Origin of the sequence: Morganella sp. HSTU-ASny43 (assembly GCF_022819185.1) — a bacterium.
GTDB classification, from domain to species: Bacteria; Pseudomonadota; Gammaproteobacteria; order Enterobacterales; family Enterobacteriaceae; genus Morganella; species Morganella morganii.
This window is the reverse complement of record NZ_WSPG01000003.1, coordinates 115343-169323: the sequence shown is the minus strand read 5'-3', so window position 1 is coordinate 169323 and position 53981 is coordinate 115343. Positions and strand designations below refer to the sequence as shown.

General features: G+C 51.1%; 44 protein-coding genes, 1 tRNA gene and 1 pseudogene (1 of these 46 cut by a window edge). 18 read left to right on the top strand and 28 right to left on the bottom strand.

All coding sequences use genetic code 11. The features are described 5' to 3' along the window. Positions 1 to 451: 451 nt before the first annotated feature. Positions 452 to 1423 carry an SPFH domain-containing protein gene (locus GN208_RS03000; protein ID WP_004237684.1) on the bottom strand — a complete coding sequence of 324 codons (972 nt, stop codon included), beginning with the start codon at positions 1421 to 1423 and terminating at the stop codon, positions 452 to 454. A gap of 176 nt (positions 1424 to 1599) precedes the next feature. Between GN208_RS03000 and GN208_RS02995 the strand changes: the two genes are divergently transcribed. After that, entirely contained in the window at positions 1600 to 1779 is a 180-nt protein-coding gene (locus GN208_RS02995) for a hypothetical protein (protein ID WP_004237683.1), read from the top strand. A 108-nt stretch (positions 1780 to 1887) separates the two neighbouring features. Here the strand turns inward: GN208_RS02995 and GN208_RS02990 are convergent, their stop codons facing one another. The 9 genes and pseudogenes from GN208_RS02990 to GN208_RS02950 all read right to left on the bottom strand — a co-directional run bounded on the left by GN208_RS02990 (position 1888) and on the right by GN208_RS02950 (position 8585). Then, positions 1888 to 2871, bottom strand: coding sequence for an MDR family oxidoreductase (locus GN208_RS02990; RefSeq protein ID WP_004237682.1), 984 nt, complete (start codon positions 2869 to 2871; stop codon positions 1888 to 1890). A 117-nt stretch (positions 2872 to 2988) separates the two neighbouring features. After that, positions 2989 to 3687, bottom strand: coding sequence for a TetR/AcrR family transcriptional regulator (locus tag GN208_RS02985; RefSeq protein ID WP_004237680.1), 699 nt, complete (start codon positions 3685 to 3687; stop codon positions 2989 to 2991). Between the two features lie 131 nt (positions 3688 to 3818). Next, on the bottom strand, positions 3819 to 4241 hold the full coding sequence (arsC, locus tag GN208_RS02980; protein WP_015422939.1) for an arsenate reductase (glutaredoxin): 423 nt from the start codon (positions 4239 to 4241) through the stop codon (positions 3819 to 3821). A 10-nt stretch (positions 4242 to 4251) separates the two neighbouring features. Further along, a complete protein-coding gene (locus tag GN208_RS02975; RefSeq protein WP_004237678.1) occupies positions 4252 to 5541 on the bottom strand; it encodes an arsenic transporter in 1290 nt (429 codons plus the stop codon). Positions 5542 to 5596: 55 nt separating this feature from the next. Then, a complete protein-coding gene (arsA, locus tag GN208_RS02970; RefSeq protein WP_015422940.1) occupies positions 5597 to 7348 on the bottom strand; it encodes an arsenical pump-driving ATPase in 1752 nt (583 codons plus the stop codon). A gap of 13 nt (positions 7349 to 7361) precedes the next feature. Further along, positions 7362 to 7727 carry an arsenite efflux transporter metallochaperone ArsD gene (arsD, locus tag GN208_RS02965; RefSeq protein ID WP_015422941.1) on the bottom strand — a complete coding sequence of 122 codons (366 nt, stop codon included), beginning with the start codon at positions 7725 to 7727 and terminating at the stop codon, positions 7362 to 7364. A gap of 47 nt (positions 7728 to 7774) precedes the next feature. Then, a complete protein-coding gene (locus GN208_RS02960) occupies positions 7775 to 8110 on the bottom strand; it encodes a metalloregulator ArsR/SmtB family transcription factor (protein WP_015422942.1) in 336 nt (111 codons plus the stop codon). Between the two features lie 80 nt (positions 8111 to 8190). Further along, positions 8191 to 8343 (bottom strand): annotated as a pseudogene (locus tag GN208_RS02955) (Arm DNA-binding domain-containing protein); the annotation flags it as partial. Positions 8344 to 8508: 165 nt separating this feature from the next. After that, positions 8509 to 8585: transfer RNA gene (locus tag GN208_RS02950), tRNA-Arg, on the bottom strand. A 192-nt stretch (positions 8586 to 8777) separates the two neighbouring features. Here GN208_RS02950 and folD point away from each other — a divergent pair. The 3 genes from folD (at position 8778) to cybB (ending at position 10458) form a co-directional block, all read left to right on the top strand. Then, positions 8778 to 9641, top strand: a complete 864-nt coding sequence (gene folD, locus GN208_RS02945) for a bifunctional methylenetetrahydrofolate dehydrogenase/methenyltetrahydrofolate cyclohydrolase FolD (protein WP_004241000.1) — start codon at positions 8778 to 8780, stop codon at positions 9639 to 9641. A gap of 2 nt (positions 9642 to 9643) precedes the next feature. Beyond that, positions 9644 to 9856, top strand: a complete 213-nt coding sequence (ybcJ, locus tag GN208_RS02940; RefSeq protein ID WP_004237674.1) for a ribosome-associated protein YbcJ — start codon at positions 9644 to 9646, stop codon at positions 9854 to 9856. A 68-nt stretch (positions 9857 to 9924) separates the two neighbouring features. Then, positions 9925 to 10458 carry a cytochrome b561 gene (gene cybB / locus GN208_RS02935; protein WP_004237673.1) on the top strand — a complete coding sequence of 178 codons (534 nt, stop codon included), beginning with the start codon at positions 9925 to 9927 and terminating at the stop codon, positions 10456 to 10458. Between the two features lie 79 nt (positions 10459 to 10537). Here cybB and cybC read toward each other — a convergent pair whose 3' ends face one another. Both cybC and cysS read right to left on the bottom strand, forming a co-directional pair. Further along, entirely contained in the window at positions 10538 to 10927 is a 390-nt protein-coding gene (gene cybC, locus GN208_RS02930; RefSeq protein ID WP_004237672.1) for a cytochrome b562, read from the bottom strand. Positions 10928 to 11102: 175 nt separating this feature from the next. Next, on the bottom strand, positions 11103 to 12491 hold the full coding sequence (gene cysS / locus GN208_RS02925; RefSeq protein WP_004237668.1) for a cysteine--tRNA ligase: 1389 nt from the start codon (positions 12489 to 12491) through the stop codon (positions 11103 to 11105). A gap of 273 nt (positions 12492 to 12764) precedes the next feature. Here cysS and ppiB point away from each other — a divergent pair, with 273 nt between their 5' ends. From ppiB to GN208_RS02900, 5 genes are all read left to right on the top strand, one after another. Then, on the top strand, positions 12765 to 13259 hold the full coding sequence (gene ppiB / locus GN208_RS02920; protein ID WP_004237667.1) for a peptidylprolyl isomerase B: 495 nt from the start codon (positions 12765 to 12767) through the stop codon (positions 13257 to 13259). A gap of 2 nt (positions 13260 to 13261) precedes the next feature. Continuing rightward, positions 13262 to 13984 carry a UDP-2,3-diacylglucosamine diphosphatase gene (locus GN208_RS02915; protein ID WP_004237665.1) on the top strand — a complete coding sequence of 241 codons (723 nt, stop codon included), beginning with the start codon at positions 13262 to 13264 and terminating at the stop codon, positions 13982 to 13984. 148 nt (positions 13985 to 14132) lie between these two features. Next, the gene (gene purE / locus GN208_RS02910) at positions 14133 to 14657 is read left to right on the top strand and encodes a 5-(carboxyamino)imidazole ribonucleotide mutase (RefSeq protein ID WP_015422943.1); all 525 of its coding nucleotides are present in this window, start codon (positions 14133 to 14135) and stop codon (positions 14655 to 14657) included. Further along, entirely contained in the window at positions 14657 to 15727 is a 1071-nt protein-coding gene (gene purK / locus GN208_RS02905; protein ID WP_004237663.1) for a 5-(carboxyamino)imidazole ribonucleotide synthase, read from the top strand. The genes purE and purK overlap by 1 nt, the downstream gene beginning before the upstream one ends. A gap of 88 nt (positions 15728 to 15815) precedes the next feature. Beyond that, the gene (locus tag GN208_RS02900; RefSeq protein WP_004237662.1) at positions 15816 to 17081 is read left to right on the top strand and encodes an MFS transporter; all 1266 of its coding nucleotides are present in this window, start codon (positions 15816 to 15818) and stop codon (positions 17079 to 17081) included. On the opposite strand, the gene ybbP is transcribed toward GN208_RS02900, so the two are convergent. Both ybbP and ybbA read right to left on the bottom strand, forming a co-directional pair. Beyond that, on the bottom strand, positions 17078 to 19510 hold the full coding sequence (gene ybbP / locus GN208_RS02895; protein WP_004237661.1) for a putative ABC transporter permease subunit YbbP: 2433 nt from the start codon (positions 19508 to 19510) through the stop codon (positions 17078 to 17080). The two genes, GN208_RS02900 and ybbP, sit on opposite strands and share 4 nt — an antisense overlap. Then, positions 19507 to 20193 (bottom strand): putative ABC transporter ATP-binding protein YbbA, encoded by a 687-nt coding sequence (ybbA, locus tag GN208_RS02890; RefSeq protein WP_004237659.1) that lies wholly within the window; start codon positions 20191 to 20193, stop codon positions 19507 to 19509. Before ybbA ends, ybbP begins: the two co-directional genes overlap by 4 nt. Between ybbA and tesA the strand changes: the two genes are divergently transcribed. The 5 genes from tesA to GN208_RS02865 all read left to right on the top strand — a co-directional run bounded on the left by tesA (position 20161) and on the right by GN208_RS02865 (position 23995). Further along, positions 20161 to 20787 carry a multifunctional acyl-CoA thioesterase I/protease I/lysophospholipase L1 gene (gene tesA / locus GN208_RS02885; protein WP_032099246.1) on the top strand — a complete coding sequence of 209 codons (627 nt, stop codon included), beginning with the start codon at positions 20161 to 20163 and terminating at the stop codon, positions 20785 to 20787. The two genes, ybbA and tesA, sit on opposite strands and share 33 nt — an antisense overlap. 62 nt (positions 20788 to 20849) lie before the next feature. Then, positions 20850 to 21635 (top strand): SDR family oxidoreductase, encoded by a 786-nt coding sequence (locus GN208_RS02880; RefSeq protein ID WP_004241009.1) that lies wholly within the window; start codon positions 20850 to 20852, stop codon positions 21633 to 21635. 59 nt (positions 21636 to 21694) lie between these two features. Continuing rightward, positions 21695 to 22552, top strand: coding sequence for a co-chaperone YbbN (locus GN208_RS02875; protein ID WP_015422944.1), 858 nt, complete (start codon positions 21695 to 21697; stop codon positions 22550 to 22552). Positions 22553 to 22607: 55 nt separating this feature from the next. Further along, entirely contained in the window at positions 22608 to 23546 is a 939-nt protein-coding gene (locus tag GN208_RS02870; RefSeq protein WP_004237654.1) for an SPFH domain-containing protein, read from the top strand. Continuing rightward, positions 23543 to 23995: an NfeD family protein gene (locus GN208_RS02865; protein ID WP_004237653.1), complete on the top strand. Its 453-nt coding sequence runs from the start codon at positions 23543 to 23545 to the stop codon at positions 23993 to 23995. The genes GN208_RS02870 and GN208_RS02865 overlap by 4 nt, the downstream gene beginning before the upstream one ends. A 65-nt stretch (positions 23996 to 24060) precedes the next feature. Here the strand turns inward: GN208_RS02865 and GN208_RS02860 are convergent, their stop codons facing one another. From GN208_RS02860 to cueR, 6 genes are all read right to left on the bottom strand, one after another. After that, complete coding sequence (locus tag GN208_RS02860) at positions 24061 to 25545, bottom strand: C69 family dipeptidase (RefSeq protein ID WP_004237652.1); 1485 nt, start codon at positions 25543 to 25545, stop codon at positions 24061 to 24063. A 302-nt stretch (positions 25546 to 25847) separates the two neighbouring features. Further along, a complete protein-coding gene (locus tag GN208_RS02855; protein ID WP_004237651.1) occupies positions 25848 to 26075 on the bottom strand; it encodes a type II toxin-antitoxin system YafQ family toxin in 228 nt (75 codons plus the stop codon). Beyond that, entirely contained in the window at positions 26059 to 26331 is a 273-nt protein-coding gene (locus GN208_RS02850; protein WP_015422945.1) for a type II toxin-antitoxin system RelB/DinJ family antitoxin, read from the bottom strand. Before GN208_RS02850 ends, GN208_RS02855 begins: the two co-directional genes overlap by 17 nt. Before the next feature lie 208 nt (positions 26332 to 26539). Further along, on the bottom strand, positions 26540 to 31174 hold the full coding sequence (locus tag GN208_RS02845) for a hemagglutinin repeat-containing protein (protein ID WP_004237649.1): 4635 nt from the start codon (positions 31172 to 31174) through the stop codon (positions 26540 to 26542). A gap of 36 nt (positions 31175 to 31210) precedes the next feature. Continuing rightward, the gene (locus tag GN208_RS02840; RefSeq protein WP_004237648.1) at positions 31211 to 32899 is read right to left on the bottom strand and encodes a ShlB/FhaC/HecB family hemolysin secretion/activation protein; all 1689 of its coding nucleotides are present in this window, start codon (positions 32897 to 32899) and stop codon (positions 31211 to 31213) included. Between the two features lie 183 nt (positions 32900 to 33082). Continuing rightward, the gene (gene cueR / locus GN208_RS02835) at positions 33083 to 33499 is read right to left on the bottom strand and encodes a Cu(I)-responsive transcriptional regulator (protein WP_004237647.1); all 417 of its coding nucleotides are present in this window, start codon (positions 33497 to 33499) and stop codon (positions 33083 to 33085) included. Between the two features lie 141 nt (positions 33500 to 33640). On the opposite strand from cueR, the gene copA reads away from it, so the two are divergent. From copA to ybaK, 3 genes are all read left to right on the top strand, one after another. Then, the gene (copA, locus tag GN208_RS02830; RefSeq protein ID WP_004237646.1) at positions 33641 to 36379 is read left to right on the top strand and encodes a copper-exporting P-type ATPase CopA; all 2739 of its coding nucleotides are present in this window, start codon (positions 33641 to 33643) and stop codon (positions 36377 to 36379) included. A 135-nt stretch (positions 36380 to 36514) separates the two neighbouring features. Continuing rightward, positions 36515 to 37324: a TraB/GumN family protein gene (locus GN208_RS02825; RefSeq protein WP_004237644.1), complete on the top strand. Its 810-nt coding sequence runs from the start codon at positions 36515 to 36517 to the stop codon at positions 37322 to 37324. A gap of 51 nt (positions 37325 to 37375) precedes the next feature. Beyond that, entirely contained in the window at positions 37376 to 37855 is a 480-nt protein-coding gene (ybaK, locus tag GN208_RS02820) for a Cys-tRNA(Pro)/Cys-tRNA(Cys) deacylase YbaK (RefSeq protein ID WP_004237643.1), read from the top strand. 63 nt (positions 37856 to 37918) lie between these two features. On the opposite strand, the gene GN208_RS02815 is transcribed toward ybaK, so the two are convergent. The 3 genes from GN208_RS02815 to ushA all read right to left on the bottom strand — a co-directional run bounded on the left by GN208_RS02815 (position 37919) and on the right by ushA (position 46019). Further along, positions 37919 to 40780: an RHS repeat domain-containing protein gene (locus tag GN208_RS02815; RefSeq protein WP_243828290.1), complete on the bottom strand. Its 2862-nt coding sequence runs from the start codon at positions 40778 to 40780 to the stop codon at positions 37919 to 37921. Between the two features lie 430 nt (positions 40781 to 41210). Next, positions 41211 to 44090, bottom strand: coding sequence for an RHS repeat domain-containing protein (locus GN208_RS02810; protein ID WP_061057523.1), 2880 nt, complete (start codon positions 44088 to 44090; stop codon positions 41211 to 41213). Positions 44091 to 44351: 261 nt separating this feature from the next. Then, entirely contained in the window at positions 44352 to 46019 is a 1668-nt protein-coding gene (gene ushA / locus GN208_RS02805) for a bifunctional UDP-sugar hydrolase/5'-nucleotidase UshA (RefSeq protein WP_036412848.1), read from the bottom strand. A gap of 606 nt (positions 46020 to 46625) precedes the next feature. On the opposite strand from ushA, the gene ybaL reads away from it, so the two are divergent. Continuing rightward, complete coding sequence (ybaL, locus tag GN208_RS02800; protein WP_004236490.1) at positions 46626 to 48431, top strand: YbaL family putative K(+) efflux transporter; 1806 nt, start codon at positions 46626 to 46628, stop codon at positions 48429 to 48431. Between the two features lie 640 nt (positions 48432 to 49071). Here ybaL and GN208_RS02795 read toward each other — a convergent pair. The 5 genes from GN208_RS02795 to htpG all read right to left on the bottom strand — a co-directional run. Further along, positions 49072 to 50382 carry an inosine/guanosine kinase gene (locus GN208_RS02795; protein WP_004236489.1) on the bottom strand — a complete coding sequence of 437 codons (1311 nt, stop codon included), beginning with the start codon at positions 50380 to 50382 and terminating at the stop codon, positions 49072 to 49074. A gap of 95 nt (positions 50383 to 50477) precedes the next feature. Continuing rightward, positions 50478 to 51467 carry a Wzz/FepE/Etk N-terminal domain-containing protein gene (locus GN208_RS02790; protein ID WP_004236488.1) on the bottom strand — a complete coding sequence of 330 codons (990 nt, stop codon included), beginning with the start codon at positions 51465 to 51467 and terminating at the stop codon, positions 50478 to 50480. Between the two features lie 176 nt (positions 51468 to 51643). After that, complete coding sequence (hemH, locus tag GN208_RS02785; protein ID WP_004236487.1) at positions 51644 to 52600, bottom strand: ferrochelatase; 957 nt, start codon at positions 52598 to 52600, stop codon at positions 51644 to 51646. 190 nt (positions 52601 to 52790) lie between these two features. Then, on the bottom strand, positions 52791 to 53435 hold the full coding sequence (gene adk / locus GN208_RS02780) for an adenylate kinase (protein ID WP_004236486.1): 645 nt from the start codon (positions 53433 to 53435) through the stop codon (positions 52791 to 52793). A gap of 211 nt (positions 53436 to 53646) precedes the next feature. After that, a protein-coding gene (htpG, locus tag GN208_RS02775; protein ID WP_004236485.1) for a molecular chaperone HtpG crosses the window boundary here: on the bottom strand, positions 53647 to 53981 show its final stretch. It continues 1540 nt past the right edge of the window; only the last 335 of its 1875 coding nucleotides appear in the window; its start codon lies off the right edge, out of view — the gene reads right to left on this strand; its stop codon occupies positions 53647 to 53649.

Genomic DNA, 53981 nt, shown 5'->3' with positions numbered 1-53981 from the left:
GAATAATAAAATAATCTTTAAAATAACAAATAAAATTATTATTTTAGAATTATCTATTATTCATCCGATATCCTACTGATTATTTTAATGAAGAGATAAACCAATATTTATTACTCCGATATCTGAAATCCGCCACCAGTGCAGCCATGCATTCCGCCTGTAACGCATAAGAAAGCATGGTTGATTTCACTTTCCGCACAGGTTGCCGGAGTTTCAGATGAAAATAATGCCAGCAGAGTACTGATATCATCATGCTGCGGGTGTTGCTCTGACATCAGCAGTGCTTTGCCGGAGACTGAAATCGTAACGCTGTTACCGTTCCTTTCTGACCATCGCCCGGCAGGTTTTTATCTGATATAAAGATAAACCAATACCTTATTTAAGCATCAAAAATTCCATATAAATAAAAAACCCGTCATATGACGGGTTTTCGGTAACGGGCAGTTATTTTTTATTGTTGTGAGCGCATATCCATGATCATTTTTCCGTCATAGTCTGCACCAACAACAATATTAGGCACTTCACCTTTGTATTTCTCTGCTTTAATTTGTTCTATTTCAAGCTGCTTCCAGTTAATCATTTCGCGGGTGATTGTCTGCTGTAACACGGCGTTCGCTTCTGATTCTTTCTGAGCGGCATATAAACGTGCATCGGCTTCCTGACGCATTGCATAAGAGCTGGCCTGGGCATTACGCTCACGGGCAAGTGCCTGCTGTTCTGCGGACTCACGCTCTGCCTGTGCGATAACCACTTTTTTCTGAGCCAGTTCACGCTCTTTCTCTGCTTCCGCTTTTGCCTGGTTTATCTGCTCCTGACGCATCTTGGTATTCACAACCTGCTCCTGAACCACTTCCGGCAGCGTAATATCCTGGATCATAATCTCTTTGATCGTATAGCCGTAAGGTGAAGCATAACCCTGAATGGCATCACGGATAGATTCCTGTAATTTCCGCTGGGTATCTGCGGTATACAGATCCTGTGCGTTGGCAACATCTTTCCCGAATTCCAGAATCGTGGAAATCAGTTTCTGGCGGACATATTTATCCAGTGCTTCACTTTCTGTACCGCCGTTAATACGGAGAATGGGGGCTTTAGCGCCATCGAACTGGAGCATTACCGTAATATCCACGATGGATTTCAGTTTGTCCTGTGAGGGTACACGTAACTCTTTCAGTGATACGCGGATATCTTTTGTTGAATAAGTATCAAATGTCATAAACGGGTTAATCGGAAAATGCAGCCCGGCATCATAAGCGACCGGGTTGACCTTACCTAAAAAGGTTCCGACTTTTACCGAACCATCCTGCACAATAGTATACGAATTAAAAGTAACCACTCCCGCGACGAGGAGAATAACGGCAACAATAATCAATTTTATAACTGACTTCAGTTTGACCGGATTTACTGCCTGCATCATTTGCATGTCTCATCCCTATAAGATAATTCTTAGTTAATGTCGTTTTTATAAATACTGCTTTATGTATTAGTCATATCTTTTTACATCGCTATTATTCATAAAATACAGAAATGAGCAAATGCAGCCCGTCAGACGAATAATGATAATAATCTGTGATACCGGATGCCCCGGATACGGCCGTGATGATTATGCCTTCAGAAGGGGAAATACATGTCATTAATACTGCTTCCGGTATAAAAACAGGGAAATATAACGTTAACAGCACGTTTATTGACGGAAGAAGACAATCCGGGACAATATTCCGGGAACAGCAGTTATGGTATATTCATGGCAGCGATAATACATCTATCGCTGATAAGTGATTATGAGTAGTATGTAAGAGCACTTAATAGTGCTGACTTTGTAAACCGGACACCCGGCGGAAGGGTTCTGCCGGATGTTCTTTTACGGATACTGCGGGTCAGACAATATTAATTATTCACATCAACAACGACACGGCCGCGGATTTCACCGTTCAGTAAGCTGTGTGCCGCCGGAATCGCTTCATTTAACGGGATCACACGGCTGATAGTTTCCAGCTGTGCCGGATCAGTCAGTTCAGCCAGTTGTTTCCATGCCGCCACACGATCTGCCTGCGGGCGCATCACACTGTCGATACCGATCAGGCTCACGCCTCTGAGGATAAACGGTGCAACAGTCCCGTTAAAATCCATGCCCTGTGCCAGGCCGCAGGCCGCCACAACGCCACCATACTGAGTACCGGCACAGACACCGGCCAGTGTGTGGCTGCCCACACTGTCAATCGCCGCCGCCCAGCGCTCTTTGGTCAGTGGTTTACCCGGTACGGATAACTCGTTGCGATCCATGATTTCAGATGCGCCCAGGGTATCTATCAGATACGCGGTATCAGCCGTACGGCCGGTGGAAGCGATAACCTCAAAACCTAATTTTGACAGCAGAGAAACAGCGAAGCTGCCCACGCCGCCGCTGGCACCGGTCACCAGTACTTTACCGGATTCTTTGGTGATCCCCTGTTTCAGCAGTGCCTGAACCGCCAGCATTGCCGTGTAACCGGCGGTACCGATCATCATCGCCTGCTTTGTACTCATCCCGGCCGGTAACGGTGTCAGCCAGCTGTCTTTCACTTTTGCCACCTGAGACAGTCCGCCCCAGTATTTTTCACCGACACTCCAGCCGTTGAGCAGTACTTTGTCGCCAACTTTATAGTGTTCAGAGCTGCTTTCGGTCACGGTACCGGCAAAATCAATCCCCGGAACCATCGGGAAACTGCGCACAACCGGGCTTTTGCCGGTAATCGCCAGGCCATCTTTATAGTTCAGCGTGGAGTAGTCAATCTGCACAGTCACATTGTGATCCGGCAGTTGTGATTCATCGAGCTGAGCCAGCTTTGCGGTATAGCCGTCAGTATTTTCAATCAGAATGCAGTTAAACATGGTGTTATCCTTTTATGAATATAGACCAGTTGTCTGGTTAATTGTAAAAAAATTTATTAAATACTCACCGACGTGTTAACAACGGCGATATTTAATAAATTATTCTGCAACAATCTCTCAGGCTTTCTCAGCCAGTATCTGCGTCATAAAAACAGTGATAAACAGATCCAGCGGTTCACTGTTGCGGGTCAGTTTGGCACGCATTACCGCCCCTTCCCAGCCCGTCCAGAAAAAAGCCGCCATTTGCCTGCAATCTGTTTTAGCGGAAATAAGCTGCTGTTTCTGTGCTTCAAGAAGGCAGATTTCCACTTTCTTCTGCCAGCCGGTAATAATCTCATCGAGTATTTCACAATACCCCGCCGGCAGGCTGGTCACTTCCTGACCGAGATTCCCCACCAGACACCCGCGCTGCCAGTGGTATTTTTCCATCCCGGCTTTGGCGGTCAGATAAAATGCCCGTAACCTTTCCGGTGGCGGCAGCGTGATATCAGACAAACATTTATCCAGCAGACGGGAAAAATAGCTGTCGTAATTACGCATGATTTCCAGACCAAACTGCTCTTTACTGTCAAAGTAATAATAAAAAGAGCCCTTCGGTACACCGACCTTTTTCAGGATCCCGTTGATATCCGATGTCATATACCCTTTTTCGGTAAACATCTCCATGCCGCTGCGGATCAGCATTTTTTTTACATCCGCACCCGCATCATGATTTTTCGGCGGCCGTCCCCGTTTCGGTTTTGTGATTACTGATGTCATTGCGTCTTTACCTCTGTCATGCGGAATAATATAGACCAGTTGTCTGGTAAATACCATGCTTTTTTATCCGGGGAATTTCCGGCACCGGTTTATTCGCAGATAAAGGTAAAATCGACTTTGCCGTCAGCACTGCCTTCTGTGACAAAATCATTGCTGTAACGGATATCGCGGGCAAAGAAAGGGAAAATTTACATTTTTACATCGTGACTACCAATCACTATCTGACCATCTTCCTTGATAAATTCACTTTGTTGCTGATTAGGCAATATATCTAACACTACCTCTGAAGGCCTACACAACTTTACGCCCAGCGGAGTGACGACAATCGGCCTATTAATCAGTATCGGGTAGTGCAACATAAAATCGATCAATTGCTCATCGGAATAAAGGTTATTTTCTAAATTTAATTGCTTATACGGCTCAACATTTTTTCGTAATAGCTCCCTCGCTGTAATTTTCATATCTGCAATAAGTTGCACTAACACATCCTTAGCCGGAGGTGTTTCCAGATAATAAATAATCGTTGGCTCAACGCCACTATTGCGGATCATTGCAAGGGTGTTACGCGAAGTGCCACAATTGGGGTTATGGTAGATAGTGATCTCATTCATGGAGTTACCTTTAATTTAACAGTGAAAGTCGAAGTACTAAAGCAACGAGTGTGACAATGAGCACAGGGATAGTCATGATAATCCCGGTTTTGAAATAATATCCCCATGTAATGGTCATGTTTTTTTGCGATAAAACATGCAGCCACAGCAATGTAGCCAAACTACCTATTGGTGTGATTTTCGGACCCAAATCGGCACCAATCACGTTAGCATAAACCATTGCTTGCTGAATTAACCCTGATGCTTCACTTCCTTCAATGGACAGGGCACCAATTAATACCGTTGGCATATTATTCATTATTGAGGATAAAAATGCAGTTATAAATCCCGTACCAATTGTTGCAACCCATAACCCTTTGTCTGCAAGGTAATTGAGCGTTTCAGAAAGATAATCGGTTAACCCTGCATTTCTTAAACCATAAACAACCAAGTACATACCTAAAGAGAAAATGACGATTTGCCACGGTGCTCCGCGTAATACTTTTTTGGTATTAATCGTATGGCCTCTGGCTGCAATTACCCAAAGAATTAAAGCGCCAATAGCCGCAATTGCACTGATTGGAATACCTAATGGTTCTAAGACAAAGAAACCAATAAGCAGCAGTACCAATACCAGCCAACCTGTTTTAAACGTTGTCATATCCTTAATGGCTAAAGTCGGTTCACTCAGTTTGGTAACATCATATTGTTTAGGAATATCTTTGCGGAAAAACCAATGCAGCATCGCTAATGTTGCAATAATTGCTGCAATATCCACTGGCACCATAATCGATGCATATTCAGTAAATCCAATATTAAAGAAGTCTGCAGAAACGATATTCACGAGGTTCGAAACGATCAGCGGCAAGCTCGCCGTATCTGCAATAAACCCGGCAGCCATGACAAATGCTAATGTCGTGCCTTTGTTGAAACCAAGTGCCAATAACATCGCAATCACAATGGGCGTTAATATCAATGCTGCGCCATCATTGGCAAATAAGGCTGCAACCGTTGCTCCAAGTAACACAATATAACTGAATAACAGTTTTCCTTTACCCCCGCCCCACTTGGCAACATGTAATGCAGCCCATTCAAAGAAACCACTTTCATCTAAAAGTAGACTAATGATAATTACGGCAACAAATGTCGCCGTGGCATTCCAAACAATGTTCCAGACAATCGGGATGTCCTGGAAACTGATCACACCAAAGATCAGTGCCAATACAGCCCCTGCTGTAGCACTCCAGCCAATACCAAGTCCTTTGGGTTGCCAAATAACAAAGGTGATCGTTAAAATAAAAATGAATGCGGCAATAAACATAACAACCTCATTTAAAAGGTACTTTTCCGCACCTTTTATTTTTAGAAAATAAAACTTATTCTGCGAGCTGACTTAATGCAGATATCCCCACAGGCTCTGTTTCAAGCAAAGGAACAATAGCAACACGTTTTGCCAATGTTGATGTCACCTTTTCAATCTGAGCGACTTCCTGTTCTGCTCTTGAAAGTAACAATGGTGATATTGTTTCCGTGATAGACAGACTGTTATTGATCACCCACGCCCACGGATGTATATCTGCCCGAATTAAATCATTTTGTAAGTTCTCCGCCTCAAGCACAGGCGTAGTTTCAGCGAGTGTCGTAATAATAACTTTAGTGCGTTCAGGATCTTGTAATTGCATCATCGGCGTTAAATAGTGGCCTTTTTCGCCCATTTTTTTAACAATTTCTTTATGGTATGCCCCTGTTGCATCCAGAAGTAATAATGTATGCCCGGTCGGTGCAGTATCCATGACGACAAAACGTTTACCCGCGTCTCTAATGATGCGAGAGAAAGCCTGAAATACCGCGATTTCTTCTGTGCATGGAGAGCGTAAATCTTCCTCAAGTAATGCACGCCCCTCTTCATCTAAATCTTTCCCTTTGGTTTCTAAGACATAATTACGATAACGCTCAGTTTCAGCGACAGGGTCAATTCGGCTAACCTGAAGATTGGGTAAAACACCATCGAGGGTTGATTCAATATGCGCGGCCGGATCAGATGTGGTCAGATGTACATCAAGCCCTTTTTCTGCCAATTTAACTGCGATTGATGCCGCAATCGTTGTTTTCCCTACACCACCTTTGCCCATTAACATAATCAGCCCATGCTGTTGCTGAGATATTTCACCAACCAGTTCTGACAAGGTAGGTAAAGAAATAGGTTGTTTTGTAGGGGTAATAGTTGGAATTTGTGGCATGTCATCAGATAACAACTGCTTCAGTGCATCGACACCCACCATATTGATATTTTGTAAATAAAGAATATCGACAGGTAACGAGCGTAGTGCTTCCGGCATAGACTCTGATGCCGCTTGTTCACGAGAGTAGAGCGCATGGGATAACTTATCATTTTCAGTCACCGCCGTTTCAGGGAAAACACCATTGACAACCAATTGCTGATTTTTGATACCCAGAGATGACAACTCGCTATAGGTTCTCGCGACTTCCCTCAATGCGGCAGACTGAGGTCGTGCAACCAAGACCAGCCTTGTCAGTGATTTATCACTCAACGCTTCCACCGCCATGCTGTACTGCTCACGTTGTTTATCAAGACCAGACATTGGCCCTAAACATGACGCGCCATCAGGATTGTTACTAATAAAATCACTCCATGCACTCGGGAGTTGTAATAAACGGATGGTATGCCCCGTTGGTGCGGTATCAAAAATGATATGGTCAAATTGCTCTGTAATTTCGGTATTGGTTAACAACCCGGTAAATTCATCGAAAGCTGCAATCTCTGTGGTACAGGCACCTGATAGCTGTTCCGTAATACTTTGAATTACCGCTTCAGGTAAACTTTCTTTGATTGGATTAATAATTTTGTTTCGATATTCTTCGGCTGCGGCTTGAGGATCTATTTCAATAGCAAATAGATTTGGAACCAATGTTATTGGCTTAATATTGTTGCCTATCGATTGAGAGAATACTTGCCCAACGTTAGAAGCTGGATCAGTGCTCACCAGTAAAACTTTTTTCCCTTTTTCAGCCAACTTAATTGCTGTCGCACAGGAAACAGAGGTTTTACCCACACCACCTTTTCCAGTAAAAAATAAATAATTAGGTGTGTTATCTAAAAATTTCATTTTATTGCTCCTGTTAACAACACGTTTTACCATTACCACAACACGATTTAACAATTTCAGCTTTTTCAATATTCGGTCGAATACCAAACCATCTGGCGAGCTCATGTCGTTTTGGGTATCGACCAGCCAGCACAATCTCACCGTCAAGAATCAATAGCGGAAGTGACCCGGCACCTGCGGTTTCCAAAAATGTTTTTGCTTTTGTGTTGTTAACGAACTCCATAGGCTCTTGCGCTAAATTAAAACGCCTTATACTTGCTCCTTGTTTTTTTAACCAATCCACATCTGTTGCGAAGTCTACCAATGCTTGATCGACTTCGGTTCCGCAAACACCGGTGCTACAGCATAATGCGGGATCAAATACTTCTAGTTTTTTCATCGCTCAACCTTACATATGTTTTTCCAAATATGTTAGCTTAAAAATTTTTATACAGAACAGCTACCCGCAGGTTCTTTTGTCTCCAAGCTCTTAAGCAAATCTGCAACTCTATTTTTCTCTGTGGCGTAAGTGACATCAATGATACTTTTCACCCACGGTAGTAATGCAGGAGATAAACGATAATGAACCCATTTGCCATGTTTTGAATCGAGCAAAAGACCTGATTCTCTTAGCATTGCCAGATGCCGGGATGTCTTTGGTTGCGATAAATTCAAGGCCGTATAGATATCACAGACACATAACTCCCCGGATGCTTTTAGCAATAGCACGATATCCAGTCTGGTTTGGTCACCTAAAATTTTAAACAGTTGTAATGGTTCCATGTGTACCTCTTTAATCTTTTTTTTAAATTACCTCTAAAAAACACATGCGTCAAATCGAATATGTTTCCCATAAACTATTATTGTAACCGCCAGTATTTAGAACCATTAGCATGCACATAAAGGTGCATTCCTTCACCGTCAGTTAGTTTGTATCCTTTATCGGCAGGCTTTGCCGTTCTTACCTTCACATCTGTTAGTGCCGTATAGGAACTCCCATGAGTTTGTGTTGGTATAAGAATTCATTGAACCTGTATGTACCAACGCATATGCCAACAAATATTACTTGATTTAGGTTGATATAGGTGGATGTCAGTTGAACGAAGAAAAGTTAAAATCAGCTAATTAACTGAATTTCAGACATAAAAAAAGACATCGGTTGATGTCCATTGACTTCGGAATGGTACGCCCTACAGGATTCGAACCTGTGACCTACGGCTTAGAAGGCCGTTGCTCTATCCAGCTGAGCTAAGGGCGCGCTGAGGAAAAAAACAGCGGGTTAACTGCTTGATGCACCGTGGATTATACGGCTGCGACGCGGCGAGTCAATCAGAAAATCAGTTATCTTCGGCAGTTACTTTCTGACACCTTAATAAAACATAACTGACAGACGGAAAATGTTCTGACAGAATAGTGCCCATCTTTTATCTGTTTTATGGATTTTTACACGATGTCAGCAAAAATTATAGACGGGAAAACGATTGCGTCGACCATACGTGCCGAAGTTGCCGCAAAAGTTCAGCAACGGATTGCCAGCGGAAAACGGGCTCCCGGTCTTGCCGTTATCCTGGTCGGTGAGAACCCCGCGTCGCAGATTTATGTCGCCAGCAAACGCCGTTCATGTGAAGAAGTCGGATTTATTTCACGCTCTTATGACCTCCCCGATACCACCAGCGAAGCCGAACTCCTCCATCTCATTGATGAACTGAATAATGATAATACTATCGACGGGATCCTCGTTCAGCTTCCGCTGCCTGCCGGCATTGATAATGTCAAAGTGATTGAACGCATTCATCCTGATAAAGACGTCGACGGTTTTCATCCTTATAATATCGGCCGCCTGTGTCAGCGTGCGCCGAATCTGCGCCCGTGCACACCGCGCGGTATTGTGACACTGCTTGAGCGCTGCAATATCAATACATTTGGTCTGAATGCCGTGATTATCGGCGCATCCAATATTGTCGGCCGCCCGATGAGCCTGGAGCTGCTGCTGGCCGGTTGCACCACAACTGTCACTCACCGCTTTACCACCAATCTGCGTCACCATGTTGAACACGCGGATTTGCTGATTGTGGCGGTCGGGAAACCGAATTTTATTCCGGGTGAGTGGATCAAACCCGGCGCAATTGTGATTGATGTGGGCATTAACCGTCTGGAAAACGGCAAAGTGGTCGGCGATGTGAATTTTGCCGAAGCCGCTGAACGTGCGGAGTGGATAACCCCGGTGCCGGGCGGTGTCGGGCCGATGACGGTCGCCACACTGATTCAGAATACATTACAGGCCTGCGAAGAATTTCACGATAAGGACGAGTAACAATGGATATTTTTAATCTTGACGGCCATCCGCATGTTGAGCTGTGCGACCTGCTCAAAATTCAGGGCTGGGCCGACAGCGGTGCCGCCGCCAAACAATTTATCGCTGATGGTCAGGTGACTGTTGACGGTGAAACGGAAACCCGCAAGCGCTGCAAAATCACCGCCGGTAAAGTGGTGGAATTTGCCGGTGAGCAGGTAAAGGTGGCTGAATAATCGTAATCTGCGAATAAACCAGAGCACTGCCTCTGGTTTTTTTATCCGTATAATAAGAGCCGCAAAAAATGAAAACACAAAAATTTCAGCCTGTGCAGATTGCCCTGCACTGGTTTATTTTCCTGCTTGTGATTGTCGTTTATATCAGCGCCCTGTTACGGGACAATGCTGACGAACCACTGAGAAGTATTTTGGCCGGGCTGCATTACAGTTGCGGTATCGCTGTCGGTATACTGATGATTGTCCGGCTGGCCGTCAGAATAAAGCACCGCGCACCGGCTATTATTCCTAAACCGTCACCGATGATAACCGGTTTATCCCATCTGGTGCACCTGATAATCTTTGTGATATTCATTCTGCTACCGGTGCTTGGTTTCAGTATTAAATATCTGAACGGTTATGACTGGTCAGTATTCGGTATCCCGATGCCGGTCTCCGCCGCACCGGACGAAGATCTCGCGTACAGCATACAGAATATTCATGAGATCATTGCCAATACCGGTTATTTTATTATCGGCCTGCATGCCGCCGCCGCACTGGCACATCACTATTTCTGGAAAGATAATACCCTGCTGCGCATGATGCCGCGTAAACGGGACTGATTATCCGCCGCTGAATAACAAAACGCTCGGCAATCATTCCGGGCGTTTTTAATACGGAAAATGGTATTTATATCAGTTGTTAACGGTATTTCTTGTGGTATTCACCACGGGTGGCTTTAAATTGTTCAGCCATGGCTTTCGCTTCCGGAATTTTACCTTCTTCCGTCAGCTTCAGTGCTTCATCAATTTGTCCGGTCAGAACATCATAACCGTGATGGTAATCCTTCACTTCTGCGCTGTCCGCCGCTTTACCTTTCAGTTTGGCCGGTAATTCTTCTCTGGCACTCTGTGCCGCAGCACGCATGTCGGTCAGTGCAGTTTTCAGCGCTGCCGCGTCATCTGTTTTTTCAACAATCTGCAGATTCGCGTTCAGCGTTTTCATATTATCTGACAGTCCGGCGGCAGATGCCGTCATTGCGCCGAATGCACAGACAGATGCCACCAGCATAGCTAACATATTTTTACTCATCAGATGCTTCCTTTATTTTTAATATAAAAGTACGACAAAGACATCACACAATAAAGCAGGTGCTGTAACAGAATAGCGGATAACCGGCGGTTATGCCTGCCCGGTAAAAATAAAATAATATAAAAAAACCCGGCAGTGAATAATGCCGGGCTTTTCAGTCAGAATGTAATAACGATTACTTACGGCGCCAGGTGGTACCCTGCGGGCCATCTTCCAGCACAATACCCATGTCGGTTAAAGCATCACGGGCCGCATCGGCCAGCGCCCACTCTTTTGACGCGCGGGCATCATTGCGCTGTTTGATCAGTGCTTCGATTTTCGCTGCATCCTCATCACTTTCACTCTGCGCACCGCTTTGCAGGAACTGCTCCGGATCCTGAGTCAGCAGCCCCAGCACACCGGCCAGCTGGCGCAGTTGTGCTGCCAGGCCGTTTGCTGCAGTCATATCTTCCTGTTTCAGACGGTTCAGTTCACGCGCCATATCAAACAGCACAGAGTAAGCTTCCGGCGTGTTAAAATCATCATCCATCGCATCGCGGAAACGATTTGCGAATTCCTCATTCACCACGACCGCCGCATCTTTATCTGTGCCGCGCAGTGCGGTATAGAAACGCTCCAGAGCAGTACGCGCCTGTTTCAGGTTCTCTTCTGTGTAGTTGAGCTGGCTGCGGTAATGTGCGGACAGCAGGAAGTAACGCACCGTTTCCGGGTCGTAATAGCCCAGCACATCACGGATGGTGAAGAAGTTATTGAGGGATTTTGACATCTTCTCTTTATCAACCATCACCATACCGGAGTGCATCCAGTAATTGACATACGGGCCGTCGTGGGCACAGGTGGACTGCGCTATTTCGTTTTCATGGTGCGGGAACATCAGGTCAGAACCGCCGCCGTGAATATCAAAATGTGTGCCCAGCTGTTTGCTGTTCATCGCGGAACATTCGATATGCCAGCCAGGACGGCCTGCGCCCCACGGGGATTCCCATGACGGCTCACCCGGTTTGGACATTTTCCACAGCACGAAATCCATCGGGTTGCGTTTCACATCCGCCACCTCGACACGGGCACCGGCCTGGAGCTGCTCCAGATCCTGACGTGACAGCAGGCCGTATTCCGGGTCACTGCTGATATCAAACATCACATCCCCGTTGTCCGCCACATAGGCATGACCGCGATCGAGCAGTAACTGCGTGATCTCAATAATCTCTTTGATGTGATGTGTGGCACGCGGCTCTGAATCCGGGCGCATCAGGTTCATGGCATCGAAATCGCGGTGCATCTCCGCCACCATGCGATCCACCAGCTGATCACAGGTTTCGTTATTTTCATTCGCCCGTCTGATAATTTTGTCGTCCACATCCGTGATGTTGCGGATATAGTTTACATCATACCCGGCGTGACGCAGATAGCGCACAATGGTGTCAAACGCGACAAATGTCCGCCCGTGTCCGATATGACACAGGTCGTAAACAGTGATACCACACACGTACATCCCGATTTTACCGGGGTTAATGGGCTTAAATTCCTCTTTTTGTCTTGATAAGGTGTTATAAATTTTCAGCATAGGACTATTCCATTAAAAGTCTGTACGTGTTGATGGTGACTTCTGTTAATTAATTGATAATAAATACTTTATTTTTTATATCTGCCTGCGGGGATCATAATCTGAGACAGGTCAGGTTATTGAAACGCGAATACCCTGCAAATGCAAGAAAGACCCTGTAAAACCCGGTGATTATAACAAATACTGACGCAGATTAGTGAGTATGATATAACACACCCCGGAGATAAAAACGGCAGATTATTGCCTTTATAATATAAGCAGCAGGAAATTATTATGGTAACTTTTCATACAAATCATGGTGATATCGTCATTAAGACGTTCGCGGACAAAGCACCGGAAACGGTCGCAAACTTCCTGAAATATTGTGAAGACGGTTTCTACAATAACACCATTTTCCATCGTGTTATCAATGATTTCATGGTCCAGGGCGGCGGTTTTGAACCGGGCATGAAGCAGAAACCGACTCTCGGTATGATCAAAAACGAAGCCAACAACGGTCTGAAAAACAACCGCGGCACCCTGGCGATGGCCCGTACCAACGATCCGCATTCCGCCACTGCACAGTTTTTCATCAACGTGGTTGACAACGACTACCTGAACTTCCGTTCAGAAACACCAAGTGGCTGGGGCTACTGCGTGTTTGCTGAAGTGGTTGAAGGTATGGATGTTGTGGATAAAATCAAAGCGGTCAAAACCGGCAACAGCGGTATGCACCAGGATGTGCCGCGCGAAGATGTGATCATCGAAAGCGTGACTGTTTCTGAGTAAGTATGACCACGCTTATTATTGCAGATTTGCATTTAAATGAGCAGGAGCCGGCGATCACCGCCGGCTTTCTTCGTTTCCTGCGGGAACAGGCTGTTCACGCATCACAGCTCTATATCCTCGGTGATTTTTTTGATTACTGGATTGGTGATGATGACCCGAACCCGCTGCATAAAACCGTGGCTGATGCACTGAAATCCCTCAGTGACAGCGGCGTGAAGATCTTCTTTATCTGCGGCAACCGTGATTTCCTGCTGGGTGAGCGCTATGCCCGTCAGTGCGGCATGACCCTGCTGCCGGATACACAGGTGATTGAAGCCGAAGGGCATCAGATCCTGATCCTGCACGGCGATACCCTCTGCACGGATGATACGGACTACCAGCATTATCGCCAGCGTGTTCACACTCCGTGGATCCAGCGCCTGTTTCTGTGGCTGCCATTGTCGCTGCGCCTGAAAATCGCGAAGAAAATGCGCGCGGGCAGTCAGTCTGCCAATCAGCGCAAAAGCGAAGCGATTATGGATGTGAATCAGAACGAGGTGATGAAGGCATTCCGTCAGTACCGGACCCGCTGGATGATCCACGGCCACACTCACCGTCCTGCGGTGCATGATGTCTCCGCTGACGGCGAAACGCACTTTCGCGGTGTCCTCGGCGCGTGGCACTCACAGGGTTCTGCCTTTAAAATCACCCCGGACAGCATTTCACTGATCTTCTTTCCGTTCTGAGCCGTTATCTCCCCGTATTTGTGAAAAATCCGTGACGCAAACGTTTTCCTTCGTGATTTACCGTGATATTATGCCCGTCTTCTTAACCGGCCAACGGCCGGACGTCTGTCAATTTTCGTGACGCGGGATGTACAGGAGCACCGAAAACATGAACGCCGCCTCTTCGCAACAACACTCACCGGCAGCCAAAGTGGCTATTGTTATGGGATCCAAAAGTGACTGGAGCACCATGGAACACGCCGCAGCGATCCTCGATATGCTTCAGGTGCCTTATCACACAGAAGTGGTTTCCGCGCACCGCACGCCGGACAAACTGTTTTCCTTTGCTGAAACCGCAAAACAGAACGGGTTTGATGTGATCATTGCCGGTGCCGGTGGTGCCGCGCATCTGCCGGGGATGCTGGCGGCGAAAACCCTCGTTCCGGTACTGGGTGTGCCGGTGCAGAGTGCCGCGCTCAGCGGTGTCGACAGTCTCTATTCCATTGTGCAGATGCCGAAAGGCATTCCGGTCGGTACGCTGGCCATCGGCAAAGCCGGTGCCGCCAATGCCGCCCTGCTCGCCGCACAGATCCTCGCCCTGCATGATGAGGCGCTGCTTACCCGCCTGACAGCATGGCGTAATGCACAGACCGATGATGTCCTCAGCCACCCGGATCCGCGGGAGGCCAACTGATGAAACCGGTGTGTGTTCTGGGAAACGGCCAGTTGGGCCGGATGCTGCGCCAGGCCGGTGAGCCGCTGGGGATTTCGGTTTATCCGGTCGGGTTAGATGCCGAGCCGGAAGCCGTCCCTTATCAGCACAGCGTGATCACCGCTGAAATTGAGCAGTGGCCGCAGACCGCGCTGACACAGGTGCTGGAGCAGCACCCTGCCTTTATCAACCGCGATATTTTTCCGCGCCTGGCCGACCGCCTGCCGCAAAAAACGCTAATGGACGATCTGCATCTCGCCACCTCACCGTGGCAGCCGCTCTCCTCTCCGGATGAATGGCCGGACATTTTTGCCCGTCTCGGGGACTTTATCATCGTCAAACGCCGTACCGGCGGTTATGACGGACGTGGTCAGTGGCGGGTGCGTCCCGGTGATGAAGCTGCTCTGCCGCCGGAGATTTACGGCGAATGTATTGCCGAGAAAGGCATTCTGTTTTCCGGTGAAGTGTCGCTGGTCGGTGCCCGTAACCGCGCCGGGGAATGTGTGTTTTACCCGCTGACCCGTAACCATCACGAAGAGGGCATTCTGCGTATGAGCGTGGCCTTCCCGCAGACACAAAACCCGCTTCAGACACAGGCTGAGCAGATGCTGGGGGCGATCCTCACTGAGCTGGATTATACCGGTGTGATGGCTATGGAGTGTTTTGTCACAGAGGACGGCCTGCTGATCAACGAACTGGCACCGCGAGTGCATAACAGCGGCCACTGGACACAAAACGGTGCGTCTGTCAGCCAGTTTGAGCTGCATCTGCGGGCGATTCTGGATCTGCCGCTGCCGCAGCCGGTTGTCACCGCCCCGGCGGTCATGGTGAATATTATCGGCACAGAACTGAATACACAGTGGCTGGCACAGCCGCTGGCGCATCTGCACTGGTATGACAAAGAAGTGCGCCCGGCGCGTAAGGTCGGTCACATTAACCTGACTCATCCCGATCCGGCACAGCTTATCGTGGCACTCAGCGGGCTGGCACAGGATTTACCGCCGGAATATCAATCCTCTGCGGACTGGGCAAAAACAATATTAAGCTGGTAGTCGGCACGGTTTCCGGCGACAATAGCCCCATTCTGATGCCCGGTGTTCAGCCGGGCATTTTGCTTTTTACGCCGTATCCGGAGCCGGGATGTTTTCGTCAGATCGCCGCTTAGGTCCTGTTTATCAATGGACTATACTCACCCTGCTGGGGCTGGTTTATTTCCTCACCACTGCCACCACCTTTACCTCATTAGGCGTGGTCTTACCCGGCATGCTCAGAGAGCTGAACTGGAGCTGGACAGACGCCGGTTTCGGATTCACCCTGCTCGGGCTGACCTGCGGGCTATCCAGCTTTCTGCCAAGTCTTCTCATCCGTAAAACCAATGTTCGCCTGACGCTGCTGGCCGGGCTGCTGCTGTTTCTGGCCGGGTTTTACAGCCTGTACACCACACAGTCAATTCAGCGCTATTTTATCGGCACCGCCTTTCTCGGGATTGGTTTTACCTTTATGGCTACTGTTCCCGGCACTTATGTAATTTCGCGGCTGTTCAGCCGTCAGTCGCTGGCGTTTGGTTTTTACTTTACTCTTGGCGGGCTGGGCGGTGTGGTCGGGCCGTGGATCTATTTTCTCGCCGCGCATGTGTTCGGCTCCTGGCGGATCCACTGGCTGATCTCCGCCCTGACGCTGGCCGTTGTCACTCTGATCACCCTGCTGGTGATGCGGGAAGGCCGCCGTGAGATCACTCACGCCCGTGCCGTGATGTGGCAGCAGAAAAAACAGAGTTCCCGTATCTACCGCAGTCAGGCGCGCTGGAGCGCCCGTCAGGCGCTGAGAACCTGGCAGTTTTATGTCATCGCCGCCTCTTATACCGCGTTTTTATGGTGCGGATTCACCGTAAACAGCTTTGCCGTGCCGCATATTATGGATAAGGGGTTCAGTGAAACCGTTGCCGCCACACTGCTCAGTACTATGGCCTTTATTAACGCCTTTTCCCGTCTGGCGGGCGGCGCTATCGGAGAGTGGCTGGAGCCGAAAAAACTGCTGATTATCAGCCTCGCCACTATCACATTCGGTGTGCTGACACTGAGTATCGCGACCAGCTGGCCGCTGCTGATCCTGTTTACCGTACTGGTGGGGATTGGTTACGGCATGACATTCCTGGCCTCCAGCGTGCTGCTGGCAAACTATTTCGGCCGTGGTCCGTATCTGGAGCTGTTCTCTGTGGTGAACCTGATTTCCACCTTTGCCTGTCTGGCACCATTCTTTGCCGGTGCCGTCAAGGATTACAGCGGCAGCTTTACCCCTGCGTTTCTGCTGATTGCCCTGCCGGTGATTGTGATTCTGGCGGCCACATTCTTTATGCGGCCACCACAACACAAACCGGTCAGAGCATACACATCGTCGCCGGACTAACTCTGCAGGCGGCGGTATTGCTGAGAATCCCCGAGCAGGCGGATCCCCAGCACACTGCCGCAGAGTGACAGCAGAAAACCACCGGCCAGCGGCAGCCCGACCCACAGCGGCCACTGCGGCTGCCACGGAAAATCAAACACGCGGGTCTGCAACAGCCACAGGGCTGTCTCCGCTCCGAGCGCCGCGACCACTCCGGCCATCGCGCCCAGCAAGGCAAACTCACTCCACAGCGTGCGCCGCAACAGGCGTTTACCGGCCCCGAGCGTGCGGTATACCACCAGCTCGGTCCGGCGCTGGTTCATCCCCACCTGGATCTGTGCCAGTAATAACAGCACGCCGCAAATCAGCACCAGTACCACCATCGCTTCCAGCGCACGGCTGACCTGCGCGAGAATGGTCTGGATCTGTTTCAGCATCGAGCCGGTATCAAAAATACTGATGGACGGATACTTGCGGTTCATCTGGGTGATTAACCCGTCATTACCGTCATAGTGAAAGCTGGTCAGCCACATGGCGCTCTGGTTTTCCAGCGAGGCGTGATTAAAGATGAAGAAGAAATTAGGCCGCATACTTTCCCAGTCCACCTGCCGCACACTGCTGACAGTCACGGTAAACGGCCGGGTATCACCGGTAAAGGTCAGGGTATCCCCGACTTTCAGCCCGAGTTCTTTGACCACTTCCATCTCAATGGAGACTTCCCCGGGTTTCGGCGGCCAGGTGCCGTCCACCAGTTCATTGAGCGGCGGCAGCGATTCCAGCCAGGTGAGGCTCAGTTCGCGGCGGACCGTGTTGTTGCCCGGATCACGCGCATCCGCCCATGCCAGCGCAGTTTCGCCGTTAATGCCGGACAGCCGCGCCAGCACCACCGGGTAATATTCCGACGGTGTCACGTTGTGTGACGCCAGCAACTGATTGACCGGCGTTATTTGTTCTTCCGTCATATTCACGAGAAAATAGTTCGGCGTGTCCGGCGGCAGTTGCTGCTGCCAGCGCCCGATCAGATCACCGCGGATCATCACCAGCAATCCCAGCAGCATAAAGGAGAGCGCGAACGCCCCGGTCTGTACCAGTGTCTGGCCGGGCTGGTGCAGCAGACGGCGGACAGCCAGGCGCAGACTCAGCGCACGGAACGGGATTTTTGCCAGCAGCCATAATCCGCCGTAACCGGCCACCGCCAGCAGTGCGGCGATCAATACCACCCCGGCCAGCACCGCCCAGAGCAGAAACGAGGCATTGGTCAGCACCGCCAGCCCGCCTGCCACAATCAGCACCGCCAGCGGCAGATACCAGCGCAGCGGCCAGACCGGCGCCACCACATCATCACGCAGTACGCGGGTCGGTTGTGTCAGCATCAGCTGGCGGTAAGGCCGTGCGCCCACCAGCAACGTGATGGCAAGCAGTGTCAGCAGTGCCCATGCCCACGGCCATAATCCCGGATCCGGCAGCGCCTTCGGCAGCAGCGGTGCCAGCAGGCTCATCAGGATTGCATCAAAAATCAGTCCCAGCAGAGATCCGGCAACCATTGCTGCCGCCATCAGCACCGCCCACTGGCCGACCACCCAGTAACGCAGCTCGCGCCGCCCGGCTCCGAGTGTTTTCAGTACGGCAATCAGGGTGTGACGGCTGCGGCAGTAATGCGACATAGCAACCGCCACTGCGGCGATCGCCAGCAACAATGTCAGCAGCGCAGAGAGCACCAGGAACTGCTGAGCGCGATCGATCGACTTCGCCAGCGCCCCGCCTTCCTGTTTCAGGGTGACCCAGCGCTGGTCAATCCGCAGCGCATCTTCATACTGCTGTTTAAACACCGCCACCGCATCCGGCGCACCGGCAAACATATCGCGGTAGGTCAGGCGGCTGCCCGGCTGTACGGCACCGGTGGCTTCCACATCCTGTAAATTGATCAGTACACGGGGCGCCATCTGAAACGGGTTAAAACCGCTGTCCGGCTCCTGAATAAGAAAACCGGCGATTTTCAGATCGGTATCCCCCACTTCCAGCATCTGTCCCGGTTTTACCGAGAGCAGCTCTGCCAGACGCGGCGCGATCAAAATCTCTCCCCGGGCCGGTTTCAGGCCGGGCGGGTCGGTTTCCAGCTCGCCGTACAGCGGATAAGCGTCATCCGCCGCTTTGACATACACCAGTTGCGGCACATCATTGGCAAATACCATGGTGTTGAAACTCATCTGCTGACTGAGCGCCAGGCCGCTTTCCTGTGCCTTTTTCAGCCAGGTTTCATCCGCCGGATACGAGCCGCGCAGTACCAGATCACCGGCCAGATAGTCACGGCTCTGATAGTTCACACTTTGATTAATACGATCACCGGCACGTCCCAGTGCCAGCACACAGGCCACCGCCAGGGTCAGTGACAGCCAGACCACCAGCAGAGACGGCGTACGCCACTCCCGCCAGAACCAGCGCCAGATCATGCCAGTTCCTCCAGCTTACCGTCCGACAGTTTCAGCCGCCGCTGACAGCGGGCAGCGAGGGTCAGATCATGCGTGACCAGAATCAGGGTGGTGCCGTAGTCGCGATTGAGCGAAAACAGCAAATCGGCAATTTTGTCGCCGGTGCGGCGGTCGAGGTTGCCGGTCGGCTCATCGGCAAACAGAATTTTCGGCCGGGTCGAGAATGCACGGGCGATGGCCACGCGCTGTTGTTCCCCGCCGGAAAGCTGGGCAGGCATATGTTTCAGGCGTTTTTCCAGCCCTAGCTGGATCAGCAGCTGCTCTGCATTCTCCCGGCTGACGGATTCGGACTCACCGCGCAGCAGCGCAGGCAGCTGGACATTCTCCAGGGCATTAAGGGTCGGGATCAGCATAAAGGACTGAAACACAAAACCGACATCCCGCGCCCGCAGTTTTGCCCGCGCTTCCTCATCCAGCTGCGGCAGTGACTGCCCGAGCAGTTTCACCTCACCGGAGGTCGCGTCATCCAGACCGGCGATAATGCCGAGCAGGGTTGATTTTCCGGATCCGGATTCCCCCACCAGCGCGATTGTTTCTTCAGGCTCGACAACCAACCCGGCACCCTGCAATATAGTGATCTCATTTTCACCCTGACCGACGCGCTTAATAAGATGATCAATTTCAAGAATAGGCTCCGCTGCCATCTCTGTTTCCTTTTTCTGCTGCTGTTCAGCGGGAATTTGTATGCCGCCGGAACATTACTGATACTGGGGGACAGCCTGAGTGCCGGTTACCGCCTTCCGGCCGGAGAGGCGTGGGCGGCACAGCTGGGACAACGCTGGCAACAGGCCGGTAACGGTATCACACTGATAAACGGCAGTATCAGCGGAAATACGGCGGCTCAGGGACTTGCCCGTCTGCCCGCACTGCTGGAGCAGCACCGGCCGCAATGGGTACTGATTGAACTGGGTGCCAACGACGGCCTGCGCGGTCTGCCGCTGACACAAACCCGCACTGACCTTCAGGCTGCGATTGATGCAGTGAAGGCCGCCGGGGCGAAACCGCTGCTGATGCAGATCCGCATTCCGCCGAATTACGGCAAACGCTATACCGAGCGGTTCTCGGCGCTCTATCCGGCGCTGGCACAGGAAAATGCCGTTCCGCTGATCCCGTTTTATATGGAAGCGGTCGTCACCAATCCGCAGTGGATTCAGGATGACGGCATACACCCGAACGCGGCAGCACAGCCTTATGTGACTGACTGGATGGATAAAACACTGCTGCCTTACTTACAGTAACGGGTGTCAGACTATCCTAAATGATTTATCCATAATTTATAAGCAGTTAAGCAGGTAAAGAAATGCAAAAAGCAGTTTTGATCACCGGCAGCTCCAGCGGTATCGGGCTATGCGCGGCTAAAACACTGAAACAGCGGGGCTACCGTGTGCTGGCCGCCTGCCGCAAACCGGCAGATCTGGCTGAAATGGCGCGCCTCGGGTTTGAGCCGGTGGAGCTGGATCTGGACTGCCCGCAGAGTGTTGCCCGTGCCGCAGAGCAGGTGCTGGCACTGACAGATAACCGCCTGTACGGCCTGTTCAATAATGCCGGTTTTGGTCTGTACGGCCCGCTGGACACCGTCAGCCGTGAAGATCTGGAAAAACAGTTTTCCGCCAATCTGTTCGGCACACACCAGTTGACCACCCTGCTGCTGCCCGCTATGAAACAGGCCGGTGAAGGCCGGATCATCCAGACCAGCTCGGTAATGGGGCTGATTTCCACGCCCGGGCGCGGTGCCTATGCCGCCAGCAAATACGCGCTGGAAGCCTGGTCTGATGCCCTGCGGATGGAACTGTCCGGCAGCGGGATCCGCGTCAGCCTGATTGAACCGGGGCCGATCACTACCCGCTTTACCGAAAATGTCACACAAACGATGCAGGATAAACCGGTAAAAAATCCGGGAATTGCCAGCCTGTTTACCGGTAAACCGGAGGATGTGGTGAAAAAAGTCATCCACGCCCTGGAGCACCCGCACCCGAAAATACGCTATCCTGTTACGGGTCTTACCGTAATAGTGATGTGGCTCAGACGCCTGCTGCCGCTGTGGCTGATGGATAAAATACTGAACAAAAAATCCGCCGCCGCTTGAAATGCCGCGCTGCGCCCAGATGTTAATAGAAAGTCCGCCAATTTATTAAGAGAATGAATATGTTATCAAACGCACATATCACAGACGTTAACGAAACCAATTTACGCCAGGTTATTGAATCTTCAATGCAGGTGCCGGTGGTCTTTTTCTTCCATTCCGCACAGTCCCCGCAGTGTCAGGAACTGGGCGCCATTCTGGAAAAAGTGGCGGCTGACTATGCCGGGATGATGATCCTCGCCAGAGTGAACTGCGATACCGAGCAGATGATCGCCTCACAGTTCGGCCTGCGTGCGGTGCCGACCACCTATCTGTTCCATCAGGGGCAGCCGGTCGACGGTTTTGAGGGGCCACAGAATGAAGAGACTGTCCGTAATTTCCTGGCCAAATTCCTGCCGTCCGAATCTGAAATCAAAACCGGTCAGGCCATTGAACTGATTGAAGCCGGCGATTTTCAGGCTGCTCTGCCGCTGCTGCGTGAAGCACACCAGGCTGAGAGTAATAACAGCGAAATCACCCTGCTGCTGGCACAGACACTGATGGAAGTGAAGCTGTCAGAAGAAGCTGAAAAAGTATTGAAGTCCGTCCCGATTCAGGATCAGGATACGCGCTATCATGGTCTCTTATCTCAAATTGAGTTACAAAAGCAGGCCGCAGACACCCCGGAAATCCAGGAACTGCAAAATACCTTTGCGGCGGATCCGGAGAATGCAGAGCTCGCGGTACAGCTGGCACTGAAACTGCATGAAGTGCACCGCAATGATGAAGCACTGGCCCTGTTATTCAGCTTCCTGAAGAAGGATCTGGCGGCTGCGGAAGGTCAGGTGCGCAAAACCATGATGGATATTATGGCGGCAATGGGAACCGCAGACAGTACTGCCGCATCTTATCGACGTAAGCTATACTCGTTACTGTACTAATTAATTGCCTTACTGAATTATTTAACCCACTCATTACTGATAAGGATTTTGGCTCATGGATTTGTTCTCACTGGGTTTTGTCCCGATTATTATTCTCATCGCCGTCATTATTGTGGCAACCGGTGTTAAAACTGTACCGCAGGGCTTTCAGTGGACTGTTGAGCGTTTTGGCCGCTATACCCGGACACTGCAACCGGGTCTGCATATTATTGTGCCGTTTATTGACCGTGTCGGCCGTAAAATCAATATGATGGAACAGGTTCTCGATATTCCGTCACAGGAAGTTATCTCCCGCGATAACGCCAACGTCACCATCGATGCCGTCTGCTTCATTCAGGTGGTGGATCCGGTGCGTGCCGCGTATGAGGTCAGCAACCTGGATCTGGCTATCATCAACCTGACCATGACCAACATCCGTACCGTGCTGGGTTCGATGGAGCTGGATGAAATTTTATCCCAGCGTGACTCCATCAACTCCCGCCTGCTGCACATTGTGGATGAGGCTACCAACCCGTGGGGGATTAAAATCACCCGTATCGAAATCCGCGACGTGCGTCCGCCGAAAGAACTGATCTCCGCGATGAACGCGCAGATGAAAGCGGAACGTACCAAACGTGCGGACATTCTTGAAGCGGAAGGTATACGTCAGGCCGCCATTCTGAAAGCAGAAGGTGAAAAACAGTCTCAGATCCTGAAAGCAGAAGGTCTGCGTCAGTCCGCCTTCCTGGAAGCGGAAGCCCGTGAACGTGCGGCAGAGGCGGAAGCCCGCGCCACACAGATGGTATCTGATGCTATCGCTGACGGTAATATGCAGGCTATTAACTACTTCGTGGCACAGAAATATACCGATGCACTGACCAAAATCGGTGCGGCGGAAAACAGCAAAGTCATTATGATGCCGCTGGAAGCAAGCAACCTGATGGGCGCTATCGGCGGTGTGGCTGAAATGTTCAATGTGTCAAAAGACACTAAAGGTCAGGGTAAATCCGCATGATTGAGATGATCGCATCACAGGCGGTCTGGTTCTGGCTCTGTTTCGGCGGCATCCTGCTGATTCTGGAGATGCTCGGTACCGGCGGTTATCTGCTCTGGAGTGGCGTGGCGGCACTGGTTGTCGCGCTTCTGGTGTGGATTATGCCGGGGCTCAGTCTCGAGTGGCAGGGTATTATCTTCGCGGTGATGACGGTGATCTGTGCGGTGTTGTGGCGTAATTTTCAGCGCCGCCGCCAGCGTAATGACAGCAGTTCGCCGAATCAGGTCAATCATAAGCTGATCGGCCTGCGTGCCGCACTGCTGGCAGAGACGGAAGACGGTTACAGCCGCATCCGTCTGGCAGACGGCAGCTGGCGTGTCTACAGCCAGTCGGCACTGCCTGCCGGTACGGAAGTGGAAGTGATTGCCGTTGACGGCATTACACTGACGGTCCGGGCTGTCAGCCGGTAACTGACCGGAAAGACCATCTCAAAACGGCCTCTGGTAACAGAGGCCGTTTTTTATGTACTCCCGCATCACGCGCCTTTAAAGCGGTAGCGTTCGTTCACGGAATTGGTCAAATCCTGCATAATAATATTGGTCAGTTTATCCGTGGTATTTAATGCATCCTGCATGACTTTATTCTGGAAGTCCTGTAACAGCTGTTTGGCTTTCGCCGGGTCTGTTTTATAAATACTCAGATACTCTTTTTCCATTGCCTGTTGTTCTTTGGCAAACTCAGCTTCCTGTTTGCTGTATTCCGCCTGCACAATTTTCGAATATTTATTAAAGTCGATCATCGCCAGTGTCTGTAATTTACGGAATTTCCAGTGTGCGGAGGCGTTATCCGCCTGCGGTGAACCGATGGTATAAGCTTCCACGTAGCTGTCCGGGCCGTAATATACCGGGACATAAACGGATAATGTCGGCATACCGAAGGCAATATAACGGACATTCCCGATTTCTTTCGGTAAATCTTTGCGTACCTGTAAAATATGGGAGTGCTGGGTTCTGAATACCGAGATTGGTCGTTTAGTGGTATCCGGATAGGTGGTTGCATACGGAGATGTACCGACATTTTCATAATGGTTGCGCAGTCCGGCTTTAATATCTTCCAGCCCCAGTTTTTTCGCCGGTTTTAAGAAGACAGGGAAATCATTGGATTTCACATCTTTAAAGTCAGTTTTAATTTCCGGGTTATACATTTTCTGCAGCACTAACACTCGCGGATAGTTGTAATAACCGTCACTTTTTGCGTCATCTTTGGTATAGGCTTTTTTGAAATTAAACTCACCGTCTTTTTTCGGATCATATAAGCCATTTTTCTCGGCAAAGGAAATCAGTGTCGGGGATGACAGGTAATTTTCTTTGTCATTCATATCAAATTTTTCCAGGCGGCCCTGGTTTGCGGTGACGTAATAGGTATTGGCCGGAATTTTCGCTGCCATCCACTGGTGGCCGCTGCCGGTTTCCAGATACCAGATCCCGTCTTTATCAATAAAGGCCACGCCGAAACCTTCACCGGCCCCTTTTTCCTCAATGATTTTCCCTAACCGCATCACCCCTTCTTTTGCGGAAGAGACATACGGTAATACCACATCCGGAATCGCATCTTCAATAATCCCGGTATCTTCAACATACGGGTCAATTTTTAATGAAGCTTCATTGGCGAAAATCGTTTCTGTGGCACTGATCCCGACACCGGCGTCATTAAAGCCGTTGGAACTGAAACGGAACTGACCTTTATCATTCCATTCCGGGATAGTGGTATAACGCATTGCCTTTTCCGGCAGGGTATAGGTGAATTTATTTAAGTTGGTTTTAAACTCAGTGTCTTTATTTACTTTTTCCTGATTCACCTGCAAAACTTTCGGGTTTGCCGGATTCATATCTTCATTGCGGGCAATATATTGCGCACCATCTGAAGACGCATTTTCACCGACAAAAATAGTGGTACACGCCGTTGCATCAGAAATCACCAGTGCAGCACCCACAGCAAGAGATAAAACACTACGTTTCATAGAGAACACCTTCCATTGAGTTATAAATTGCGCTTACGCTATCCATTACCAACTGAATTTTCTTTTACGCAGATCGCATAATGCAAAGTCAATCACTGAATTATTCGCAAAATATGGTGCATTTCACTAATTTGCGATTTAATCACGGATAAGTGTTTTGGTTAAAATTACGGATTATTTTTTCAGCGGGGAATTGATCGGAAACAAAAAAGAGAAACAGAGGTAATCTATTTTGCCTGAGGTAAAAATTAAAAAATTTTACTGTGAGATCCGAGGCGAGCCAATTTCAGACAGCGATCACCTTATTTTTTATAAATCAAAATCAAATCAGGATAGAGGTGGCAATCACGAAATGTACGCCAATTTCCTTTAAGCGGATGATCAGCGTATTTTTCAGGTATAGGGAGATCATTTACCAATATATTCAGGATGTTCTGTAGACTGTCATTTAACATCATACGGTAAATACCCTTAACTTCCCGTTTATAATCTTTTTTAAACTGAGATGAACGTTCAATCGTCCTTGCCATCCTGCAGATCCGCCATTAAATCTGAAATACTGTCAAATTTTTTGCCTTTCCCGCACTCCAACTCTTCTATTGCGGCCCGGGTACGTGCAGCATGACGATATTGTGTACTTTTCACACAAAATGGCATCGCTTTCTGTTCAACAATCTGAATCATCAACATTCTTATCGCGTCACTCACTGTTAAGCCCATCGATTCAAGCGTTTCAATCGCTTCTGCTTTCAGCTTCGGATCAATTTTTGCTCTGACATATTCCACTTTAGAGATAACCAGCCCTCAAAGCAGGTGAATAAACAGACGATAGTGTAGTCATACCGTAGTCGTTCCACAATCAGATTAAGTACAGCCGAACTGATAACCCTGATCATAACCACAGTTATATAAACAATTTTTAAACCACGCCGGATTGTCATATTAAAAAACGGCTCCGCAGGGAGCCGTTTTATCTTACTGAATAAACTAATAATTACTTCACTTTACTGTTCACACTGCTGTGATCATTAGTGACAGAAATACCGACCGGGGATTTTCCGTTTACAATTCCGTCCTTAACCGCGCTGACAGCCTGTCCGGCATTGAGCGGGAGTTCGCCGTGAATGCGGGTGCCGGTCTCTTTGACCGCCACAGAGCGCATTTCGGTGTTCCCGCCATCCGGCAGACCGTCCAGCACCGCGCCGGTCAGGATAGTGCTGCCGCCGGTACGCAGTTTGCCCTGTTCACGGGCGGTCAGACCGGATTGCTGTCCCACCTGTTCTGCGGAACGGGTTTCGAAGGACGCTTTAACATTGCCGTTCATCCCGGACGGGGATGTCAGGCCGGATTTCACCTTGTCCGCCACCGTACCAGCACCGGCTCCGGCATTTTCCCGTACAGAATCTGCCGCTTTATCCAGTCCGTTTTCCAGACCCGCTTTGATGTCATCTGCAAACTTCGGTGTACCGGCATTGGCCAGTTTTGAGGTGGTACTGCTGCCCTCATCATTGGTATGTGCCGCCGACAGATCCGCGTCAACTTTCAGAACAGATTCGGTGTTAGTCCGGCTTTCCACGATCAAATCACCGCCGACACGCCCGCTGATGGTATCCGCCGTCAGTTTTCCGCCCCGGATCTGCGTATCATTGCGGCTGTTCAGCGTGAGATTTCCGCTGTCAGCAAGGGCATTTTTCTGCGTTACCGTCTGCTGATTATCGATCCCGCCCTTCAGACCGGCACTGATATTATGCCGCGAACCGGTTTCCGGATTTTCTGTACTGCGCGAGGTGCCGATATTCAGGTTTCCGCCCGCATTCCAGTTGGCTTTGTCCGTGGTTTTCTGTGCCGATTCAATCACAATACCGCCGTCACGGGCGGTCAGCGCGGTATTTTGTGCATCAATCTGCGTACCTTTCAGATGCAGCGCATCATCCCGCATACCGTCCGCAGAAACAGAAACAGTACCGCCGCTGCGCAGGCTGCCGCCGCGCTGGTCAGTCACGTTTTCAGACTGTTTGCTGATACTGAAATCCGCACCGCCGCCGGGTTTGCTGCCGATCTCTGTTTTACCGCCATTAGCCTGAACACCACCGTGCCACTGATGGCCGGAGATGGTATTCGTGCTCTCCGCGCTGTCAAGCAGGGTGTTGTGTCCGCCTTTCACCGTCACATCCCCGCCACTGCTGACATTAGTACCGTTAGCGGTCAGGTCGTTTCCGGCCTGTAATACCACGCCGGTTTTGCCCTCAATCACGCCGGTTTTCGCCGTTGTGCCGCTTTCGTTGTACACCTCACGTCCGCCGCTGAGACCGCCACCGGCATTTTTCAGGTTGAGCGATTCCACATTTACCTTCGCCCCGGCATCATAGCCGCTGACGGTTTTGCTGTGGGTATCACCCGCCTGATCCAGCGTCAGATTATCACCGGCACGGACAGAAACGAGCCCTTCCTCACTGCGCAGTGTATCGCCCTGCAATGCCGCATCACGCCCCGCCTGCACAGAGATATCCCCTTTCGCTGACAGCGAACCGGTCACCGCTTTACTGCTGCTCTCAGTTGCCAGACGATGACCGCCGCTGCCTTCCGCGCTGATCGCAACATCCTGTCCGGTGGATGTTGCCACACGCAGACTTCCTTTGCCCTCAGTCACAGATTCCGACTGATGATGTGTATCCGCTGCCGCCGCAGACTGATAATCGCCGGTGCTGATCGCAATACCGCCGTTATCCGCCCGGTACTGTGTTCCTTCATCAAGAACACGATCCGTGGTGTTCACGGCAACCGATCCTGCATTAACAGAGGTGGTTTTTGCCTGTGTGTTTTCACTGATGGTCTGCCGGTTTTCCCCTTTACCGCTCAGGTCAACGCCGATATCCGGCAGTCCGGTGGCAGCGGTGCTGTCCGCCACCCCGGCAATATTGCCTTCCGCAATATTTTCACCGGCTTTGGCCAGCGGACGGGAGACTTTGCTGTAATCCAGCGAAACACCAAGGCTGCCTTCGCCGCCTTTACGGGTTTCCGTGGTGCGATCACTGTTGTGAGCCGCCCGGTGCGCCGAGTTTTGCGCAGTTTCCGTATAAGCGCCGCCCACCGTGTGTGATGCGCCTTCCTGCGAGAGCGTTTTACCGGCGGTCAGGGTGAGGTTACCCTGTACCTGTGTGCCGGAGGTGACCGCCTGATGCTGCTCCTGTGTCTTACCGGTTTCAGTATGACCGCCGCTCAGACCGCCGCCGAGTTTATCCATGCCGCCGGTCAGATAAATACCGCCGTGTGATTCCCCTTTCTGCTGTGTCCGGGTTTCACGGTTATCCGCTGCGTTCAGGGTGATATTTTCAGCGGAAAGCGCCGCATCCCCCTGCGTGGTGGTCAGAGAAGAGCCGGTAAGGGTGAGATCATTTCCGGCGGTGACAGAGACACTGCCGCCTTTGAGTTCACTGCCCTGCTGCGTGACAGAATCCTGCTTTTGCGTGTCGCGGGTATGGTTGATATCCAGACCGGCGCGGTACTGTTTGTCCTCATCCTCTTTGGCATAGCCGCTGATTTTGAGTGTGGTTTCTGTTTTGTCAGACTGTTTTTGTGCCTGTGCCGCACGGACATTGATATCACCAAGGGTATCAATTTTCAGTGTGCCCGCACTTTCAATCAGGCTTCCGGCGATGGTGATATCATTTTTCCCGGCCAGCCGCAGGTCAGCTTCTGATTTCAGCTCGCTGCGCTCAACGCGGGTATCTTCACTGTTTTCACGGAGGGTACTGCGGGTGATGTTAAACGCGCCGCCATCACGGTTATCAATGTGTTTCGCCGTCCGGCTGATGCCGTTTTCAATCACCAGCGCGCCCTGTCCGGTCTGCACCAGACTGTCCTGTGTGCCTTTTACCTTGCTGCCGGTAACAGTGACGCCGTTACCGCCGGAAAGCCAGAGCTTACCGCCTGCGGTAATGTCAGAGCCGTGCGCCGTCTCTTCCGTGGTGGCCCGGTTTTCACGGGAGCCGCCGCCGATACCGCCCCAGGAGGTGATATTCTCCGTATGCCCCTGATGCTGTGTCGTCGTTTGCGTACCGATGGTGAGATTATTACCGGTGTTGATGATCAGATCCTGTCCGGCGTGTACCTGTACCGCCTGAGCCCGGATGTCATGACCGGCATTCAGTCCCAGATTGCCGCCTGCGGTCAGTTCCGTTTTCACCAGTTGCTCTTTTGACGTGACATCGCCGTGTGTGCCGCTGAGCAGTTTTGCCGTCTCATTGCGTTTATTGCCGGACACCGTCTGAGTGCGGGAGTCAGTCATGCTCTCCAGCCGGATATCCCCTTTGGCATCCGCACTGAGATGCGATCCGGCCGCCAGTGTTGCCCCTTTCAGGGTAATATCACCGGTTTTGGCTGCCAGACGGATATCACCGTCAGCACGGAGGTTGCTGGTTTCCTGCCGGATGCTTTCATCTTTGCGGGTTTCATTATTTTCCCACGACATCTTCCACTGATTTGTGGTACGGGTGTCTGACTGTGCAACCTGGTCGCTGTCGAGCGTGATGGAGCCGGCATGAACGGCGATCTCCAGCCCGTGCAGATCAGTGCCGGTCAGCCGGGCTTCCTGCTGCGCCACCAGTGTGATGTTTTTGCCGTCCAGTGAGGTGCGGCTGTAGCGCTCCTGCCTGGTTTCGCCGGTGACGGATTGCCCGCTGCGTTTGTCTTCTGTCCGCTGATGTTCGTTGCGCAGCTGTCCTTCGGTACGCAGCGTATCACCGCTCAGGCGGATATCCCCGCCGGTGACCTGTGCGCCGGTGAGTGTCAGAGCGCCCTGAGACTGAGCATCGAAACCATTCACAGCATCAATATTACCGGCCAGTTTCACACCGCTGCCCTGTGCGGTATTCACCAGACGGATTTTACCGGCACGCATGCCGCCCAGATAATAGCTGTCCAGCGGAACCGCATTTTTCCCGGCGGAAATAGTCTGCATATCAGCGGAAACGGTATTGTTCCCGGTGATCACATTCAGTGCCGCCGCGCGGATCTCCCCGTCGGCATTAATCGCAGGCGCAACCAGATCCAGCACTTTACCGGTCGTGATCCCGTTATTTCCGATCGTCAGTGAACTGGTGTTATCCAGCGTACTGTATGCACTGATCATTCCGTTCTCAATCAGCGGATTACCCACGATCAGCCCGGCATTATTGGTGTTGATAAAACCACAGCCCTGACAGCTGATCCCGTTCGGGTTGGCGAGAATCAGATCCGCCGCCATGCCGAACACTTCCTGCTGACCCAGCAGCAGAGAGGGGTTACGGCTGACCACTTCATTGAGGATCACCCCGGCGGCCTGCCCGTTCAGGTTTTTGTTGGCCTCCAGCATACCCGCCAGCTGCGACTGACCGGAGGTCATGCTGTTATTAAAGACCGCGCCCCGGTTATCCACATTAAAATCAAGATACTGGTTATGAGACAACCCGTTACTGTTCGGTGCTGTAATATTGACAATATCCGTTCCGTTTACCTGAGAAACTCCGGGGCCGTCCGGGCCGCCGTCCGCCACAATCCCTGCGGCGGCGCTGTTCAGCGTGACGAAGGCCAGCGCCATCCACGCGGCCACCTTACCTGACGAAGATAGTTTAAAGCGTTCTTTTTTCATTGTATTTCCTTACCATCCAACGACTGACGGAGCAGATCAGAACTGATATCCCAGGCGCAGGGAAAACAGGGTGTCCTGTGCGGGCAGTGCCGCCACAGAGGTCCGGGCGCGGCTGATTTGCGCATCCAGCTGTGCGCCGCCGTAACTGACATTAACCCCTGCGGCGATACCCGCGGCAGACTGCCATCCCGCCTGCCCGGTCTGAGCCATAACCCGTCCGTAGTCCGCACCGGCACGGGGTGTTACCGTGATCCCCTGCCGGACAAAACGGCGGGAAAGGGTGTTTTGCCAGTACCATCCCTTATCCGCCGATAACGAGCCGTCGTGAAACCCTCTGATCGCACTGTTATCCGACAGTGTCAGCCACTCCCCCCCGGGGAGGTGATCCTGTGTGTACTGACCGGCCAGATGACTGCTGAACAGATACGCGTCTTCCGACAGCGAAAACTGCTGAATATAACTGAGTGAGAATTTGCCTTTGGTGTATTGCGGATCCGAGCCCGGCATGGTGTTCCGGGTAGCTGCCCCGAACAGTGTGGTGCCCTTCTCCGCTGATAAAGAGGTGCTGATAACACCGCCCGGTACCAGAATCAGCCCGGTGTAACCGGCTTCGGCGATACTCAGGGACGGGCTGCTGACGCCAATCAGTGTGTCATTGAGGTAGTTGCGGCTGCGTTTGTAAGTCATCTGCGCCATCAGGGAATCAATCCGTGAGCGGTTACGGAAGATGACATAATCCGCCCGCAGTGCGGCCTGAGCGCTGTCCCCGCTAAGAATGACGTGGTTATAGCGCAGCGCCTGAGTGATGCGGTAACGGGAAAGACTGCCGTAAGTGCTGATCGTCAGTGCGCCGTAAGGTACGGAGTAAAACAGCATGCCAGAGCGGCTGTAACGCGCCGCCGGATTATCGGTTGTGGCAGAGCCGCTCAGGCTGACAAAATCAGATAATCCTGCCGGGCTGTCTGCGGTGACTGCGGCGCGGATAACATTGCGTCCGGTACTTTTCTGCCCGTAATTATCTGCACTGATAGAAAACCCGGCCGGAGTGCCGCGCTGATTAACCAGCCGGATCACCGATCCTCCCGGTGCGCTGCCGGGTAGAATATCCATAGTGACATGGTTGGATTTCAGGCGGTTTGCCTGATCCAGCCCCTGCTCCAGTTCGGTGATTTTCAGCGGTTTGCCGGTCAGAGCGGGAAACAGCAGAGCGGTATTAACACCGCGATCCGTGCTGTCGATCCGCTCCACGGTTCCTTCCGTCACGCCGATCCCCAGCTCGTGATAATCGTTGACCGGCAGAAAGCGGATCCGGGCGGTGATATAGCCTTTATCCAGATACCGCTCCATCAGTTCTGCCACCAGCACATTAATGTCACGGCTGCGGATACAGTCTGCGGGCAATGGCGAAAGTGAGCGTAGGTCGTCCTGAGATAACAGTGTGATACCGGAGAGATACACGCCGCTGACCGGCAGACAGTGTTCATTCTCTGCCGCACGCAGTAACGGCTCTGTGGGGGTGATCGTTGTCTGCGGCTTGCTCAGTTGCCGGTAAGTCTGCTGTTCCAGCAGATCACTGACCTGCTGTCCGGCATCCTGCATCGCCCGGCGCGAGGCATCAGCGCCCGGATTTTCCGCAGCAGCAGGGAAAGGTGCGGCATATAATGTCGGGCAAAAAAACAGCCCTGATAATAATATGCGGCGTAATAATGTCAGCAGTTTGGTCAATTCGTCTTACTTATCCTTTACGCCGGTTACCGCCGCAGCGGACAGAAATGCCGGTTTTCTCCGGTATAACGCCGGATGAAAAAGAGCCGTGCTTTTATCTGTTATCGGCAGAAATAAGAAAAACTTAACTGACAGGATGTAAGACGGCGTCTGCCCGGCGGGCAGACGCACAAAACAGACGGATTATTTATGGCAGGCAGGTTTGCTGTGGCGGCATCCGGAGAGATGATCGATGATCGGACACTCTGCGCTGTCATCCCCGGGACAGGAATCAGCCAGTGCCAGCAGGCGGTCACGGATAGCCGTGAGCTCCGTAATGGTTTTCTCAATCTGCTTCACTTTGCCCAGTGTCGCCGATTTCACATCCGCCGCGTGGCGGTTCGGATTACGGAACAGCGATAACAGCTCGCGGCACTCATCCAGCGTGAACCCGACCTCTTTTGCCTGGCGCAGCAGAGTCAGTTCATCCACATGCCGTTCACTGAAATACCGGTATCCGTTCTCACCCCGTTCCGGTGGCGTGATCAAAGATTTATCTTCGTAAAAACGGATTGCTTTTGGTGTTAAACCCGTTTTTTGTGCAATATCGCTGATATTCATAACTTCTCCTTGACCTTACCCTTGAGGGAAGGTTTACCATCATCGTAAATCAAAATTCCCGTTCCCCCGAACAGAATTTTTTCTCTTGCGCCGTGTGCTGATATGCGGCGTGATGATGCGAAACATGTAAGGAAAAAAAGTATGGCTAATACCACTATTCTCGCGTTACAGGGGCTGTCCTGCGGACATTGCACCGGCAGTGTGAAAAAAGCTCTCGACGCCCGCCCGGATGTTGAATCTGCGGTGGTCACCCTTGATTTCGCCAAAGTGACCGGCGATGCGGATGCGCAATCCCTCATCAAAACTATCGAAGAAGCAGGTTATGAAGCTCAGATTGCAGACAAACCCGGTACAATTTTACAGCTTTCCGGGCTGAATTGTATGAAATGTGCAGCGAAAACGCAAAGTGCATTAGAAGCGGTTGACGGTGTTGCGGCCGCGGTCGTTGATACCAAAGAGGCAAAAGTATACGGCAGCGCTGATGCGCAGACCTTAATCAGCGCGGTGGAAGCCGCCGGTTTTCAGGCAGCAGTGGCGGGAGAAAACGCCTCCCCAAAATCTGAACCGCTGACGCCGTCTCAGACTGAGGCGGCGGCAGCGGAGCACTGCGACATTCCGGCCACTCCGGACAATATCCCTGCCATGCCGGTGATTGAGGAGGATGACGACAGTCTCTCCTTCCTGCTCGACGGCATGACCTGTGCAAGCTGTGTCAGCAAAGTACACAAAGCGCTGCTCAGTGTGGACGGTGTGGAAAATGCCCGCGTTAACCTCGCGGAGCGCAGTGCACTGGTCACCGGCCACGCCTCTGCAGAGGCGCTGATCGCCGCGGTGGAGAAAGCCGGTTACGGCGCGGAACTGATTCAGGATGATGCCAAACGCCGTGAGCGCCAGCAGGAAGTCGCGGTTGCCAATATGAAGCGGTTCCGCTGGCAGTCTGCTCTGGCACTGGCGGTCGGTATCCCGGTGATGATCTGGGGAATGATCGGCGACAATATGATGCTGACCCCGGCGAACAACGGGATCTGGCTGACCATCGGGATCGTCACCCTGGCGGTGATGATTCTGGCGGGCGGGCATTTCTACCGCAGCGCCTGGCAATCCCTGAAAAACGGCAGTGCAACGATGGATACCCTGGTGGCTCTCGGCACCGGTGCCGCGTGGCTCTATTCCATCACGGTAAACCTCTGGCCGGACGTGTTCCCGCCGCAGGCGCGTCACCTCTATTACGAGGCCAGCGCCATGATTATCGGTCTGATAAACCTGGGTCATATGCTGGAGCAGCGTGCCCGCCAGCGTTCGTCAAAAGCACTGGAGCGCCTGCTGGATCTGACTCCGCCGACCGCCCGTGTGGTAACACCGGAAGGTGAGAAAGATGTACCGCTGGCAGATGTGCAGCCGGGGATGATCCTGCGTCTGACCACCGGTGACCGCGTACCGGTCGATGGTGAGATCACCGAAGGCGAAGTGTGGATGGATGAGGCGATGCTGACCGGGGAGCCAATCCCGCAGCAGAAAACCACCGGTGATACCGTTTCTGCCGGAACCACCGTGCAGGATGGCACCGTGCTGTTCCGTGCCGCCGCTGTCGGCAGCAAAACCACGCTGGCACGCATCATTAAACTGGTGCGTCAGGCTCAGAGCAGTAAACCGGAAATCGGTCAGCTGGCAGATAAAATCTCAGCCGTCTTTGTGCCGGTTGTGGTGGTTATCGCCCTGATCGCCGGTGCTGTCTGGTACTTCTTCGGCCCTGCGCCGCAGATAACCTATGCACTGGTGATTATTACCACGGTACTGATTATCGCCTGTCCGTGTGCACTGGGACTGGCAACGCCGATGTCGATTATTTCCGGGGTCGGACGCGCCGCTGAGTTTGGTGTGCTGGTACGGGATGCGGATGCTTTACAGCAGGCAAGCACTCTCGACACCATTGTTTTCGACAAAACCGGGACCCTGACAGAAGGCATGCCGCAGGTAACGGAAATCCATACCTTTAATGGTTTCAGTGACGATGATGTCCTGCGTCTCGCGGCGGCGCTGGAAAGCGGTTCTAATCATCCGCTGGCCCGCGCTATCACTGAACGTGCGAAAGCGCTGACACTGCCGTCTGTTACTCAGTTCCGTACCCTGGCGGGGATGGGGATCAGCGGGGAGTCTGAAGGCCGGACACTCCTGCTGGGTAACCATGCGCTGATGCAGGCACAGAATATCAGCACTGCCGGGGAAGCGGATGCGCTGGTACAATCCCAGGCCGGTAAAGGTGTGACTCCGGTGATGCTGGCAGTTGACGGCAACATCGCGGCGATTCTTTCTGTCCGTGATCCGCTGCGTGAGGACAGTGTCAGTGCGCTGGCGCGTCTGCACAAACAGGGTTACCGTCTGGTGATGCTGACCGGGGACAACGAAGTAACCGCCCGGGCTATCGCCAAAGAAGCCGGGATTGATGAAGTAATCGCCGGTGTACTGCCGGACGGCAAAGCCGCTGCCATTGAAAAATTACAGCAGGCCGGACGCCGTGTCGCCATGGTCGGTGACGGTATCAATGACGCACCTGCGCTGGCACGGGCAGATGTGGGGATCGCGATGGGCGGCGGCAGTGATATTGCCATCGAAACGGCAGCAATCACTCTGATGCGCCACAGCCTGCACGGCGTGGCCGATGCGGTGGCTATCTCGAAAGGGACACTGCGTAATATGAAACAGAACCTGCTGGGTGCCTTTATTTATAACACCCTCGGGATCCCGATCGCCGCCGGGGTGCTGTTCCCGTTCACCGGCACTCTGCTGAATCCGGTAGTGGCAGGGGCAGCCATGGCGCTGTCATCCATTACCGTGGTCAGTAACGCCAACCGGTTGTTACGTTTTAAACCGAAAGATTAATCTCTGACCTGATAAGGGAGCGAATAATTCGCTCCCTTATTTTTTTCCTGTTAATTAACCGGATATTACTTATCAGGGTTGAAAAAAGCCCGCGCTTGCAGTCAACTAAGGTATCGTTTCACGACAGGAGTCGTCATGAAAACACTGTTCCGCCGGCTGAAAGATTACCTTATCCCGCCTGATCCGCAGGGTGGCTGCACCTGGCCTTCGGTTGAACTCACATTGCCCGGGGATATCTCACTGCATCTGGTAGGCAGTATTCATATGGGATCGGAAGCCATGTACCCGCTGCCCGGCCCGCTGCTGGAAAGAATCAATCGTGCTGATGGCCTGATTGTGGAAGCGGATATCACCCGTCCGGCACCGCCGTTCCCGGGACAGGACCCTGAATTCCCCCGTCTGCCGGTAAGTGAGCGCTTACCGGAGCACCTGAGAGATGACTACCGCCGCTATTGTGAGGAACAGCGTCAGCCGGTACAGACGCTGGATACCCTGCCCGCCTGGCAGGTGGCGCTGATCCTGCAGTCCGCCCAGGCACAAAGCCTGGGGCTGCGTCCGCATTACGGCATTGATTATCAGATGCTCAATGCCGCTCACGGACAGAATATCCCCGTTTTTGAGCTGGAAGGCACACAGGCACAGTTACAGATGCTGCTGGATTTCCCGGACGAAGGGCTGAGCCTGCTGGAAGATACCCTGGCCTACTGGCATGACAATGCCCGCGCACTTCAGATTATGCTCGGCTGGTGGCTGGATTACCGGCCGGAAAAACTCGCGCAGCCGCTGCCCGCCACCTTCAGCGAGCAGACGTATCAGCATCTGATGATAAGCCGCAACGACGCCTGGAAAACCAGGCTGATACAGCTGCCGCCCGGCAATTATGTGGTAGCGGTCGGCGCACTGCATCTTTACGGCGACCATAATCTGCCGTCCATTTTGTGTTAAACTGGCAGGCCTTGTGACACTGCCGTCTGAATTATCTGCAAGGAAAGACCTATGACACCGGCTGTAAAACTTCTGGAAAAAAACCGGATTTCATTCACCCTCCATCCGTATGAACATGATCCGAATGATCATAATTTCGGTGATGAAGCGGTCCGCAAACTCAATCTCGATGCCCGTCAGGTATACAAAACCCTGCTGGTGGCGCTTAACGGTGATAATAAACATCTCGCCGTGGCAGTCACCCCGGTATCAGAACAGCTTGATTTAAAAGCGGTAGCCAAAGCCCTTGGTGTGAAGAAAGCGGAAATGGCTGACCCGGTGAATGCACAGAAAGTCACCGGCTATCTGGTGGGCGGGATCAGCCCGCTGGGACAGAAAAAACGTCTGCCGACCCTGATTGATGAGGGCGCACAGGAATTTGCCACTATTTTTGTTTCCGGCGGCAAACGCGGCCTGGATATCGAACTGGCACCGCAGGATCTGGCAAAAGTGCTGGACGGGAAATTTGCCCCGGTGGCGAAACGGGACTGATACACAGAAAAAAGCACTTCCCGGGGGAAGTGCTTTTTAGCTTATTATTACAACAATCTTTCATCAATGCATTAAAGGAACAGAACCAGTACCAACAACACTGCGTTCCCTGCTATGGCGGATTTCGAGCTTAAGCCCCTGTTGTTTTCTTACTATTCCGGATGTTTTTTCACCCATAGAAACAATACCCGGTGCATTTTTCAGGCGCTGGTATTTAATTTGCCATGAGTCTCCTTCATATTTCATAAATGCTGATCCCTGGATATTTTCCAGAACTGCTCCGCTGTAGTTTTCATGATATCCGTAGTCGCGATATTCCATTGCTCCAATCATTCCATGCCCATGCTCAGACGCATGTAATCTGTTATACTCGGCATCTTCTTTACCTCCCTGAACATGTCGTACCCTGATAGTCGTATCATCCAGTTTATCAGCAACAAACGAGCACCCGCTGAACCCCGGCGTGAATACCAACTGAGGCTGACCATTTTCAGGATGGGCAGGAATATCCGCATATCCTCCTTGCGGAACCCAATATGCTAATGTTGTTCCTTTCCCTCTCTGGAAAGCCGATGTTTCGGTATCAATAATCCGTAATGCATTGATACCGTTATTTCCGGCCGGTATATGAACAGCATTAAATTCCATTATTCCGCCTTTAACGGCAGAAAGAGAACTTCGCGTCGAACTGTCCATTTTTACCTTCGCCGGGTTAATCAGGTCAGTAAGCAGAGGTGTTTGCTGTAATGTACTGTCAGCTAATACATCATCCAGCCTGACGGGTTCTCCTTTAAATAATTCAGTAACCGTGTTCGCTGCCGGAGGTATCAACTTAGCGCCCCGAATTTCCCTGTCACTGCCTGTACTGATGCCCGGTTGATAAAGAGATGTTCCGGGAATTTGTGTGCGCGGATAAGCAACAAGCCCCTGTTCATCAGAAAATGACACCGGATTATTCCTCACCATTGAATACAGATTCAGTCCGTCAACAGTTCCCGCAGGATCTGAACTCAGCCAGCGCCCTGCCCACGGCTGATAATAGCGGTAGCCGTAGTAATACAGCCCGGTCGCATCCCGCTCTTTACCGGAATAACGATGGGTTTTGTAGTCAATGCCACTGTCCGTACCGGCCACCAGCACAGCTGTGCCGCCGAACGGATAATATTCCTCCTGACTCAGCAGGTTACCGTCGCCGTCCGTTTCCAGGCCGCTGCTGCCGATCAGATTGTCATAACTGAACCGCTGGTGATCTTTTTTGCCGTCCGGCCAGTGCAGCAGCCGCACCTGTGCCCGCCCGGCGACACCGGCGCAGATCACCTGATAGTTTTCTTTTCCGCGGTACAGCTCCAGCCCCGGCAGATAGATGACCTGCTGTGTCTGTGTTCTGCTACCGGTTTCCTGCACGGTGGTTTTCAGGATACGCTGGCTGCCCGCATCATAACGGTAGCTTTCGCGGTCACCGGCGGCACCGTTACGCACCACCGGCGTAACCTGTTGCAGCTCGCCGCGCGCAGTCCATGACAGGGTTTGTCCCGGCTGTAACTGTGTCTGCTGTCCGCCCGGGGTGAACAGGGCCTCCGCTTTCTCCGGCGTGTCCGCCAGGGTTTTCAGTACCGCGCGGTTGCTGCGCTGACTGACCGTGATATCCGTGGTGTGGTTATTGCCGGTCTTCGGTGCTGAATGACGGATTTGTGTCATATTCCCGGCACGATCATAGATATAGTTGCGGGTGTAATTGGCGTAACTGGCTTTATCAAACGGGGAAATATCCGGCAGGGAACTGCGTTGCTGTCCGGCACTGGCCATCTCGCGCCCGGTGGCGCTGACCAGCTGATACAGGGTGTCGTAAGTGTATCGGTTTTCCGGCACCACTTTCTGATTATGCCAGAATCGCGTCTCCTCGGCGCTATTGGTCACACACAGCACATTGCCGACCGGATCGTATTCATAACGCAGATCCTGAAATATTTTTTTCCGTGCCGGATGTTCGGTTTTGACAGCAATCAGGCGCTGGGTCTGCGGTTCATAAGTGTAAGTGGTCACTACACCGTTACCGTGCTCCTCACACAGCTTCTGCCCGGCAGCGGAATACGTCACAGATTTGATAATGATTTTCTCCGTACCGCCTTTCACCGTCACCCGGCTGGTGCGCAGTAATCCGGCGATATCATAAGTCACTTTTTGCTGATGACCCGCCGCATCCGTGGTGTTCAGCACCGCACCGGTCGCATCTGCAATGGTTTGTGTGGTGTATTTTTCAGCAGATAATAATGTTTGCGGATTGCTTTCCGGCCAGCTAACCGGCTTATCCGCATCTTTCAGCAACTGACGGGTTATGGATAACGGCACGCCGGTCAGCGCAATGCTGTCCGTCTGCATCAGCCCGGCCGGATCATAATGGTGTGTACAGATACCCGCGAGGTTTTTTGCTTTCTCCGCCTCACTGTTGCCTGCATACATAAAACGTTCAGTTACCTGAGCGTTCTGCCCGGCGGTCTGTTCAGTGATACTCAGCAGACGCCCGGCTGAATCCGCACCTTCATACCGGAAAGTCTGAGTCACGGCCTTGCTGCAGTTATCCTGCCCCTTATCCGTGCAGATCTGACTGATGCTGATCATCAGTCGCCCTGCCGCATCATTCAGTGTCAGCGATATTCCTGCATCCGCGCTTTCCGTACACAGCACCTGTCCGGAGAGTGAGGTGACATAGCGGAAATTGCTCAGCCCGGATGCCTGCATACGCGGATCAGCACTCTTCTCTAAAAATCCTCGTTTATCAAACTGATGGTAGGTAATGCGCTCATCGGTTTTCTCCGGGGTATCCGGATGGCGGTGATACACAATATCGCGTACGACCTGCCCCCGGTTGCTCAGTACCGTCACCGACGGTGTTTTTTTATGTAACGTGTTTTCTGTTTTGCTCATTAATAGTGTCCTTATTAAGGGAATAGATATCCGCACAAATCTGATATTTATCCAAGCGGATACCTGTTTATTTTAGGAAAAATAATCAAAACAGACAGAGTGAATCGTGGGAAATGCTGATAACCATACGGATTAATAAAAATATTTATATAAAACAATTAATTAAATTATACAAAAAACATTAATGCCCAGTGAAATTAATAAGCCTTGTGAATGAAAATAATATTCAGTCTGAAAAGAGACAATCAGCTATATCAACTGAGTTTCAATGGTTTTCCGGCAGAAATTATGCGTCTGTGAATCGGGCTGCCATGGTCATCGCAGGATCTGGCGAAAGTGCCGGACGGGAAGTTTGCATCAGCGACGAAACCGGACTGATATACAGAAAAAAGCACTTCCGGAGGAAGTGCTTTGATAAAAATACAATAAATTATGATTTCGGTAACATTTTTGCGTTAATAATATACCGGTGTGCAGTACCAAACCGTTCCGCATTATTCATATAAGATTGTCCTTCCGGAATATAACTCAGTGATGTAACCTTCATTTTGTTATAGATAGGGAAAGTCACCTCACCTTCTGATGCATACAATCCTTCAGAAACACCGGCATGCCCTTCTTCCAGTTCAAAATGCCACATAATTGATTTATTCGATACATATCCCATTCCCGGATCTTTTGCTGTAGACATAATCAGCTGAGACCGAATATCCGAATCCATAACTTTAGTCACAGCCTCCGCACTGTTGCCGGTTTCCTTAATAAAATCGGCAAGCCATGGATAACTTCCTGTAATAACCGGCGTATCACCACGAAATGTTTCACTGACATTTGCTTTATTATACCCGGACCATTCCGCATCAATTTTTCCCATAACAGACTGAACCTCAATGGCTTTCTCATGATTGATATCTCTGGCGGCGGGTTTCATATTACGGCCGGTATCTCTCCATGCACTGACAAATTTATCCATATCATCAATTTCACTGTAATGGCCGATATTCAGTTTCTGCAAAGTGATACTGAAAGATGAATAGTACGGGTATTCTCCGCCTTGTTGTTTATACAGTGCAGGGTCTTCCTTGATAGTCCATTTCTTTTTTGCTCCTGTTGGTTTTGAGCCCATCATTGGCGGCGGTGGCGGATTTCCTCCTGCCATCGTTGGCGGTGGCGGAGGTAATTGTGCTCCGCCCGGCATTGGGGGCGGAGGCAACGGAGCTCCGCTCATCACGGGAGGTGGCGGCGGTAAAGGTGTTCCTCCGGAGACCGGAAGCGGAGGTGCCGGCGGCATATTATTAACAGGTTTTAACCCGTCATCATCTCTTAACGTCACAGGATTATTCCTCACCATCCGGAACAGATTCAGCCCGTCAACGGTTCCCGCCGGATCTGAACTCAGCCAGCGCCCTGCCCACGGCTGATAATAGCGGTAGCCGTAGTAATACAGCCCGGTCGCATCCCGCTCTTTGCCGGAATAACGGTGGGTTTTGTAGTCAATGCCGCTGTCCGCACCGGCCACCAGCACGGACGTGCCGCCGAACGGATAATATTCTTCCTGACTCAGCAGGTTACCGTCGCCATCCGTTTCCAGGCCGCTGCTGCCGATCAGATTGTCGTAGCTGAACCGCTGGTGATCTTTCTTACCGTCCTGCCAGTGCAGCAGCCGTACCTGTGCCCGCCCGGCAACACCGGCGCAGATCACCTGATAGTTTTCTTTTCCGCGGTACAGCTCCAGCCCCGGCAGATAGATCACCTGCTGTGTCTGTGTACTGTTGCCGGTTTTCTGCACGGCGGTTTTCAGAATACGCTGGCTGCCCGCATCATAACGGTAGCTTTCACGGTCACCGGCGGCACCGTTACGCACCACCGGCATAACCTGTTGCAGTTCGCCGCGCACAGTCCATGACAGAGTCTGTCCCGGCTGGAGCTGTGTCTGTTGTCCGCCCGGGGTGAACAGGGCTTCCGCTTTCTCCGGTGTGTCCGCCAGGGTTTTCAGTACCGCCCGGTTGCTGCGCTGACTGACCGTGATATCCGTGGTGTAGTTATTATTGGTCGCAGGTGCTGTATGGCGGATCTGTGTCATATTCCCGGCACGATCATAGACATAGTTACGGGTGTAATTGGTGTAACTGGCTTTATCAAACGGGGAAATATCAGGGAGGGAACCGCTTTGCTGCCCGGCATTAGCCATCTCGCGCCCGGTGGCACTGACCAGCTGATACAGCGTGTCATAGGTGTATTTATTTTCCGGCACCACTTTCTGATTATGCCAGAAGCGCGTCTCCTCGGCGTCATTCGTCACACACAGCACATTGCCGACCGGATCGTATTCATAACGCAGATCCTGAAATATTTTTTTCCGTGCCGGATGTTCGGTTTTGACAGCAATCAGGCGCTGGGTCTGCGGTTCATAAGTGTAAGTGGTCACTACACCGTTACCGTGCTCCTCACACAGCTTCTGCCCGGCAGCGGAATACGTCACAGACTTGATAATGATTTTCTCCGCCCCGCCTTTCACCGTCACCCGGCTGGTACTCAGTAATCCGGCGATATCATAAGTTACTTTTTGCTGATGACCCGCCGCATCCGTGGTATTCAGCACCGCACCGGTCGCATCTGCAATGGTTTGTGTGGTGTATTTTTCAGCTGACAGCAAACTCTCCGGATTGTTTTCCGGCCAGTTAACCGGGTTATCCGCATCTCTCAGCAACTGACGGGTCACTGACAGCGGCACTTTGGTCAGCGCAATACTCTCCGTCTGCATCAGTCCGGCCGGATCATAATGGTGTGTACAGACCCCCGCGAGGTTTTTGGCTTTCTCCGCCTCACTGTTGCCTGCATACACAAAGCGCTCGGTTACCTGAGCATTCTGCCCGGCGGTCTGTTCCGTGATACTCAGCGGACGCCCGGCTGAATCCGCACCTTCATACCGGAAAGTCTGAGTCACGGCCCGGCTGCGGTCATCCTGCCCGTTATCCGTACGGATCTGACTGATGCTGGTCGCCGGTCGCCCTGCCGCATCATTTAGTGTCAGCGATGTTCCCGCATCCGCGCTTTCCGTACGCAGCACCTGTCCGGAGAGTGAGGTGATATAGCGGAAATTGCTCAGCCCGGACGCCTGCATACGCGGATCAGCACTCTGCTGCAAAAAACCGCGCGCATCAAACTGATGGCGGGTAATGCGTTCATCAGTTTTATCCGGGGTATCCGGATGGCGGTGATACCCAATATTGCGTACAGCCTGCCTCCGGTTGCTCAGTACCGTCACCGACGGTGTTTTTTTATGTAAGGTGTTTTCTGTTTTGTTCATTAATAGTGTCCTTTTGAGAGGAGGGATATCTGTCCGGTTCTGAGATCTTCGTCACGGACAGGCACTTATTCTAAAAATAATGAACAAATCAGGAAGAGCCAATCGTAGCAAAACACGCTTTATTTTAAATTTTCACAATAAAAACAATTCATTAAAAAACAATTAATTGTATACATAAAATATAATAATTAACTTATTTCATAACTCTCACGAATAAAAAACCGGAGTTCACCCCCGGTTTTTTATGACAGTCATAATCAATTATTTGTTTTTATAAATAATTTCGCCCTTCGGCTCATAATCTGCCGCTTTCAGCGGTGAATGAGCTTCAATATACCCTTTCAGTACTTCCGCATCGACAAAGCCGGTATTGACATAGCCCGGGTGAGAATCAATTTCCGGATAACCATCCCCGCCGATCGCATTGAAATTCAGTGTCGCCATGCGGTAGGTTTTTGCCGGATCCAGCGGTTTGCCGTCAATCGTCACATCACTCACAGAGCCGTCTTTATTCAGTGTCAGACCGACATTGTAAAACTGTGCGTAAGCACCTGAATCCGTTTTCATATTTGCCACGGCGGTCAGATACGGCAGCACTTCGCTGCCTTTGAAATCGACATACACCAGTTCGTTGGCAAACGGCTGCACTTTCAGCACATTTTTATAGGTAATATCGCCCGGTTCGATGGAGTCACGCACACCACCGCCGCTCATAATAGCGAAATCGGCATTTGCGCGCTCTTTCTGTGCGGCCAGCAGAAGATGCCCCATACTGGTCTGTTCAAAACGGACTTTGCTGCGATCACCTTCCAGTTTGCTGTCAACCGAGCCGACTTTGATATTCAGCTGCTCATTGCCTTTTTCCTGGTACGGTGTCAGCAGTTTAAGCATGTCCGGGCTTTCGGTGATTTCACTGGTGTAATACACCCGCTCTGATGTGCCATCCTCTTTGGTGACTTTTTTCTTCAGATTCACCGGGATAAGCTGATAGTGTTTCAGCGTGAATTCGCCGTTGCGGAACTGAAAGTCCGCACGTCCGACATATTTACCCCATTCATGTGCCTGTACAATCCAGGTACCGTTCTGGTTGTCCGGTGCACACGGGGTGCCCGGTACGTAATCTGCAATTTTGTAATTCTTGTTTTCCGGCTGCATACAGACAGGATCCTGCGAGTGACCGCCGACAATCATATCCAGATAACCGGCCGGCAGGCTGCGCGCCATTTCCACATCTCCGGGAGCGTTGGAGCCGTGATTGCTGTCATCGTAGTGCCCCATGTGGGTGGCAGCGATAATGATGTCCGGTTTTTCCGTTTCGCGCAGGGCTTCAACCACTTTTTTGGCTTCTTCAGCCGGGACACGGAATTCAGTGTCCGGGAAGTTCCCCGGATTACCGATTTTCGCTGTGTCATCCGTTGTCAGGCCGATTACCGCAATTTTTACCCCCTGCTTATCAAACATGGCATACGGCTTAAACAGGCGTTCACCGGTGCTTTTCTTATAGATATTGGCGGACAGGAACGGGAATGTGGCCCATTTTTCCTGAGTACGCAGCGTTTCCAGCGGATTATCAAACTCGTGGTTGCCCAACGCCATCGCATCATAACCGACCAGATTCATCCCTTTGAAATCCGGCTCGGCATTCTGTAAATCGGATTCCGGCACGCCGGTATTGATATCCCCGCCGGAGAGCAGCAGCAGTGAGCCGCCCTTCTCTTCCACTTCCTTACGGATACCGTCCACCAGGGTCTTCTGGGCGGATAAGCCGTATTCGCCGTGATCGTTCTGCCAGAAATGGCCGTGGTGGTCATTGGTGTGCAAAATAGTGATGTCGTAGGTTTTATCTTTTTCCCAGGCATTCGCCAGCGCCGGAAAAAGCATTGCGGATACCGCCAGCGCACAGGCTGTGGTTTTCAGTGTAAATGTCATGGTCATTCCCTGTGTGTCTGAATGATGATACCGGCACAGAAACAACTCTCTCCGGCGTTCTGCTGAAAGTATGATGAAAATTCACAAATTTTTACACCGGTTATGATAAACACGGCAAGAAAGTGCGATCTGACTCAATGTTTTGTCATTTAGCGGATCCGCACAAATACGATAACGCATCCTTAAAAAATCGTTAAATATCAATATACAACAGAGAAAAATGCCTGTTTATCTGCTGCATAGAAATGTAGTTATTTTATACCACGGGAATATTACCGTACCGTAACCGGCATAAATATCACGATTAAACCTGTATTTTTCAGCTGATTTTTATAAATACATCTGCATCGATATCAAAAACAGACCAAATGAACTTAATAACCTGTTAATTAACAATAATATTGAAGATTAAAGTAAATAAATAACGGTACGAACGGGGATCACAAAGAGCAGAATACGCTGAAAATAGTCAAAGCTGAATGGTATCTGCTGTTAAGTCCTGTTTTTTACATAATTAGTTATATTTTTAACGCGATTTATGTCACGAAAACATGTATTATATTTATAGCTAACCCACATCCGTTCACACCACTAATCAAAAGGAGAATGAAAAAAGTGCATTCAACGCCTCTTATCACAACTATTGTTGGCGGTCTCGTTCTCGCTTATTTACTCGGTATGTTAGCGCAGCGGTTAAAGATTTCCCCGTTAGTGGGTTATCTGGCGGCGGGTGTGTTAGCAGGCCCTTTTACCCCGGGATTCGTTGCCGATACATCACTGGCACCGGAACTGGCGGAAATCGGGGTTATTCTGCTGATGTTCGGGGTCGGGCTCCATTTTTCACTGAAAGATCTGCTGGCGGTTAAAAATATCGCCATTCCGGGTGCTATCTGTCAGATAGCCGTCGCAACTATTTTAGGTCTCGGCCTTTCCAGTCTGTTCGGCTGGGGATTATTTGCCGGGATCGTATTTGGTCTGAGCTTATCCACCGCGAGTACCGTGGTGCTGCTGCGCGCCCTGGAAGAGAGGCAGCTGATAGAAAGCCAGCGCGGTCAGATAGCCATCGGCTGGCTGATTGTTGAAGACCTCGCCATGGTGTTAACCCTGGTGCTGTTACCGGCTGCCGCTTCTATCATTAATAACCCGGAGGCCAGTGCCAGCACATCAGATCTGCTGATAAGCCTGAGCATTACTATCGGTAAGGTCGTGGCATTCATCCTGATTATGATTTTTATCGGGCGCCGCGTGATTCCGTGGTTACTCGCCAGAACAGCCGCTACCGGCTCCCGCGAGCTGTTTACCCTGGCAGTGCTGGTGCTGGCGCTGGGTATTGCTTATGCCGCTGTCGCGCTGTTTGATGCCTCGTTTGCCCTCGGCGCGTTCTTTGCCGGTATGGTGCTCAATGAGTCAGAACTGAGCCACCGCGCCGCACAGGATACCCTACCGCTGCGTGACGCCTTCGCGGTACTGTTCTTTGTCTCTGTCGGAATGCTGTTTGACCCGATGGTGCTGATTAACCATCCGCTGGGTGTGCTCGGTGTGCTGGCGATTATTATCATCGGTAAATCCGCCGCCGCCCTGCTGCTGGTGAGGATGTTCGGGCATAACCGGCGGACAGCCCTGACAGTCGCCGTCAGTCTCGCGCAAATCGGGGAATTCGCCTTTATCCTCGCGGGAATGGGGGTTACGCTGGAAGTCCTCAACCGCCAGGCTAATGACCTGATCCTGGCCGGTGCGATTGTCTCTATCATGCTCAACCCGGTGCTGTTCACGCTGCTGGACCGCTATCTGGAAAAAACCGAAACACCGGAAGAGCAACAGGAAGAAGAAACGCTGGAAGAAATCACCCAGGTGCCGGTCAATATCTGCGGACATACTATTATTGTCGGTTATGGCCGCGTCGGTGCGATGCTGGCGGATAAACTGCATAATAAAGGGTATCCGGTTGTGGTGGTGGAAGATACCCGCGCCCGCTTTGAAGAGCTTGCCGAACGCGGCTTCCCTTCCGTGATGGGGAATGCGGTGGCACAGGATGTGCTGGAGCTTGCCCGTGCCGATTGCGCCAGTGCGCTGCTGCTGACCATTCCGAACGGCTATGAGGCCGGAGAGATTGTCGCCAAAGCCCGTGCCATGAACGCGCATATGACGATTATTGTCCGTGCACATTATGATGACGAGCGCACCTATATTATGGAGCGCGGCGCAAACCGTGTGGTGATTGGTGAGTTTGAAATTGCCCGTGCGATGAGCACACTGCTGGTGGAAAACCAGACTGATCATGAGTTCGGCTGCCCGGTTAACATCAATCCGGCAGCGGAAACAGAGACGGAAGGCCGCTCACTGCATGATATGCTGCGCAAACCTGAAACAGATAGCGCCCCGGAGAACCAGAATCCGCATCCGTCGGCATAATTTGTTTTAACCTGCTGAAATAACAAGCCCGGATTTTCCGGGCTTGTTATTTATGCCCGGCTAATAATTTCATATTATTTAATCCTTTTTACAGAGTCTGATACCCATAGTGAGATCAGATTAATAACACCTCCTGTAATGATCGCGATAGCATAATTAATATCTGTAAAAAATGAAAAATTGAAATACATTTCTTTTAATATACTCAATTTTAAAAGAGGAAATACAGTGACAAATAATATTGATATAAATATGGATATAATGACTCTATTTTTTGTTTTAGTATTACCCCCCTGAAACAGATGACATTTACAAAACTCAGTAATACTACAATAAAATACTGGCCGGCGTCAGGCATCACACCTCCTCTGGAGAAAAAGACACTCATCCGGATGATATGGATTTATCAGAATACATGATCATAACAGATATTATGATCTTTTATTTACGGGATTCAGATTATTTTTACATCACGCTGGACATCATTATAAGATGAATTATTTTCCATTTAAGTTAATTTTAATATCACACCTTATAATTATGTTCGATAACATATAAATATTAATTCTGTCTGACATTTATATTGTTATTTCTGATAAAAAAACGCCGGATAATTCCGGCATTTTTTTCAGTTATTTTATCAGCGTTCCCAGTATGACTCTTCCAGGCTGTCTTCCCGGTCCGGTAACCCTTTGGTCAGACGCGGTGAGTGCTGAATCAGCACCTGATAGCTGACACGGTTGGCATATTTGCAGACCTGCGCCAGTGAAGAGTATGTCAGATAACGGCGCTGATGCTTACTGGAGTTCGGGATATTCATCCGGTGATAGCTGTTGGCCGTAATATCATGCAGTAATGCGGATAATGCCCCGTCGCCGGCACCGTTGGTATTCATTATCTTATCCGGGCCGCCCATATAAGGTTCGATATGGGAATAGACCCGTGCCGCATCCTGACAATCTTTCTGACGCATTGCGCGGCTGAATTCATAACGGTTAAACTCCGCCAGCGCGCCCGGTAACAGCGGGTGGGTGGTTTCGCGCATAAATTCTTTTTCTGAATAACCGGCCATATATAACCCGGCAGGACCTGCGGTACACAGCACCAGATCCACCCAGTCCAGGGCTTTATCTGACGCCAGCAGCGGGTCGGCAACGCCGGTCAGTGCCAGCGCTTCTTCTTCATTCATCGCCAGCACAGAGACATTTTCCGCAAGGAAATCACGCCACCACTGCGGATCTTCCGCAATCACATGTTTGGTACCCAGAGTCAGAACCACCGGAACATCATGTTTCCGGGCATATTCGATAGCTTTCATGGTGGCATCCGGCATCGGTTCGCCCGGTTTGCAGCGCACCAGATAAGCCGTCAGCACCAGCGCGGAGGCTTCAGCAATTATCGCTTCCGGAATGCTTTCCGGGCGCAGCTGATTCATCAGCCCGGGGCTGATAGCAAATGTCCGCTCACCGTTTTCACTGATCAGGGTAAAACAGCGGCCAATCGGTCCGTCGACACCCTGTAAATAGTTGAGATCCATACGGCTGGAGGTGTTGCACAGATAATAATAGGCATAGCTGCCAATCTGAATATTATTGCACATGGTGCCCAGCAGCACAGAACGGTCGTCCGCCAGAACAGAATAATTGTGAAGGGTATTACCGATAGTACCACCGGCAAATTCATGGGTGATCAGCGAACGCTCAATCAGCTCACGGTACAGCTCTTCAGCCACATCATCCTCAATCACCAGCGAATGGCCGCGGCTGAGCTGATAACGGCGGATAAAATCATCATCCACATTGGCTTCGATATCCACCAGCGTCTGATCAATACCAACGATATACGCGCGGGTATTTTCATCATCTTTCATCAGCTGGACAGGCTGTAATAACGGGTCACGCAGGCTGACCGGGAAATAGTGTTTGGATTTGCGTCTGCCGGGGAATTTCATAAAGGTTCATGGCCGGAAAAAAAGATGGCGTATTTTATCATAACGCGGGGAAGAATGTGAGCGGACAGAACCCTCAATGTCCGCTCAACCGGAAATTATGCTGATTTTTTTCTGTTAACAAACATATTCCATGCGAAAACCGCCATCACTGACAGAATAAACCCTAAAAAGGCGGATGCGATGAGATACATTTTAGTGCCGGGGCCGTCTTTCACCACCGGCAGATCCGGGGATTCGGTCACGGTGAACGGAACAATGTTCAGTGAGAAAGGCGCGATACTTTTGATGGTTTTCAGCGCATAGGCTCTGTCCAGAAGTTCCGCATCCACAGCCGGTAAATCCAGAGCTTTCAGGGAGTCTCTCATCTGCATCACTGCCGGACGCCCCATGGCACTGTAAGAGGCAACCGGGTCAGCTTCCGGATTCTGAGGCGGAACAGATGCCGCCGCCGGTGCAACCCGTTCAGCTGCAGCCAGGTAAGCCAGCGTTTGCTCCCGCTGATGTTCCGCTCTCACCAGCGCCACATTATACTGACTCTGACCGGCACTCAGCGCAGCGGCCAGGTTTTCCTGTAACTGCGTCTGCATCACATTCTGACTGTATTGTGCGGTGTAATCGAGGTAATCCGACAACATTTGCTGTGCTGTTTGCGGATCTGCCGCAGTGAAGCTCACTTTGGCAGTAGCCGGTTTCAGTATATCGCCGTCCGTTTTCTGAAAACCAAAAGAGCCGGAAACAGCAGTATCGCCCTGTGAGAGGCGGAATGATTCCTGTACTGACGGCGACTGCCAGACAGTACCGAACACATTAAATGCAGCCGGCAGATCAGATACCGCAGTCACATTGAGTGCATTCATCTGCTGGCTGACTTTATCCAGCTCCGGCATGTCACGAAGCTCTGTTGCCGTCACTTCGGCGGTACTGGTCCATTTCTGCGGCAGTATTTTGGAGACACCGAACCCGGCGGCAGCGAATAATACGGTCACAATGACGATAAAAACCTTATGGCGGTATAACAGTTTCAGCAGATCAATAATATCGATCTCGTCATTATTCAGGTTCACTGAACCCTTCTCATTCACCATGTCCGTAGCACCTGTCCTGTCTGCGATGAAGTACTGAATTTCACTTAAAATGAACAATAATATCTGTCATTTTCAGCTAATTAATTGTTACATGATTAATGTTAACATTAATTTCATAAAATTCTACGCATAACAGTGGTATATTTCGGACTATTCCAGATTGGAATGCGAAAAAACTAGCCAACCAACTCTCGCAACAGCTTTATATGAATATCAGCGTCATTAAGGGACTGAATGTAATGATATTCCGCCCCGCCGGAAGACAAAAATAATGCTTTATTCTGTTCCTTAATTTCCTCTAACGTTTCCAGGCAGTCAGCCGAAAATCCCGGGCACATCACCTGAACAGATTTCACGCCTTTTGAGGGTAATAACTTCATTGTTTCATCAGTATAAGGCGTAAGCCACGGCTCACGGCCAAAACGGGACTGATAAGTGTGCATGATATGTTCAGCCGGAAAATTGAGCCTTTCCCGCAGCAATGTCGTCGTGGCCTCACATTCTGCCGGGTAAACATCACCCTCTTTCGCATAACGGACAGGAATACCGTGATAGGATAAAATCAGCCGGTCAGGCACCCCGTGCTCCGCAAATGCGGCCTCCGCTGACTGCGCCAGTGCCTCAATATAGAGCGGGTGTGTCGCGTAACTGCGGATAAAATGCAGTGACGGGAATGTCCGGCGGCGTTTAAAGATATCCGCCAGCCCGTCAAACACCGCAGCGGTGGTTGAGCAGGAATACTGCGGGTACAGCGGCAGGACATCCAGATGTGTCACCCCCTGTGCCAGAAGGGCATCAACGGCGGATTCCAGTGATGGTGAACCATAGCTCATTCCCAGCTCCACCGGTGTGCCCGGCATCTGTGCCGCCAGTGCCGCCTGCTGACGGCGGCTGTATACCAGCAGCGGGGAACCCTCTTCCATCCAGACAGACTGATAAAGCTTCGCCACACGCGGCGAGCGGAACGGCAGCACAATACCGCGCAGAATACACTGCCAGAGCAGCGGAGAGACATCCACCACACGCGGATCACTCAGGAACTGCTTCAGATAGCGTTTTACCGCCGGGGTTTCCGGTGCATCCGGAGTACCTAAGTTAACCAGTAAAACGCCGCGTTTGTGTTGATTTGTCATCAGAAAATCCTGTCAGCAACTGAGAATGATTGTCAGGGTAATGCATTGTATATAATGATTCTTATTCTTTTCTGCCATGTTCTTCATGTTCTTCATCCTTTTGTCCGCAGGTTCGTTGGCTGCTGGTTCACCGGCGGCGCAGGATAAAAAAAGGCAGCCGTTTGGCTGCCTGACAGAAATAAGTGCCGGATTAACCCAGAATACGGGCTAATTCCTGACTGACTTCGCTTACCGGACGGGTGCCGTCAATACGATTGTATTTCACGTCACTCATCTGAGCTTCTTTCTGATAGTACTGGATCAGTGGTGCAGTCAGCTGATGGTATTCCACCAGACGCTTACGGACGGTCTCTTCCTGATCATCTTTACGGATGGTCAGTTCTTCACCGGTCACGTCGTCTTTATTTTCTGTCTTCGGCGGATTGTATTTTACATGATACACACGGCCTGAGCCCGCATGTACGCGGCGGCCGATAATACGGTCAACGATAATTTCATCCGGAACATCAAATTCCAGAACGAAATCAACGGTGATACCGGCTTCTTTCATTGCATCTGCCTGCGGAATGGTACGCGGGAACCCGTCCAGCAGGAAACCATTACGGCAGTCATCCTGTTTGATGCGCTCTTTAACCAGTGCGATAACTAATGCGTCAGTCACTAATTTGCCGTTGTCCATCAATTCTTTTGCCTGGAGACCCAATTCACTGCCGGATTTCACTGCTGCACGCAGCATGTCACCCGTCGAGATCTGAGGGATCCCGTATTTTTCCATGATAAACTGAGCCTGAGTCCCTTTACCGGCGCCCGGAGCGCCGAGCAGAATAATACGCATTGCGTAAACCCCTTGCTGGTTGCTTTTTTATAATTCGGATAAAAACAAGCTACCATACCATTTGTCAGGGTATGGACTCAAGAAAAGCGGGGAAACTCTGACGTTCGTTTTTCCTCATTTCAATAAAAAAACCACATGATCGTCATGAAATCATGTGGTTTTTAAGCGGGTTATGCGCGATTGTGCTCACCCGGCGCGGGAACGCCTGTTTTTAGCCTAATAACAGACTATTCATCCGGGAAACAAATTCGTTCGGATCTTCCAGGGTTCCGCGTTCAACAAACAGTGCCTGGTCGAGCAGCAGATTGATCCAGTCGGCAAAGCGGCTTTCGTCCTGCTGTTCTGCGGCCAGTTTCACCAGCGGATGCTCCGGGTTCAGCTCAAAGTTATATTTCACTTCCGGTGCCTGCTGGCCGGCGGCGGCAAACAGTTTCGCCATCTGAGTGCTCATATCATCGGCGTCGGTGGTGACAATCGCCGGGGTGGAGGTCAGACGATGGGTCAGTTTCACCTCTTTCACACGGTCGCCGAGCAGTGTTTTCACAC

Excerpts from the sequence above, each read along its gene's own strand:
- purE (WP_015422943.1), top strand. The coding sequence starts at position 14,133 with ATGAACGCCGCCTCTTCGCAACAACACTCACCGGCAGCCAAAGTGGCT.
- GN208_RS02915 (WP_004237665.1), top strand. The coding sequence starts at position 13,262 with ATGACCACGCTTATTATTGCAGATTTGCATTTAAATGAGCAGGAGCCG.
- GN208_RS02860 (WP_004237652.1), bottom strand. The coding sequence starts at position 25,545 with ATGAAACGTAGTGTTTTATCTCTTGCTGTGGGTGCTGCACTGGTGATT.
- GN208_RS02960 (WP_015422942.1), bottom strand. The coding sequence starts at position 8,110 with ATGGAACCATTACAACTGTTTAAAATTTTAGGTGACCAAACCAGACTG.
- GN208_RS02825 (WP_004237644.1), top strand. The coding sequence starts at position 36,515 with ATGAAAACACTGTTCCGCCGGCTGAAAGATTACCTTATCCCGCCTGAT.
- GN208_RS02875 (WP_015422944.1), top strand. The coding sequence starts at position 21,695 with ATGTTATCAAACGCACATATCACAGACGTTAACGAAACCAATTTACGC.
- GN208_RS02995 (WP_004237683.1), top strand. The coding sequence starts at position 1,600 with ATGATTATGCCTTCAGAAGGGGAAATACATGTCATTAATACTGCTTCC.
- purK (WP_004237663.1), top strand. The coding sequence starts at position 14,657 with ATGAAACCGGTGTGTGTTCTGGGAAACGGCCAGTTGGGCCGGATGCTG.
- cybC (WP_004237672.1), bottom strand. The coding sequence starts at position 10,927 with ATGAGTAAAAATATGTTAGCTATGCTGGTGGCATCTGTCTGTGCATTC.
- ppiB (WP_004237667.1), top strand. The coding sequence starts at position 12,765 with ATGGTAACTTTTCATACAAATCATGGTGATATCGTCATTAAGACGTTC.
- adk (WP_004236486.1), bottom strand. The coding sequence starts at position 53,435 with ATGCGTATTATTCTGCTCGGCGCTCCGGGCGCCGGTAAAGGGACTCAG.
- GN208_RS03000 (WP_004237684.1), bottom strand. The coding sequence starts at position 1,423 with ATGCAAATGATGCAGGCAGTAAATCCGGTCAAACTGAAGTCAGTTATA.
- tesA (WP_032099246.1), top strand. The coding sequence starts at position 20,161 with ATGATCAATTTCAAGAATAGGCTCCGCTGCCATCTCTGTTTCCTTTTT.
- GN208_RS02975 (WP_004237678.1), bottom strand. The coding sequence starts at position 5,541 with ATGTTTATTGCCGCATTCATTTTTATTTTAACGATCACCTTTGTTATT.
- arsD (WP_015422941.1), bottom strand. The coding sequence starts at position 7,727 with ATGAAAAAACTAGAAGTATTTGATCCCGCATTATGCTGTAGCACCGGT.
- ybaK (WP_004237643.1), top strand. The coding sequence starts at position 37,376 with ATGACACCGGCTGTAAAACTTCTGGAAAAAAACCGGATTTCATTCACC.
- ybbP (WP_004237661.1), bottom strand. The coding sequence starts at position 19,510 with ATGATCTGGCGCTGGTTCTGGCGGGAGTGGCGTACGCCGTCTCTGCTG.
- ybbA (WP_004237659.1), bottom strand. The coding sequence starts at position 20,193 with ATGGCAGCGGAGCCTATTCTTGAAATTGATCATCTTATTAAGCGCGTC.
- ybaL (WP_004236490.1), top strand. The coding sequence starts at position 46,626 with ATGAAAAAAGTGCATTCAACGCCTCTTATCACAACTATTGTTGGCGGT.
- GN208_RS02845 (WP_004237649.1), bottom strand. The coding sequence starts at position 31,174 with ATGAAAAAAGAACGCTTTAAACTATCTTCGTCAGGTAAGGTGGCCGCG.
- GN208_RS02880 (WP_004241009.1), top strand. The coding sequence starts at position 20,850 with ATGCAAAAAGCAGTTTTGATCACCGGCAGCTCCAGCGGTATCGGGCTA.
- GN208_RS02900 (WP_004237662.1), top strand. The coding sequence starts at position 15,816 with ATGTTTTCGTCAGATCGCCGCTTAGGTCCTGTTTATCAATGGACTATA.
- arsC (WP_015422939.1), bottom strand. The coding sequence starts at position 4,241 with ATGAATGAGATCACTATCTACCATAACCCCAATTGTGGCACTTCGCGT.
- ybcJ (WP_004237674.1), top strand. The coding sequence starts at position 9,644 with ATGGATATTTTTAATCTTGACGGCCATCCGCATGTTGAGCTGTGCGAC.
- arsA (WP_015422940.1), bottom strand. The coding sequence starts at position 7,348 with ATGAAATTTTTAGATAACACACCTAATTATTTATTTTTTACTGGAAAA.
- GN208_RS02855 (WP_004237651.1), bottom strand. The coding sequence starts at position 26,075 with ATGGCAAGGACGATTGAACGTTCATCTCAGTTTAAAAAAGATTATAAA.
- GN208_RS02865 (WP_004237653.1), top strand. The coding sequence starts at position 23,543 with ATGATTGAGATGATCGCATCACAGGCGGTCTGGTTCTGGCTCTGTTTC.
- GN208_RS02810 (WP_061057523.1), bottom strand. The coding sequence starts at position 44,090 with ATGAACAAAACAGAAAACACCTTACATAAAAAAACACCGTCGGTGACG.
- cysS (WP_004237668.1), bottom strand. The coding sequence starts at position 12,491 with ATGCTGAAAATTTATAACACCTTATCAAGACAAAAAGAGGAATTTAAG.
- hemH (WP_004236487.1), bottom strand. The coding sequence starts at position 52,600 with ATGACAAATCAACACAAACGCGGCGTTTTACTGGTTAACTTAGGTACT.
- GN208_RS02985 (WP_004237680.1), bottom strand. The coding sequence starts at position 3,687 with ATGGTATTTACCAGACAACTGGTCTATATTATTCCGCATGACAGAGGT.
- GN208_RS02795 (WP_004236489.1), bottom strand. The coding sequence starts at position 50,382 with ATGAAATTCCCCGGCAGACGCAAATCCAAACACTATTTCCCGGTCAGC.
- GN208_RS02870 (WP_004237654.1), top strand. The coding sequence starts at position 22,608 with ATGGATTTGTTCTCACTGGGTTTTGTCCCGATTATTATTCTCATCGCC.
- copA (WP_004237646.1), top strand. The coding sequence starts at position 33,641 with ATGGCTAATACCACTATTCTCGCGTTACAGGGGCTGTCCTGCGGACAT.
- folD (WP_004241000.1), top strand. The coding sequence starts at position 8,778 with ATGTCAGCAAAAATTATAGACGGGAAAACGATTGCGTCGACCATACGT.
- ushA (WP_036412848.1), bottom strand. The coding sequence starts at position 46,019 with ATGACATTTACACTGAAAACCACAGCCTGTGCGCTGGCGGTATCCGCA.
- GN208_RS02815 (WP_243828290.1), bottom strand. The coding sequence starts at position 40,780 with ATGAGCAAAACAGAAAACACGTTACATAAAAAAACACCGTCGGTGACG.
- GN208_RS02790 (WP_004236488.1), bottom strand. The coding sequence starts at position 51,467 with ATGGTGAATGAGAAGGGTTCAGTGAACCTGAATAATGACGAGATCGAT.
- cybB (WP_004237673.1), top strand. The coding sequence starts at position 9,925 with ATGAAAACACAAAAATTTCAGCCTGTGCAGATTGCCCTGCACTGGTTT.
- cueR (WP_004237647.1), bottom strand. The coding sequence starts at position 33,499 with ATGAATATCAGCGATATTGCACAAAAAACGGGTTTAACACCAAAAGCA.
- GN208_RS02990 (WP_004237682.1), bottom strand. The coding sequence starts at position 2,871 with ATGTTTAACTGCATTCTGATTGAAAATACTGACGGCTATACCGCAAAG.